The sequence below is a fragment of the Sphingomonas sp. CFBP 13728 genome (assembly GCF_014841895.1).
Lineage (GTDB): Bacteria > Pseudomonadota > Alphaproteobacteria > Sphingomonadales > Sphingomonadaceae > Sphingomonas.
This window is the reverse complement of sequence record NZ_JACYUS010000002.1, coordinates 225532-281691: the sequence shown is the minus strand read 5'-3', so window position 1 is coordinate 281691 and position 56160 is coordinate 225532. Positions and strand designations below refer to the sequence as shown.

55 protein-coding genes, 1 tRNA gene and 1 pseudogene (2 of these 57 cut by a window edge) are annotated in these 56160 nt (G+C 61.8%); 29 read left to right on the top strand and 28 right to left on the bottom strand.

The features are described from left to right. On the bottom strand, window positions 1-611 hold the 5' portion of the coding sequence (locus IFT67_RS10125) for a PAS domain-containing protein (protein WP_192146975.1). It extends 472 nt beyond the left edge of the window; only the first 611 of its 1083 coding nucleotides appear in the window; its start codon is at window positions 609-611; its stop codon lies beyond the left edge, outside the window. A 200-nt stretch (window positions 612-811) separates the two neighbouring features. On the opposite strand from IFT67_RS10125, the gene IFT67_RS10120 reads away from it, so the two are divergent. The 4 genes from IFT67_RS10120 (at window position 812) to IFT67_RS10105 (ending at window position 7008) form a co-directional block, all read left to right on the top strand. Then, window positions 812-887 (top strand) — tRNA-Thr (locus IFT67_RS10120). A 360-nt stretch (window positions 888-1247) separates the two neighbouring features. Further along, complete coding sequence (locus IFT67_RS10115) at window positions 1248-2726, top strand: P-loop ATPase, Sll1717 family (protein ID WP_192146973.1); 1479 nt, start codon at window positions 1248-1250, stop codon at window positions 2724-2726. An 872-nt stretch (window positions 2727-3598) separates the two neighbouring features. Next, the gene (locus IFT67_RS10110; protein WP_197983024.1) at window positions 3599-5578 is read left to right on the top strand and encodes a type I restriction-modification system subunit M; all 1980 of its coding nucleotides are present in this window, start codon (window positions 3599-3601) and stop codon (window positions 5576-5578) included. A gap of 170 nt (window positions 5579-5748) precedes the next feature. After that, complete coding sequence (locus IFT67_RS10105; RefSeq protein ID WP_192146972.1) at window positions 5749-7008, top strand: restriction endonuclease subunit S domain-containing protein; 1260 nt, start codon at window positions 5749-5751, stop codon at window positions 7006-7008. Between the two features lie 77 nt (window positions 7009-7085). On the opposite strand, the gene IFT67_RS10100 is transcribed toward IFT67_RS10105, so the two are convergent. Further along, complete coding sequence (locus tag IFT67_RS10100) at window positions 7086-8006, bottom strand: restriction endonuclease (RefSeq protein ID WP_192146971.1); 921 nt, start codon at window positions 8004-8006, stop codon at window positions 7086-7088. 502 nt (window positions 8007-8508) lie between these two features. On the opposite strand from IFT67_RS10100, the gene IFT67_RS10095 reads away from it, so the two are divergent. From IFT67_RS10095 to IFT67_RS10055, 9 genes are all read left to right on the top strand, one after another. Continuing rightward, complete coding sequence (locus tag IFT67_RS10095; RefSeq protein ID WP_192146969.1) at window positions 8509-8871, top strand: hypothetical protein; 363 nt, start codon at window positions 8509-8511, stop codon at window positions 8869-8871. Between the two features lie 26 nt (window positions 8872-8897). After that, the gene (locus tag IFT67_RS10090) at window positions 8898-9254 is read left to right on the top strand and encodes a hypothetical protein (protein ID WP_192146967.1); all 357 of its coding nucleotides are present in this window, start codon (window positions 8898-8900) and stop codon (window positions 9252-9254) included. Between the two features lie 164 nt (window positions 9255-9418). Beyond that, complete coding sequence (locus tag IFT67_RS10085) at window positions 9419-9832, top strand: hypothetical protein (RefSeq protein ID WP_192146965.1); 414 nt, start codon at window positions 9419-9421, stop codon at window positions 9830-9832. Between the two features lie 78 nt (window positions 9833-9910). Beyond that, complete coding sequence (locus tag IFT67_RS10080; protein WP_192146963.1) at window positions 9911-10303, top strand: hypothetical protein; 393 nt, start codon at window positions 9911-9913, stop codon at window positions 10301-10303. 17 nt (window positions 10304-10320) lie between these two features. Next, window positions 10321-10626 (top strand): hypothetical protein, encoded by a 306-nt coding sequence (locus tag IFT67_RS10075; RefSeq protein WP_192146961.1) that lies wholly within the window; start codon window positions 10321-10323, stop codon window positions 10624-10626. 364 nt (window positions 10627-10990) lie between these two features. Next, window positions 10991-12259 carry a VapE domain-containing protein gene (locus tag IFT67_RS10070; protein WP_192146959.1) on the top strand — a complete coding sequence of 423 codons (1269 nt, stop codon included), beginning with the start codon at window positions 10991-10993 and terminating at the stop codon, window positions 12257-12259. Window positions 12260-12603: 344 nt separating this feature from the next. After that, window positions 12604-13767: a site-specific integrase gene (locus IFT67_RS10065; RefSeq protein WP_192146957.1), complete on the top strand. Its 1164-nt coding sequence runs from the start codon at window positions 12604-12606 to the stop codon at window positions 13765-13767. A 77-nt stretch (window positions 13768-13844) separates the two neighbouring features. Next, entirely contained in the window at window positions 13845-14342 is a 498-nt protein-coding gene (locus tag IFT67_RS10060; protein WP_192146952.1) for a hypothetical protein, read from the top strand. Between the two features lie 316 nt (window positions 14343-14658). Further along, the gene (locus IFT67_RS10055) at window positions 14659-14871 is read left to right on the top strand and encodes a hypothetical protein (RefSeq protein ID WP_192146950.1); all 213 of its coding nucleotides are present in this window, start codon (window positions 14659-14661) and stop codon (window positions 14869-14871) included. A 73-nt stretch (window positions 14872-14944) separates the two neighbouring features. Here the strand turns inward: IFT67_RS10055 and IFT67_RS10050 are convergent, their stop codons facing one another. Both IFT67_RS10050 and IFT67_RS10045 read right to left on the bottom strand, forming a co-directional pair. Continuing rightward, window positions 14945-17401: a DUF4062 domain-containing protein gene (locus IFT67_RS10050; protein WP_192146948.1), complete on the bottom strand. Its 2457-nt coding sequence runs from the start codon at window positions 17399-17401 to the stop codon at window positions 14945-14947. 374 nt (window positions 17402-17775) lie between these two features. Beyond that, the gene (locus IFT67_RS10045; protein ID WP_197983023.1) at window positions 17776-18642 is read right to left on the bottom strand and encodes a hypothetical protein; all 867 of its coding nucleotides are present in this window, start codon (window positions 18640-18642) and stop codon (window positions 17776-17778) included. On the opposite strand from IFT67_RS10045, the gene IFT67_RS10040 reads away from it, so the two are divergent. The 3 genes from IFT67_RS10040 to IFT67_RS10030 all read left to right on the top strand — a co-directional run bounded on the left by IFT67_RS10040 (window position 18605) and on the right by IFT67_RS10030 (window position 22086). Next, window positions 18605-19969 (top strand): AAA family ATPase, encoded by a 1365-nt coding sequence (locus IFT67_RS10040; protein WP_192146946.1) that lies wholly within the window; start codon window positions 18605-18607, stop codon window positions 19967-19969. The two genes, IFT67_RS10045 and IFT67_RS10040, sit on opposite strands and share 38 nt — an antisense overlap. 125 nt (window positions 19970-20094) lie before the next feature. Beyond that, the gene (locus tag IFT67_RS10035) at window positions 20095-20469 is read left to right on the top strand and encodes a hypothetical protein (RefSeq protein WP_192146944.1); all 375 of its coding nucleotides are present in this window, start codon (window positions 20095-20097) and stop codon (window positions 20467-20469) included. Between the two features lie 1101 nt (window positions 20470-21570). Next, entirely contained in the window at window positions 21571-22086 is a 516-nt protein-coding gene (locus IFT67_RS10030) for a Ros/MucR family transcriptional regulator (protein ID WP_342450600.1), read from the top strand. A gap of 92 nt (window positions 22087-22178) precedes the next feature. On the opposite strand, the gene IFT67_RS10025 is transcribed toward IFT67_RS10030, so the two are convergent. The 5 genes from IFT67_RS10025 to rpmF all read right to left on the bottom strand — a co-directional run bounded on the left by IFT67_RS10025 (window position 22179) and on the right by rpmF (window position 25172). Next, window positions 22179-22559 (bottom strand): MerR family transcriptional regulator, encoded by a 381-nt coding sequence (locus IFT67_RS10025; RefSeq protein WP_192238649.1) that lies wholly within the window; start codon window positions 22557-22559, stop codon window positions 22179-22181. 4 nt (window positions 22560-22563) lie between these two features. Further along, window positions 22564-22863 (bottom strand): integration host factor subunit alpha, encoded by a 300-nt coding sequence (locus tag IFT67_RS10020; RefSeq protein WP_107963972.1) that lies wholly within the window; start codon window positions 22861-22863, stop codon window positions 22564-22566. A 94-nt stretch (window positions 22864-22957) separates the two neighbouring features. Beyond that, a complete protein-coding gene (locus IFT67_RS10015; RefSeq protein WP_192146940.1) occupies window positions 22958-23926 on the bottom strand; it encodes a beta-ketoacyl-ACP synthase III in 969 nt (322 codons plus the stop codon). Next, entirely contained in the window at window positions 23923-24951 is a 1029-nt protein-coding gene (plsX, locus tag IFT67_RS10010; RefSeq protein WP_056054397.1) for a phosphate acyltransferase PlsX, read from the bottom strand. Before plsX ends, IFT67_RS10015 begins: the two co-directional genes overlap by 4 nt. A 41-nt stretch (window positions 24952-24992) precedes the next feature. Then, entirely contained in the window at window positions 24993-25172 is a 180-nt protein-coding gene (gene rpmF, locus IFT67_RS10005; RefSeq protein ID WP_056054400.1) for a 50S ribosomal protein L32, read from the bottom strand. A gap of 215 nt (window positions 25173-25387) precedes the next feature. Here rpmF and IFT67_RS10000 point away from each other — a divergent pair, with 215 nt between their 5' ends. Both IFT67_RS10000 and IFT67_RS09995 read left to right on the top strand, forming a co-directional pair. After that, window positions 25388-25831, top strand: coding sequence for an MAPEG family protein (locus tag IFT67_RS10000; RefSeq protein WP_192146938.1), 444 nt, complete (start codon window positions 25388-25390; stop codon window positions 25829-25831). Then, window positions 25828-27453, top strand: coding sequence for a M28 family metallopeptidase (locus tag IFT67_RS09995; RefSeq protein ID WP_192146936.1), 1626 nt, complete (start codon window positions 25828-25830; stop codon window positions 27451-27453). The genes IFT67_RS10000 and IFT67_RS09995 overlap by 4 nt, the downstream gene beginning before the upstream one ends. Window positions 27454-27663: 210 nt before the next feature. On the opposite strand, the gene IFT67_RS09990 is transcribed toward IFT67_RS09995, so the two are convergent. Next, a complete protein-coding gene (locus IFT67_RS09990) occupies window positions 27664-28323 on the bottom strand; it encodes an MBL fold metallo-hydrolase (protein WP_192146934.1) in 660 nt (219 codons plus the stop codon). An 80-nt stretch (window positions 28324-28403) separates the two neighbouring features. Between IFT67_RS09990 and pabB the strand changes: the two genes are divergently transcribed. The 4 genes from pabB to msrA all read left to right on the top strand — a co-directional run bounded on the left by pabB (window position 28404) and on the right by msrA (window position 32499). Continuing rightward, window positions 28404-30164: an aminodeoxychorismate synthase component I gene (gene pabB, locus IFT67_RS09985; protein ID WP_192146932.1), complete on the top strand. Its 1761-nt coding sequence runs from the start codon at window positions 28404-28406 to the stop codon at window positions 30162-30164. A gap of 50 nt (window positions 30165-30214) precedes the next feature. Then, window positions 30215-31414, top strand: coding sequence for a pyridoxal phosphate-dependent aminotransferase (locus tag IFT67_RS09980; protein WP_056054414.1), 1200 nt, complete (start codon window positions 30215-30217; stop codon window positions 31412-31414). A 211-nt stretch (window positions 31415-31625) separates the two neighbouring features. Then, the gene (locus IFT67_RS09975) at window positions 31626-31775 is read left to right on the top strand and encodes a hypothetical protein (RefSeq protein WP_165895481.1); all 150 of its coding nucleotides are present in this window, start codon (window positions 31626-31628) and stop codon (window positions 31773-31775) included. Between the two features lie 64 nt (window positions 31776-31839). Next, the gene (gene msrA / locus IFT67_RS09970; RefSeq protein ID WP_192146930.1) at window positions 31840-32499 is read left to right on the top strand and encodes a peptide-methionine (S)-S-oxide reductase MsrA; all 660 of its coding nucleotides are present in this window, start codon (window positions 31840-31842) and stop codon (window positions 32497-32499) included. A 166-nt stretch (window positions 32500-32665) separates the two neighbouring features. On the opposite strand, the gene pdeM is transcribed toward msrA, so the two are convergent. After that, entirely contained in the window at window positions 32666-33328 is a 663-nt protein-coding gene (gene pdeM, locus IFT67_RS09965; RefSeq protein WP_192146928.1) for a ligase-associated DNA damage response endonuclease PdeM, read from the bottom strand. 125 nt (window positions 33329-33453) lie between these two features. Here pdeM and IFT67_RS09960 point away from each other — a divergent pair, with 125 nt between their 5' ends. Further along, window positions 33454-35427, top strand: a complete 1974-nt coding sequence (locus tag IFT67_RS09960; protein WP_192146926.1) for a potassium transporter Kup — start codon at window positions 33454-33456, stop codon at window positions 35425-35427. 200 nt (window positions 35428-35627) lie between these two features. Here IFT67_RS09960 and IFT67_RS09955 read toward each other — a convergent pair whose 3' ends face one another. The 3 genes from IFT67_RS09955 to IFT67_RS09945 all read right to left on the bottom strand — a co-directional run bounded on the left by IFT67_RS09955 (window position 35628) and on the right by IFT67_RS09945 (window position 40710). Then, window positions 35628-37037 carry a M20/M25/M40 family metallo-hydrolase gene (locus IFT67_RS09955; RefSeq protein ID WP_192146924.1) on the bottom strand — a complete coding sequence of 470 codons (1410 nt, stop codon included), beginning with the start codon at window positions 37035-37037 and terminating at the stop codon, window positions 35628-35630. Between the two features lie 59 nt (window positions 37038-37096). Next, entirely contained in the window at window positions 37097-37921 is an 825-nt protein-coding gene (locus IFT67_RS09950; RefSeq protein WP_244647316.1) for an aspartyl protease family protein, read from the bottom strand. A gap of 365 nt (window positions 37922-38286) precedes the next feature. Next, window positions 38287-40710, bottom strand: a complete 2424-nt coding sequence (locus IFT67_RS09945) for a ligase-associated DNA damage response DEXH box helicase (RefSeq protein WP_192146920.1) — start codon at window positions 40708-40710, stop codon at window positions 38287-38289. 92 nt (window positions 40711-40802) lie between these two features. Between IFT67_RS09945 and IFT67_RS09940 the strand changes: the two genes are divergently transcribed. Next, a complete protein-coding gene (locus tag IFT67_RS09940; protein ID WP_192146918.1) occupies window positions 40803-41408 on the top strand; it encodes a hypothetical protein in 606 nt (201 codons plus the stop codon). Between the two features lie 89 nt (window positions 41409-41497). Then, window positions 41498-42496 (top strand): ligase-associated DNA damage response exonuclease, encoded by a 999-nt coding sequence (locus tag IFT67_RS09935; RefSeq protein ID WP_133029610.1) that lies wholly within the window; start codon window positions 41498-41500, stop codon window positions 42494-42496. Window positions 42497-42508: 12 nt separating this feature from the next. On the opposite strand, the pseudogene IFT67_RS20605 reads toward IFT67_RS09935, so the two are convergent. From IFT67_RS20605 to IFT67_RS09905, 7 genes and pseudogenes are all read right to left on the bottom strand, one after another. Continuing rightward, window positions 42509-42880, bottom strand: a pseudogene (locus IFT67_RS20605) (DUF418 domain-containing protein); the annotation flags it as partial. Window positions 42881-42901: 21 nt separating this feature from the next. Beyond that, on the bottom strand, window positions 42902-43900 hold the full coding sequence (locus IFT67_RS09930) for a DUF418 domain-containing protein (RefSeq protein ID WP_244647314.1): 999 nt from the start codon (window positions 43898-43900) through the stop codon (window positions 42902-42904). Between the two features lie 60 nt (window positions 43901-43960). After that, window positions 43961-45460, bottom strand: coding sequence for an RNA polymerase factor sigma-54 (gene rpoN / locus IFT67_RS09925; RefSeq protein WP_192146916.1), 1500 nt, complete (start codon window positions 45458-45460; stop codon window positions 43961-43963). Window positions 45461-45616: 156 nt separating this feature from the next. Beyond that, window positions 45617-46399 (bottom strand): LPS export ABC transporter ATP-binding protein, encoded by a 783-nt coding sequence (lptB, locus tag IFT67_RS09920; RefSeq protein WP_107963957.1) that lies wholly within the window; start codon window positions 46397-46399, stop codon window positions 45617-45619. 119 nt (window positions 46400-46518) lie between these two features. Further along, window positions 46519-47067 (bottom strand): LptA/OstA family protein, encoded by a 549-nt coding sequence (locus IFT67_RS09915; RefSeq protein ID WP_107963956.1) that lies wholly within the window; start codon window positions 47065-47067, stop codon window positions 46519-46521. A gap of 5 nt (window positions 47068-47072) precedes the next feature. Continuing rightward, window positions 47073-47726: an LPS export ABC transporter periplasmic protein LptC gene (lptC, locus tag IFT67_RS09910; RefSeq protein WP_192146914.1), complete on the bottom strand. Its 654-nt coding sequence runs from the start codon at window positions 47724-47726 to the stop codon at window positions 47073-47075. Continuing rightward, the gene (locus IFT67_RS09905) at window positions 47726-48346 is read right to left on the bottom strand and encodes a ribonuclease D (RefSeq protein ID WP_192146912.1); all 621 of its coding nucleotides are present in this window, start codon (window positions 48344-48346) and stop codon (window positions 47726-47728) included. Before IFT67_RS09905 ends, lptC begins: the two co-directional genes overlap by 1 nt. 302 nt (window positions 48347-48648) lie before the next feature. On the opposite strand from IFT67_RS09905, the gene IFT67_RS20860 reads away from it, so the two are divergent. Together IFT67_RS20860 and IFT67_RS09895 are read left to right on the top strand one after the other, a co-directional pair. Further along, entirely contained in the window at window positions 48649-49509 is an 861-nt protein-coding gene (locus IFT67_RS20860) for a cold-shock protein (protein WP_192146910.1), read from the top strand. A 33-nt stretch (window positions 49510-49542) separates the two neighbouring features. Continuing rightward, on the top strand, window positions 49543-50361 hold the full coding sequence (locus IFT67_RS09895; protein ID WP_244647313.1) for a glutaminyl-peptide cyclotransferase: 819 nt from the start codon (window positions 49543-49545) through the stop codon (window positions 50359-50361). 277 nt (window positions 50362-50638) lie between these two features. Here IFT67_RS09895 and IFT67_RS09890 read toward each other — a convergent pair whose 3' ends face one another. The 6 genes from IFT67_RS09890 to IFT67_RS09865 form a co-directional block, all read right to left on the bottom strand. Beyond that, window positions 50639-51352 (bottom strand): AcvB/VirJ family lysyl-phosphatidylglycerol hydrolase, encoded by a 714-nt coding sequence (locus IFT67_RS09890; protein WP_342450599.1) that lies wholly within the window; start codon window positions 51350-51352, stop codon window positions 50639-50641. A gap of 130 nt (window positions 51353-51482) precedes the next feature. Then, window positions 51483-53075 (bottom strand): cisplatin damage response ATP-dependent DNA ligase, encoded by a 1593-nt coding sequence (locus tag IFT67_RS09885; RefSeq protein ID WP_192146904.1) that lies wholly within the window; start codon window positions 53073-53075, stop codon window positions 51483-51485. Window positions 53076-53341: 266 nt separating this feature from the next. Beyond that, window positions 53342-53527 (bottom strand): DUF1328 family protein, encoded by a 186-nt coding sequence (locus IFT67_RS09880; protein ID WP_107955576.1) that lies wholly within the window; start codon window positions 53525-53527, stop codon window positions 53342-53344. Between the two features lie 67 nt (window positions 53528-53594). Beyond that, entirely contained in the window at window positions 53595-54092 is a 498-nt protein-coding gene (locus tag IFT67_RS09875) for a Dps family protein (RefSeq protein WP_192146902.1), read from the bottom strand. 61 nt (window positions 54093-54153) lie between these two features. Continuing rightward, entirely contained in the window at window positions 54154-54720 is a 567-nt protein-coding gene (locus IFT67_RS09870) for a TMEM165/GDT1 family protein (protein WP_192146900.1), read from the bottom strand. Between the two features lie 3 nt (window positions 54721-54723). Next, window positions 54724-55056, bottom strand: coding sequence for a hypothetical protein (locus tag IFT67_RS09865; RefSeq protein ID WP_254784358.1), 333 nt, complete (start codon window positions 55054-55056; stop codon window positions 54724-54726). A gap of 192 nt (window positions 55057-55248) precedes the next feature. On the opposite strand from IFT67_RS09865, the gene rpmG reads away from it, so the two are divergent. Further along, window positions 55249-55416, top strand: a complete 168-nt coding sequence (gene rpmG / locus IFT67_RS09860; protein WP_055881863.1) for a 50S ribosomal protein L33 — start codon at window positions 55249-55251, stop codon at window positions 55414-55416. A gap of 299 nt (window positions 55417-55715) precedes the next feature. Here rpmG and IFT67_RS09855 read toward each other — a convergent pair whose 3' ends face one another. Beyond that, complete coding sequence (locus tag IFT67_RS09855; RefSeq protein ID WP_056063573.1) at window positions 55716-56078, bottom strand: response regulator; 363 nt, start codon at window positions 56076-56078, stop codon at window positions 55716-55718. 36 nt (window positions 56079-56114) lie between these two features. Here IFT67_RS09855 and IFT67_RS09850 point away from each other — a divergent pair, with 36 nt between their 5' ends. Beyond that, window positions 56115-56160 carry the 5' end (the start) of a DUF3572 domain-containing protein gene (locus IFT67_RS09850; protein ID WP_192146899.1) on the top strand. 239 nt of this gene lie beyond the right edge of the window, so 46 of the gene's 285 nt are visible here — the first part of the coding sequence; it begins with the start codon at window positions 56115-56117; its stop codon lies off the right edge, out of view.

The window sequence follows — 56160 nt, the reverse complement described above, 5'->3', positions numbered from 1 at the left end:
CCATCTGCCCAAATCTGCGCCCCGTCCGACGGCGCGGACTGTGCGGGCGGGGTGGTGCTGACCGAGGCATGGAGTTCGGCCGACAGTGCCTCCAGCATGTCCGCGTCGGCGAGTTCCTTCCAGTTGATGACGCCGTAGATGAAGTCGATCGAGTCGCCGCTCGACGAGAACGGCATCAGGATGCCGCGGTACAGCGTCGTGCGGCCGCGGCTGCTGACGAACTCCGCCTCGAAGCCGATCGGTGCGCGGTTGGCGATGATCTGGAGGTAATGGTCGGTGAGGCGGGAGAGCAGCGAGCGGCTCGGCACGTCGGCGATCGTCGCGATCGGCCCTTCCAGCCCGCATTCCTCGCGCAGCGCGCGGCCGAGATACGCGATCTTCGGGTCGCTCATGCCGCGGCTGAAGTCGAGCAGCACGCTGTGCGGTCCGAAATCGGTGATCGTCTCGGGTTCGAGGTTGGCGATCGACGGGTAGGGGCGGCCGTTCAGCAGCGACACCCAGTGGTTGTAGGCGCGGACGTGCATTCGTCGCTCGTCGCCGCCGAGGTCGAACATCACGTCGTTGACGCCAGCGTCCGCCATGTCGCGGACGAACGCCGTGCGCGCGTCCACGCCCCCGTGTTGTCCGTCGCGTCGGACTCCCATCGGTCCGTCGCTCAGCTCACAAACTCGATCCATGCCGACTGGCCCCCAAAATCACCGTTATACATCTACACCCCCATGGTGAACGACCCGTAAACACGCAAACCGCTTGTCAGCGCAAAAAAGCCCTGTTAAGCGCCGCCCCCTCGACCGGAGACATCCAGCGTCGGGCCGCTTTAGCTCAGTTGGTAGAGCATCGCATTCGTAATGCGGGGGTCACAGGTTCGAGTCCTGTAAGCGGCACCACCTACTTTATGGCACTTCCACTAGGGAACGGCGGCGGCTGAGGCTGAACTGTCTTTCCGGTGGGTAGCCGTTTGGGTCCTGCTTGGGGCGCTTTGGGCAGGGGACAGGGCAGCACCATTGGTCGCAGACCGTCCGACCGGCCCCTTTGAAACCCTCTTTAAGTGCGAGGAACGTGGGCTGGGTGTGCTGCTGAGCTTTCCCCACCCTTGTGCGATTTTGGCTTGCTTACCTTGTCATTAGCGCACCCAAACCGCGTCTTCCATCGTTGGCTAAACGATACGGCACCGTGCGGTGTTGACATGTACCTAAGACTGCTGACACTTCGGGAAAAACTGTCGGTCCGAGTTACGGGAGAGTGTTTTGGGTTACCTTGCAGATATTAGATACTTCGGCGATGTGGCTGCCGAGCAAGACTCCGACGTGCTGTCTTATTTTCTAAAGACACCAGCGATTGACGAGATATTGACAGGTAAAAAGCACCTTGTTTTGGGTCGGAAGGGCTCTGGAAAAACCGCGCTCGTCAAGTTTTTTGGTCGATCAACCGCTACTGAAATCAACATTCCGGTCAACCTAGATAATTATCCATGGAAGATGCATCAGACACGTAAAAATCTGGGTGTTTCTGACGTTGAAAGCTACGTTAGTTCATGGAAGTACTTCATAGCTGTTCAGGCAAATCAAGCATGCCTTGCCCACTCCAACTATAAAATAATTAAAGATAGTCAAAAGGCAGCGGATCATTTCTTGACAGAGAACTACGGCGGTTCTCGGATTAAACTAGAAGACGTATTGAAGCCAAAATCTCTTAAGCTCTCGAAATCATCATTCAAGCCGTCGGTTCTCGGGGTTTCTCTAGGGCAGGTCGATTTTGAAAATGCTCAGGGGGGTGTATCTCCTGAATTAGACGCGCTTACTGACGCACTGGTCCAAAATGCGCTGGTGATGATGAGTCAGCAAGGCATAAAAAGGATTAGTTTGCACTTTGACGAACTAGACAAGGGCCTGTCAACGTTTGATAATAGCAGAGAACAAATTCTGATTGGGTTAGTCTTAGCCTCTCGCAGCTTCTTTGCTAATTCTCATACATGTAATCGTGTGAACCCAATCGTGTACTTGCGCACTGATCTTTGGGAAGTGATGTCATTTTCTGATAAAAATAAAATTACAAACTCTTCGACGGTAACCTTGGAGTGGGACTCGGGCTCACTGAAAGAGCTTATATCTCGGCGAATCGAAAGCAAGATCGGTACTGGCAAAGGTTGGGACGATATTGAGGATGGCGAGCTGATGCGGGGCTCTCAAACGAAATGGAACCATATAATATCGCGAACCTTGCTGCGCCCAAGGGATATCATTCAGTTCTTAAATATTATCGCTGAACTGGCTATCAAAGGACTGCCTGATGCAGACATCATTGAAAACTCGGATATCATTGCGGCACGAGACGCATATTCAAAATACTTCAAAGGTGAATTAGACGACGAAATTAAGACTCATTGGCCTAAATGGATTGAGTCCATACAAGCTATTTCTGACATATCAAATCTTACGTTCACCCGTAGTGTTTTTGAAGGCGCTTGGAGGAAGAAAAAGGAGTCCGGTAAAATCTCAGTGGATGAGGTTTTGGAAACGCTTTATCAGTACTCTGTGATCGGTTACCGTCGGGGTATCGGCACTGGAGGAAGTGCTTGGGTATTTCAGTACACTAATCCCGACGCTGGATGGGACAATGCCGCCAGCCGCTTACAAGTCCATCCCGGTCTGAAAGAATTTGCGAAATTACGAGAAACGCGAGATATCAAGCCTAAACCTACTCTAGTCCGAAAGAAGTCCGCTTAGTCGGTTGCAGCTTGCTGCCTATCGAGGGCAAGTCACGTTCGAAAGTTGCACAGTTGCCGGACGGTTTGCCCGCTGAAAGCCTTGAGATCACGTGGCCAAACGCTGCGGGATCTTACTACCTGAGCGATGGCAAGAACGAGACCGGGTTGGAGAATGGGCCGGTTGTGGGGGAGGTAAGCATTTAGAGAGAGGCCGACAGCAAGGGACTGGCGACGCTCGTCGTGAATGCCGGTGGACCGAACAGCTACCGCTTCACCTATCAACCGAGCGACGTCGAACCGTTCGACTTTCAGGCGAGGGCGTTGGACGCCAAAGCGGATGTGCTGGAGGTCGAGCTCGGAAGTGCGTCGGCGAAGCTTCGACGGGTTCGGGACTGAAAACCTATAAGCGGTACCAACTTGCTTTATGGCACTTCCACAAGGGAACGGCGGCGGCTGGGGCTGGGGGGCTGGTCGGGGGGGTAGCCGTTCGGGTCCTGCTTGGGGCGCTTTACGTAGCAATGGGGCGCGACCCTTTCGGGATTTTCTATTGGGGGCAAGCGATCTGGCGTCAATTCCCCTGGGGTTTGGATGCGGTCGGTCATGGTGCCAGGTCTCGCACTTACATGGACCCTTTTTGATTGTAGGAGCTTGGCGAGATTCGTAAGGGTGTTACCGGAGTCACAACCGAAGGGTGTGCACGAGCATGGCTACAAACGCCCGAACTGCTGACACGGTAAGAATGGTTCACATCAGACTCGATGCCGACCTGCATCGTCGTGTCAGAATGCTCGTCGCCGCTGAAGATACTTCGGTCCAGGAATGGGCCTTAGCGGTTGTGACCAAGGCAGTATCAGAGCAGTGGCCTAACGTGGTCCGCGACGGAGATCGATTTTGAGCAACCCAGCGGCGAAAATTAACTCGAATGTAGCGCGTCCCATCGCCGTTATAGTTCAGCAAGGAAAAATTCTAGACTTCATCGACGGTCTCACGCAGCGGATTGAAACGCCAGAAGAGTATGTCCGGCAGGAAATCGCGAAATCGCTTGTTCGCGAGTATCAGTACGCCAAGGCTGAAATAGCCGTCGAGTTTACCTTGGCTGTAGGGTCGCGCAAGCCTAGAGCAGATCTTGTCATATTTGCGCCCGGCGAGCCGCATAAGCAAGACCGAGCCCGTCTCATAGTCGAATGTAAATCTCAGAAGACTAAATCCTCAGATCGAAGCGACGGAGTCGGCCAACTTCAAAGTTACATGGCTGCTTGCCCTAATGTCCAGTATGGTATGTGGACAAATGGTTTAGAGCGCTTCTGTTTTAAACGAGTGGAGTCGAACGGAGATATCTCATTTGATGAGATACCCGATATACTTACAAAAGGTCGATCCGAAGATGATATCGAGCGCCCTCGATTTGATCAGCTAAAAGCCGCGTCGTCCGATGCCCTGTTGTTTGCATTTCGTAGATGTCATAATTATATTGCCGGAAATCAAGGATTACAAAAGCCGGAGGCTTTCTGGGAGCTTCTAAAGATAATATTTTGCAAAATTCATGACGAGCGAAGTTCTAATGAAGTTGAATTTTTCGCTACTTCAAAAGAGCGGCATAGTCTGAATGGGCAAATCAAAGCTCGTAAGCGAATTGGCGATTTATTCAGTGAAGTAAAGGCGGAATATAAAACTATATTCAAAGAAAATGATGAGATTGACCTCAATGGCGAGGTCCTGTCTTATATCGTAAGTCAGCTTCAAATGTACTCTTTGCTGGAGAGTGATGTTGACGTAAAGGGGAGGGCTTACGAAGAGATCGTGGGATCGAATTTGCGTGGCGATCGAGGCGAGTTCTTTACGCCTCGCAACATATGCCAAATGGCTGTTTACATGCTCGATCCCGGCGAGCGCGATTTGGTAATGGACCCTGCCTGTGGAACCGGCGGATTTCTAATTACAGCAATGAATCATGTCATTGAGAAAGTACGCCTTGCAGAGATCGAGAAATGGGGCGGCAATCTTGAACGCGCAGAAACCGCTATAAGGGCAAGGATCCATAAGTTCGCTCAAAACTACATTGTTGGAACGGATCTTAACCCTAATTTGGTTAAGGCCGCCAAGATGAATATGGTTATGAATAACGACGGCTCGGGCGGTTTGTATCAGGCTAACGCACTACATTCGCCGGCGCGTTGGGAAGATACTCTCCGAAACCGTCATATTCTCGGTACTATAGATTTGCTGTTTACAAATCCCCCCTTTGGCTCGAAAATTCCTATTGATGACCCAGCTATTTTGGAAATGTACGACCTAGGGCATCAATGGTCGTACGATGCCTCATTAGACTCGTGGAGCATTCAGGAAGCGGTCCAAAAATCTCAACCGCCCGAAATCCTGTTCATCGAGCGGTGCATCAAGCTGCTAAAACCCGGCACTGGACGATGCGCGGTGGTACTGCCTGACGGGATATTGGGCTCACCCGGCTTAGGTTACGTTAGGGACTGGATACTGCGTCAAACAAAAGTTCTGGCTAGCATCGATCTTCACGCTGACACCTTTCAGCCCCACGTATCGGTTCAAACTAGTGTCCTAGTTCTTCAGCGAAAATCCGCGGAAGAAGTCGCTATCGAGAAAGCTGCGGGCAAGCTAAACGACTATCAAGTATTCATGGCGGTAGCCAATCATATAGGTCACGATAAACGCGGCAACGTGACCTATGTCCGCGATCGGCAAGGGCACGAAATAGTCGAAGAAATTGATGAGCAGGCGATTGAATATGTGGATGGTCAAAAAATAATTAAGCAACAGCGCACACTTAAAAAAGTCGTAGACGATAATACCCTTCAAATCGCACAGGCATTTCGCGCATGGCTATCAGAGCAAGACTAAGCGCCCCACGGCCGGTCCGTAGCGACTGGCACTATCATGGCATTAAATCTGCGTCGCTTCCGGCGTCGATGCTATTTGCCGGTGATCGTAGGATGGAGGCTGAAAGCTTCTTGGGATCGGGCTTTGCTACTCGGCAGGCAATTCGTGCGAAACGGCGGGGTTGGAAGGAGATGGTTAAATTCGCTCGGACATGGCAGCCGGGCAGACTGAAGGGTATCCAGGTGTCGCCGGAGTTCGGTACGCCATTTCTAGCTGCTACCCAAGTCTTTGACGTCCGTCCGGTCGCCCGAAAATGGCTGTCGCTGAACCGAACGGGTGATTACGTCGAGCGTTATGTCAGGGAAGGCACAATCATGCTGACGTGCTCGGGCAGCGTGGGGCGTGCAACTCCCGCTTTCAGCAGCGTGTCGGACACACTAATCTCGCACGATTTGCTTCGCATCGAAGCGATTGATGAACGGGATCAAGGTTGGATCTATGCGTACCTGAGGGCGCCGACGATTCGGGCTATGATGACTTCCGCTCAGTATGGTCACATGATCAAGCACTTGGAGGTCGGTCATCTAGACTCAATGCCGTTTATTGAATGTCCTTCTCAGGAAATACGTGACCAATGTCAGCGAAATTTCAAAGAAGTGATCTCGGCACGGAATGAAGCTGCCGCCGCGATTGTGTCGGCAGAGGCCGGATTTCAAGGTGCGTTTGAGACAACCAACTTAATCGAAGATAATGGTGAGAGCGGCTTCAACGTTTCAAGTCGGGCTCTGGTATCTGGGCGTCGTCGTTTTGACGCAACTAGCGTCAACCCGCGTACGATGAGTATTGAGCAGAATTTAGCCTTAGGCGCGGTGCGAATGCAAAGCCTTCGTGATCTCGAATGCCAAGTTTGGTTGCCGAACAGATTTCGTCGTGTTCCGGCCGAGGAGGGAGTTTATCTAGTCGACAGTTCTTCAATTTTTGAAATCAATCCCGATCCGAGGCGTAGAATATCCGCTGAGGCTATTGTGGACAGGAATGGTGGATTTGTCGAAGAGAATTGGCTCCTTATGTCCAGGTCGGGGCAGGTGTACGGCCTGTTGGGATCAGTAGCGTTGGCTACTGCGAACCACGCGGGCAAAGTCGTTACCGATGATATCATTAGGATTGTTGCGGGGGAGAATCTAGATCCCGGATACCTTCATCTTTGTTTGTCAGATGAGCGGCTAGGGCGTCCGCGAATAAAGTCGCTCGCGTACGGGTCGAGCATTCCGCATATCGAAGTAGAAGACCTTCTGGATATGAAGATCCCACGCTTTGATCAAGAATTCGAGGGACGTTTGGGGGCTCTCGTTCAGTTTGCGTACAAACGATGGGCCGAGGCGGACGAGCTAGAAAATCAGTTAAGCGACCTTGCCGAAGAAGCAATAAGTGCTTTCCTCTCGACTTCGTAGCATATCGACCGTTTCCTAAAAGTTAGGCTCGGCTTTACGGGAGCATTACGTCTAAATCCGGTTTCGGAGAAGTAGAGTCACTCATCAGCGAAAAAATCTTCATCGATCCGCTTGACAGCGATGACGCGGCTTACGCGCACGCCGACGTCATGCTCGGTCAGCAAGGCAGCCAAGCGCTCACCGTCGATTAAGATCACTCGCTGCGGAATGTGCCGGACATACTCGACGGCAGGCGCGCTGAAGGTCGATGTGGTAACGAACACGCCTTTGGTCGCGCCGAGTCCTACTAGGCTCCCAACGAAACCCTGTATCTCCGGACGGCCCACGCCGACGTGCAGCGCGTACCGCTTTGCCTGGACGTAGATACGATCAAGGCCAAGACGATCCTCATCGATTACACCGTCCACTCCACCATCGCCGCTCTTACCGATTTGGAGGGCGGCGCGGTCGTGCGTGCCGCCGTACCCCATGGCGACCAGCAGGTCGACGATCAGCCGCTCGAAGAAGGCAGGCGTCTGCCCCAGCACTCGCTGCAGTAGGTCGGCCTTGAGCACCGACTGGATTGTCGCATAAGCAGCGTCGATCTGCTCCTCGGGCGTAGCCTCCGACGCTACGGCCGCTTTCGTAGCTGGCTCCTCCTCCCCCGCGGCCTCTCCCGTCTTCTGGTACCACTCGCGGAACGACGGAAACGTGTTCAGAACATCGATGTTGATGGAAATCTGCCCTTGAGCCAACAGGGCGCGACCCTCTTTGCTCGCGATAAACCGACCGCGACTGGGACTGTCGATCAGGCCCGCCTTGGTCATGTAGAACTTGGCCCAGTGCAGCCGGTTGTGGAGCACGCGCTGGCGCCCGCTCGGCAGCAGCTCCTCGCGCTCCGCATCTGTCAGACCAAGACTATCGGCGATCCGCTCAGCCGCCGCTGGCACACGCGTTTCAGCAAAGGCCGCGTCCTGAAGCACCGGAAGCATCAGAGCCTGGTAGTCGGGTATTGCCATTAATCGCCCTCAACGCGCTTGGAAGCGATACGCTAGCGTCGCAATCGCCTCGCGTCCCATTTGATCGCGTTCCGCGCGCGAGAAGCGAGGTATCTTATTCAGATAGGACAGCGGTAATGACCTATCAAGTATGCAAACAGCTATTGCGAACGTGCAGTGCTCTGCGCATGATCGCTTCACCCCCTGTGAAAGCCAGGGGGTGGGGCGTGGTAACCCCTCTGCAATGTAACTCGGACGCCTGATTCAGGTGGCCGGGTGGCATGCGCGCATGTCCAGCTGGTTCCACCGGTAAAGGCGCATGCGCTCTGTGCATTGCCAGGGTTACCAACATCCGGCTTCGGTCGTCGCCCCGAGAGGACATAGGGGTGGCGCAAGATCTGAGCCGCACGTCGCCCCGCTAGGGGGCAGTCCAATGAACGCATCAAAGCCATACGTCAGCGCACTCGCGTCCTGACGCCCTTTGTCGCGTCCGCATCACATCAACCGGGAGAATACCATGACTATGAAGACGAAGACGCTCGTCCTGAGCGCAGCCCTTTTCGTTGCAGCCTGCACCCATCCTGCAGACGTGTCCCATCCTCTGACCGAGGTTGCCGACAAGAACGCCCACCTCACCATCAAGGACACCGCGGAAGGGTTCAGCGTCGAGGTCCGCTACTCGCGCTATCAGTTCGTCCCTGAGGCGGACGCGCTGATGGTGGCGTGCCGATCGCTGGTCACGGCCCGCGCCTACGATGAAGCCAAAACCCGTGGTCGCGAGATCGAGCCGATCAACGAACAGACCATCCGTGTCTCGACCGGTCGCAACATCCTCAAGGGGCGCACTGCTTGCCGTGCCTTCGCGACTGCAACCTGGAAGCGCTGACATCTCATTTTTGCAAAGGAATCATCATGAAGAAAAAAGTTATCGCCGTCCTGCTGGCAATACCACTCGTTCTGACCGCCTGCAGCGGGAGGTCCGACGCAGAGAAAACTGTTCGAGAAGCTTTAAAAGATCCGGAGTCTGCCAAGTTTGGAGAGTATTACTTCAATAGTGGAACCGGCAAAGCGTGTCTGACCACAAACGCTAAGAACTCTATGGGCGGGTACACGGGTGATAGCCAAAGCCATTTGATAAAGGACAAGGAAGGATGGCATTACGACGGTGACGCAGAGGAAGCCCACGCTGATTGCCGCAAGACGTATGCCGACGGCGAAGAGGAAGAGCCACTGGCAAATGCAGTAGATGATCCCAGCGCGATAAAATGAGCGACACCGTGTTGACGGAGAGGGCGACTGAAATGGTCGGTCGCAATCGCCCGTTTTAGCAGCACCGCCGGGCCCTCTCGAAGCGCTCGTTTAACGAACACTACCAAAACCACCCCGAGGCCTCTGCGACTAGTTCGCGGAGGCCTTTTTCATTGGAGATCAGCATGCTGTCACTGACCAACCGGGCCGCCGTCGAAGCGGCCATCAACAACGCTGCCCTCGATCCCGCCCTGCGCGACTTGCTCGCTCTCCGTGCCCGGCAGCTCGAAGACGACACCGAGCCGGACGTCGAACTGGGCGACCTCGCGCACTTCCATGTCGTAGAGCCGGGGGATGGAATGGAAGAGGTAAACGAGAGCCTTGGCTTCGCCGTAGACGTCAATTTCGTGGACGAACGCCGCTTCGATGATCCTGCGTTCGTAGGGTCTTGGGAATGGATCGAGCACCACGGCGGCTGGTTCGAGCTGGCCTTCGTGCTGACGGATGAGGGCTACGGCGAAATTCTTCTCGTTCCTGATCGGCCAGATACCAACCCACGGCTGCTCGCCCTTTGTCGAGACCACCTAACCACCGCCTAAACGACCCACTACCAATCGACCCGAAGCGTCCAGGCAACCTGCCTTGGGCGCTATTTTTTTGCCCGAAGGAATCTCGCCATGATCTTGATACACGACCGCGCTTCGGCGGCGGCTGTCTCTCCACATCATCTCGATCCGCCCGTGCGCGCCGCGCTGGAGGCCGAACTGGCTCTCCTCACGGCGGGCGAACACGACCTGACCGACTGGACGGACATCGCATTGGTTCAGCCCGGTGACACCGAAGCCGACATCAAACGGGAAGTTGGGTTCTCGCCGCTCGTCGATCCGATCTCAAATGTCCGCTTCGGTCAGCCCGGCTACGCACCCGGTTGGGATCACCTGTCGGTACGCGACGGCGTGTTTCGCAGCGTGTGGACGATGGGCTCGACGTACGCCTGCATCCTGCTGGTGCCCGACGCCGACGGCATTCTCCCCGAACTGGTTACCCTCTGCCGCCACTACGCGGCTTAAAGCCAAGGAATTTGACCATGAAAGAGTTCATCACCTTCCTGACAGCGTGCGCCGTGCTCGGCATTGCGCAGTCCCTCGTTGCCGCACTCAGCATGGCGCTGCTCATCTTCGCGCTGATGGGTGCGATCAGCCATCCCCGTGAGACGTTCGGGTTTGCGTTCTGCCTCGGCATGCTGCTGCTCGCGATCAACGCTCCAGCGGTATGTGCCGCGGCGCTCGGTGCGATCGGCGTTACTGCTGTCGTGATCGGCGGCTTGAAAAGACACATTTCGAAGTCATCACGTGCGCCCGCCGTCCTGTTGCGGCTGAGGGCAAACAAATAACAGACTGCTCACTTGCAACTATAACCGACGATAGACATTTACATCGTCCACGCGGAATTAAACCGTGTGTACCCTTCCGCAATGTGCGGGCCTTGAGACCGATCGCCTCCCTGACGAGGTGATGTCGCTCGCGCGGAAGGTAAGCCTCCTCACAGCGATATTCACCTTGTCACCACGGCGCCAGCCTTCGGGTCCGCGCCGCTGTTTGACATTGTTGACCAGTAACACCGTGTTTTGCGCGGTGCACGTCACGCGGCAACGGAAGGTGTCGTTCGGTGCATCCGCGCGGGCACAGATTCGGAGCAAAATGCTCCAATCGAACTGCCGGCCCAAGTCGCCGGCTTCAACCTGTGAGGACAGGATAATGCAAAGAAACACCAACGTGATCGGTCCGTTTCCGGATCGACCAGCGCCAAGGTCGGATCGTCCACCAGCCACGATTGCAAATGTCGATCATTTGCTCAAACACGCGGGCATCAAAGTCCGCTACAACGAAGTAAGCAAACGTGACGAAGTCACAGTTCCCGGCCGAACAGGATCGAACGACAATATCGATAACGTCACGCTCGCGTACATAGTCAGCCTTGGTGCGGAACATCATATGCCGACCGGCAACATACCTGGGTTCGTCGAGGTCATTGCGAACCGGGATGCATATAATCCAATGCGCGACTGGATACGCAGCGTACCTTGGGACGGTGTAGATCGAATGGCGGAAGTCTTTGCCACCGTCACGGCGCAACCGGATTACCCCAACAATTTGAAGGAAGTGCTACTGCAGAAATGGCTGCGCAGCATTGCGGCGGCGGCAACACGCGAGGGCTTTCGCAGTCGCGGCGTCCTGACCCTGCAAGGTGCGCAGGGGATGGGCAAGTCGAGCTGGATAAAAGCGCTAATTTCAGACACCGCGCTGGCGGACTCAGTCGTCAAGCTAGGCCACCACATGGACGCGTCCAACAAGGACTCGGTCATCGGTGCCATTTGCTACGCCATCGTGGAACTGGGAGAGTTGGACAGCTCGTTCAAGAAGGATCTCGCTCGCCTGAAGGGCTTCCTGACGGACGATCACGACCGAGTGCGGCGGCCGTATGATCGTCGGGAAGCGAGCTATCCGCGTCGCACGGTGTTCGCCGCCACCGTGAACGAGCACCAGTTCCTGCAAGACCCAACGGGCAACACACGCTTCTGGACCATTCCGGTCACCAAGCTCGATTACACCCACACAATCAACATGCAGCAGGTGTTCGCTCAACTCGCCGCGGAGGTCGAAGCCGGCGAGATATGGTGGCTCCAGGACAACGAGGAGGGTCTCCTCGACGAACTGAACAGCCTCCATGCCTCCGTGAGCCCGGTTGCAGAGAAGCTTGCCGATGCGATCGATCATACACGTATCGGCGCAGACGGTCTGCCAGCACTGTCGGCAACGGATGTCGCAGAGAAGCTTGGGTTCCCAACCACTGTCCCGAGCGCGCGCGAGGCAGGGGCGGCACTCCGGGCACTGCTCGGTCCACCGAAAAAGATCCAAGGCACCATGAAGTGGCGAGTGCCGTGGGTCGAAGTCGACGGCGAAGCCATGGTCCCAGACCACGTCAAGGCGGCACGGGCACGGGCACAGGTCGAAGACAAATACTGACGAGGGCGCCTCTGCGCTGATCCGGCGGCGGCGCGTGGACTCCGCCATCAAAAGGGGGGGGGGTAGGGGAAACTCTATAAATGACCGACGCCTAAAACGGCAACAACAGGGCCGAACCTCTACCCCCACCCCCCCCTACCACGGCTCGCCGCGTGCGCGCTGCTCTCCCGCCGCACAGTGACCGCGTTCGGCGGCCGCCGCGCGCCCCCCCCTCTGCCCCCCTCTCGGGCTCTCTGGGCACTCATTCGTCCCCGCGAATGCTGGACCCTAAGCCGCCGTCGCCGTGTGCCCCCTCGGGCCGCTCTGGCGACGTGCGCCATCCACACCCTCACAAGGAATCCAACATGCCAAAGGCCAAACTGTCTGCTGCGTTCGCGCTCACTGCTCGATGCGAGGAGGGCAAGCGCAAGGTCGATTACTACGATGACGGAACGAATTGCATTGGCCTACTCCTGGAGGTCCGCCCATCCGGAAGCACATGGCATCTTCGTTATCAGAATCCGCAAGGCCGCCAGTGCCAGGTCAAGCTTGCCAAGGTCGAGGATGCGACGTTCGATCAAGTCCGCCGTAAGGCACGGCAGCTGCGATCCGAGGTAACCCTCGGGGGTGATCCAGCAGCGGTGAAGGCTGCGGTCAAGGCCATCCCGCTGTACTCTGAGCTGTCGGCTATGCACCTTGCGGACGCAAAACTGCACCAGAAGTCATATGACACGACCGAGATGTACGTCCGGCGGCATATCATTCCCAAGTGGGGGAGGGTCCGGCTGACCGACATCGATGGTCGCGCGGTTGCTCAATGGCTGGCAGCAAAGCGCGACGAAGGTCTAGCACCTGCGACAGTGATCAAGATCAAGGCGATCTTTGGCCGGTCGTTCGAGCTTGGCATACGCTGGCAAGTTGCCGGGTGCGTGACGAACCCTGTCCGCGGGGTGCAGAGCAAGCCGCTGAACAATGCACGTGAACGCTTCCTGTCGACCGAAGAGGCGAAGCGCCTGCTCGCGGCGGCGGCGAAGTCAAGGAACCCTCAACTCGCCTCCGTGGTCGGGCTGCTTCTACTCACCGGCATGCGGGTGTCCGAGCTGCTGTCGACGAAATGGGAGAACGTGAAGGTTGACCGTCGCAGCCTCTACATACCGACCTCGAAAACGGGGCGATCGCGGCACGTCCCGCTGGCTCAGGCCGCTGTCGACATAATCGAACGGCTTCCGCATGCCGAAGGGGCCGTCTTCCTGTTTCCCAGCCCTAAAGACGCCTCAAAACACCTGACGACAATCAAGCACGGCTGGCAGACCGCGCGGGATACTGCCGACCTTCCGGGACTCCGCATCCACGACCTGCGCCATTCAGCGGCGTCCTTCATGGTGAACTCGGGTGTCGATCTCTTCGCGGTGGGTAAGGTCTTGGGGCATGCGAATGTCGCCAGCTCCGCTCGGTACTCGCACCTTGCGAACGACACGCTGCTCGCTGCCGTCGAGGCGGGCGCCGCGAAACAGACCCGCTCTGCATAACCTGAACTCCGCTCCACGCGCTGGCTTCGGCTGGTTCGTGGGGCGGGGTCCTTCCTAAATTTTTTTGGAAGCACATCATGACCATACGTATCGACCCTGCCGATATCTTCCCGACCACCTCCGCGTCACCAGACGTAAGTAGCATCGAACGCATGCCGGATGGCGATGCCACCTCTAACCCAATCGATTTGTTCGCCGTCCCGCCCGATACTGGCGTGAGCCCCGTTCCTCATAATGTAGGTAGTGCTGCCAATATCCTAGTTCCGACAACGCGGCCTGATCGGGGTGCATCTCAGGCCACCGTACTGACGTCTAGTTCAACCCCAGAAGAGGTCGCCGCGGTCTTCGACGGGCTCGACGACCTCAATGCGTCATGTCGGCATGCCACCATGGACGTACGGCTCCATGTGATGATCGGGGGGTGCATCGAGCGAGGTATCAATACGCGCGCCAGGATCGTGGGGGCGCTTCGAAAGAAGAACTTCAACGAAAGGCGGACTGGTAGATACCTCACCGATATGACCGGGAGGCTTTGGCGCCGTGGCACCGAAGGGATCTACGACCTTAAAAATTGAGGGGCAGCTTATCGAACGGGCGCGAAGAGCAATAGGTTTACAAATCGGTAAAATTACCTGGACATAGCGCTGGTGTTGCCCGTTACTATGACGTGGTCAGAGCCGACTCCATTGACAGGCGCATGTCCAGCGTTGTTCGAAAAGACTGTCTTGCGCGTTAGGCCGCGTGAACCGCATTGGCTCTGTTCCGCATCATAAACGTGCGGAAGGACAGTAACGGACCGGGGAGGTTTTCGGGCCTCCCCATTAGCCCTCGTTCGGACGGACCCGATCGCGAGCGTTGACGCGGTCGACGTCATGTTCCACCTTTGTTCTCATGAAGAATGCACGCGAGTCTATGCGCGGCGGCGCTGAACCGCTATCCCAGACGCACCACCTAATCGCGGAAATCTTGCCCGAACTGCGGCCTGCCGAGATGCAAGCGGTCTACTTCCAATGCATGGAGGACGGTCCCGTAAGCCTGCTGGCGCCGATCGAGGCTGAATTCGCGAGACGTGGTTTGTCGCCCCGTGCGATGACCTTCGGTTGAGCTAAGGGCGGCACATGAAGCTCTGACGCCTTCAAGCGGCATCCTCTTCTAGTCTTGGTGGCTGGCACGCGTATTACTGCGAACGGCGGACCATCTCGCGGCGAACAATTGCATTCGCATGCTTTTTTGACAGAGACGCGCCAAGATCCAGCCAGTGTGCCGTGTTATAATATCGCTGAGTATCGCGTTCGATGTACAAATCAAGAATTACTTCAATCCGTTCCTTCGGTAAGCTTTCAACACATCTAAGCGAAAAAATTGTGCGATACTCATCATCTTTTCTGTCCAGTTCGTTAATGATGGCATCGTTACTTAAGCTAGAGAAAATATTCTTTGGGAAAACATGGGCTAGCGATTTTCTTAACGGCGCGGAAAGCTCCGTGTTCAGTAGATCGGCTATACGTTTTCTCCCAATCTCAAAGATCGCGGCGGCCTTTTCATCAGCAAAAATATTGTAAGAGAAATCAAGTAGTCCGCGTCGGCTGCTCGATGGAGGTTTAAGGCGCTCGATACGAACAATATCTGACCAATCACCGAACTTTCCGATATACGCTAGAAGCTCGGGTGAAAGTTCGATCTCCATGGCATCAATGGTCGATCTGACAAGCCCAATGTCAGCTTTGACCTTCAATCCACACAACACGGCTAAGGCGCCGGAGCACAGTTTTTTCTGATAGAAGTCCCAAATTTGATAGACTTGGGTGCGGTAATCCGTGTCGAGTCCGGGGACATTCTCAACCCTTTTTACTGAAGCTTCAAACATCGATGCAAATTTGTCGCGTAGGTTTTGGCGAATCTCTTCGGACAGCTTCTTGGTAAACTTACCGTATAGAGCAAATAATTCCTTATCGTTAAAAGTTCCAGCTTCAAAAAGCTTGTCTTTCAAACTGTCGAAATCGAGTTCTTTTAATCGGTTAGATAAATATTTGTCATAATAGGTCGAGTCAGTTTCAGCAGACTGAAGAAAACCTAAGCCGCGATTACCCCGTTTTATAATTAAAACCGTTTTTACGGTATCAACGGGCAGTGGGTTATTGCCGATCTCAAAGCTTTCCACCGCCAGAAGCCGAATCTCATGATTGCTGTCGCTGAGGAGATTGTGAGCTGCTATTTCCGACAGCTCACCTCGTTCGATGAGAAGCTTAACAGCACGAAGCCGGATACCGTCTGATTTTACAGCGAGGCATAATGTAAGGACATCAGTTGATAGAGCGCTAGGGATCGAATAAATCAAGTTTATGAATGTGTCAGAGATCTTCTCGACGTTATTTTCACAAATGAACTTAAGTGCATCCTCTTGAGACTGTCTGGTCTTTATGGATGCAATGATGGTAAGAAAATTTGATTTCCTGTCGGCCGGGGAACTTTTCGAAATCTTGCGAATAGTCTCGATGTCTTCGTGTGTGCCATTGAAGCTTAAAAACTGGGTGGCAACATCGATTGTCTGGTTGTCCGTCTCGGGATCAAACCAACCCGTGAGGACTTCCTCCCTTGAGAAAAAAGCCCCAAGTTCCGGAGTGGTCTCCCCAATGATCTGGAGAAGCTTGATTGCATTTCTTCGCTCCTCCGTATTCCCAGCAATCGCAAGAACCTTGACCCTTTCGAACGGTTTATTTTCGTTCCCCATAGAGACTAGCCACCGCCATAAAGGTACGTTCTGGTGATCGAAGCCAACGATGCCGCAATCCACCAAGGCCCGAGTTTCCTGAGAAGAGAATGATATCTCTTTCCGGTATCGGAACATCAAGTTTGCATCATGGTTTCCAAGGTAAATATCGTCATTACCGGAACGCTTCAAGGAGGCTGCGATTAGACGAAATCTTGCAACCTCTTGAGCGCTCGTTTGCTCGCTTTCGCGAGTGCGGCTTGACATCCCGGCTAGGAAATCTAGAACTTTGTGATCAAAAAGCTCGGTATCTACGGGCGCTTTGTCATCTGTATCTTGTTTTGGAGATTGCTCGGCTTCGCTGTTACCGGGCTCATATGGTACATGAAGTTCAAATTCACGCCACCCAATCTCAGTTATCTTGTTTCGAATGAGGTCACGGAAGTCTACCGTCTCCGCGAAGTCGCTGAAGAATATGCGCTTCTCGTCGATACGCTGCGCTCGAAATTCCTTCACCTTTTTGATTTCCGGTCCCGGTTCAAGGCCATCGGGAACATGAACTGACTTAAAATAGAGGGCGATATCTTTCATCGATCCCGCAGCGACCAAGTCTCTCGCTCGGCAGAATTCTTCCTCGAACCCAGACGTAAATCCGCTGTCGTCAAGATCAGGCTTGGTTCCCCATCGGTTCCAAAGAATGCCGATAAAATATTGGCATTTGTCGAGATCAACGTTGATGAGGCTTTGCGGGCGTTGATAGCCAGGGATCGTGTCTTCCCATCCCACAAGTTTAAACTGGCAACCCCAATGCTCTGAATGGGCCTGATTTACCTCCTGAACTATTTCGCGCGCTGCGCGCCGTTCGTCTTCAAGCCCGCTGGGAGAACCAATAAAAACGCGGACAATTTTGATGTTCTCCGACAAGCAATATCGCCCTATTTAATTGAAAGTGACGTGTGACGTGTGACGTGTGACGTGTGACGTGTGACGTGTGACGTGTGACGTGGGGCCGGCATATGCAGCCTAGCCCGCCTTTGCAAACAGCGTCTAAAGGAGGGAGCAGGTGCGTACGGCAAGCGATACGTTTACGTAACCTCCTTACATGCCTCGAATGCCGCCGTAACCTATATGGACAAGAGACCGCTTGCGCCGTTTAAGCGTCCGAAGCGGCCGTTTCGGTCTCGTGACATTCGGGAGCGGGTGGTCGGCAAGAGATTATTACGGTCACGTCAGCAACTTTGCCCACAGTTCCGCTTGATTGAGGTGGGGCAATAGCGCTGATAGGTAGGGCATTTAAACTATCGCAGAAATTCCGGTTGATACGCGATCTGCGCAACTGCCTTGGTCGCGTCGCCGCGTCTCAGGTACTGACCGAGCAGCGCTCCCTTCTCGGCTTCGAGGCCCTCCACCCGATACAGTTCGACCCGTTTGTCGGTTGTGGTTGTAAGCCGGAAGAGCCGCCCATTTGCGCGACAGTAAACGTCCTTGGTCCCTTGCTGAGGCGTCCACTTGCAGTCTGCGCCAGACAGAAGGCGTCGCTCCGCGGCCGCCGCTTCTGCTTCCCTGAGCTGCTGGAAATGCTCGTCCTGTTCCTGCCGAAGTCGCTCTTCCTCCTTCTCGATATGATCCCGCAGCACGCCAACGATGGCGGGCATTTCGGTCCCCAGCGTCTTCTCCCCTTCATAAACCGCGAGGCAGCCTTCCCGCAGTTCGTCGCGCGGGTACTCGCTGTAGCGTTCCTCGGCGAAAGCCTTCAGGCGTTGCTCCACGTCGCTGAACGACAGCTTCGGCTTTTCCATGCGGTTCAGATGGTCCTGCAGGTCGCCGGTCGGAATCCAGCAGGCGGTGGCGGACTCCACGAGTTGCTCGCGAGGTCCGGTCCACTTCGTCCAGGGCGAGTTGCCCCGATCAAGCTTCTTGACGATGTCCTTAGCTAACTTGAGCAGCATGTAAGGGTCTTTAACGTGCCGGAGGGATGGGCTCTTCACGTGCTCAAACAGCAGCCGCTTGACGGTCTCGACGCGCTCATCATCAACCACGATATTGCTCGGAAAAGTTGCCCATTCGTCACTCTCGTGTAACAGGTCCAAGGCAGCCGGAGCGGTTGCAGCGCTATCTGACTTGGTGATGACGATGATCGAAGCACTTCGGTTCACAAACTTCAAATCGTGGTCCCGAGCAAATCTCGCATGCGGTCAAATCACGGGCCTATTTGGCACAAATTCATCGGGTAAGACAAGTCTTATTCAGTTTCTTCTGATGCTAAAGCAGACGAAGGATGCGACTGATCGCGCCTTATCGCTGGATCTCAACGGAGATTACGTCAAGCTTGGGACGATGCGCGATGTTATACATGGGCACGATGAAAGCCGCGAAGTCGATTGGCGCATTAAATTTGGTCTGCCTCAGGAACTTGTTCTCAGGAATCCCAGTGGTGGCGTTGTTAGTCGGAGCCGTAAAATAACGCTTCGCGCCAAAGTCGATATTCAAGCTATGGCGCCAAGATCTCGGTCACTCTCTTATAGACTAGGGAATGCAAGATTTGTTCTGTCGGGAAGAAAGGCAGACGAAAATAGCTTCGACTTGAGAGCGGAGTCCGCAGTGGAGGGCGAGGTAGTTGACTTTAAATTTCTTCGGACACAGGGAAGAAAATGGCAGCTGCCGCCTTCAATTAAGTCCTACGCTTTTCCGGATCAGGCCCGTACATACTATCAGAATGCCAGCTTTCTCTCCGATTTGGAGGCTGCCTATGAAGAGGCGATTGACAGAATTTACTATCTCGGTCCTCTCCGGGTCTATCCGGAGCGTGATTACCTGTGGGCGCGCTCACGCCCAACCGATGTTGGTCAACGGGGCGAGAAGACGATTGACGCGATCCTTGCGGCCACTGTCGCAGGTGAGCAACGTAACCTAAGGCCGGGAGCCCACTACAGGCCGTTCCAAGCAGTGATTGCTCACTGGCTACGGGAGATGGGGCTCATAGAGAACTTCAGCGTAGTAGAGTTGGCTGAGGGGTCGAACAGGTGGCAGGCGAAGGTGCAGACGAGAAGGGGCGCTAGTGAGGTGTTGCTAACAGACGTTGGATTTGGGGTTTCCCAAGTTTTACCGGTTGTAACGCTACTACAGTATGTTCCAGAGGGATCAACGGTAATTTTGGAGCAGCCTGAAATACACTTGCACCCCCTAGCTCAAGCCGGACTTGCTGATGTTATCATTCAGGCTGCAGTGCATCGGAATGTTCAGGTTATTCTTGAAAGTCATTCCGAGCATCTACTACTTCGTCTGCAGCGACGGATGGCGGAACAAGCAATTGCGTCAGAGAATGTAAAACTGTATTTCTGCGATGCGCCAAGCGGATCTTCAATAATGACGCCGCTGGAAGTGGACACTTATGGTAATATACAAAACTGGCCTGATCGTTTTATGGGTGACGCATTTATAGAGACCGCTGAGGCGGAGTTAGCGAGACTTCATCGTCAGCAGTCAAATTAATGACGGACTGGGTCGTCGATACAAACGTTCCGATCGTCGCTAATGGGCGGTCGGAGGATGGAGAAGCGCGACCACCCGCGCTAGCCTGCCGAGAAGCGACCGTGCGCTTTCTTTTAAGGGTAGCGGTGTCCGACAAGGTGCTGCTTGATCTAGGAGGTGAGATTCAAGCAGAATACCGAGCGCACCTGCGTCCTTCCGGGCAGCCGGGTGTGGGCGATCGGTTCTATCAGATGGTGCTACAGAGCTCACCTGACAGAGTGAAGCGGGTGGATTTGATCCGCGGTGACGATGGGGAGTTCGAGAGCCTGCCCGAAAGCCTTCGGGCAATTAACTTCGATCCTAGCGACCGCAAGTTCGCCGCACTGGCACATCAAGAAGCTGCCCCGCTTGCGAACGCGACCGATAGTGACTGGATCAATGACGCAGAGACCGTGGAACAAACCGGCATTACAGTCCACAACCTGTGCGGCTGCGATCCTCTAACCTGGTTTGTCGCATAAACTTTTACGGCCCGAGCAATAGAACCGTACATTTTGGTCATCAACCCGAGGAATGGGGCCTTCGGTGTCGTACACTAGGTCGGATTGAGGCGATGCGCTATCGGCGATCACGTGCGGGCAGGTATAGCGCAGGTCGACTTTTCGGCTTTTCCCAAGCCAAAGCGCTTTCGCTAGGAAACGGCTGATCGCCCGTCTCATCCCAAACTGGGAAGCGGCTGGGTGCCGCCTGCGATACACATTAGATCTGCCTATAAGCATATGCAAACGCTCAATTAATTCCGGCGCGTCACTAGCCTTCGTAATGCGGGGGTCACAGGTTCGAGTCCTGTAAGCGGCACCAAACTACAAAATCGTCGGCAAATCATCGTTTAGGCTGTGGTCTTGAGCGATTCGTGACGCATCAGTGTCGCACACACCTGCCTCCATAACTCCTCTAAGCTGCTCATATCGTTTAGTTCGAGTGCTTTGAAATGTCGCGCAGAGAAGCAAGTTGAGTATGGTGTCGAGGCGCATCGTAATTATTGCGGCTCTGGGAAGCGCTGGGTGTCGACCTTGACGCGCTAGATAAGGAGTTTCTTCGCGAGTTGATCTAGGCCTTAAGCGATCGCTACGGGATATAGCGGAGAAGCGCATAAGATGCTGCGTAATGTCGCGCGTAACTCCTATGTCGAAGGAGTGCTCGCGCCCCACGATCCGGCGAGACTAGCGGAGTTGGAGGCGTGGCGCGCACGAGATTGAACGCGCGGGTGCCAGCGATCGGACGACGAAAGTGCGATGGAGCTATCGCGCGCTCAACGGCGATTACGCTGAGCGTTGCGTGCCGGCCAGTACAAGCATCCCGTCGATGGTCCGTCGTATCGCTTTTGGTCGAGCAACTCTTCAATTAAATACCCAGCCGAGAATAAGGCAAGGTCAACGACCGGGTCCATTTATCGGCGCGATAGGCCAAAATTGCGTCACTAGCATCTCTACATGAAGATGTTTTTATTAGCCAAGTGAACAAAAGGGCCTGTAAAGCGTATGCTGGATACCTTGGTATTATTCAGCAGCAAAGCCGCCGGTAGTTGCGACAGGGTCTTAATACGAATTCAAGGAAATAGCGTGACGGATACAATCAACACGGTCGAACTCGCCGCCGAACTGACTGCGGCGTGGCTGGCGAACCCCAATACGCGTACGGCTGCCGACGACGTGCCGGCATTTCTCGTCGCGATGCATGCTGCGGTCGAGAAACTCACCGGCAACGGCGATGTCGAGCCCGAAGCTGCACCGACGTCTGCGTCCGAGCCTGCCGTATCGGTGCGAAAGTCGCTGGCATCGCCCGATCACATCATCTCGATGCTTGATGGCAAGAAGTACAAGACGTTGCGTCGGCATCTGTCGACCAATGGCCTGACGCCAGAGCAGTATCGCGAGCGGTTCAATCTGAAGTCGGACTATCCGATGGTCGCGGCGACCTATTCGGAAGCGCGCCGGGCGATGGCGAAGTCGATCGGTCTTGGCCGCAAGGCTGGCTCGACCGTCGAAAAGGCAGCCGACGGCGCGGCGAAGACGGTTCGCAAGGGCGGCAAGGCAGCATTGGATGCCGAAAAGAAGACGCTCGGCAGCGAGGCCTGAGTGCATGGGGGAGGGCACGGCCTTCCCCCTTTTTCGACCGACGAGATCGCGTCGGATATTGTTTCTACGGCCGCGCTTTTACGCGAACGCGGCTAGGCTGCGCTGCTGTCCTTGATCAGCGCCTCGGCAAGCAGCGCGCGGATGGCGCGCAGTGCCGGAATCGGCGACGTGATCGTTTCCCGGACGATAGGCGCGGCCTTCTCCGCCGACAGCAACTGCTGGACGCCGCGCACGGTATAGCCCTCGCGGTTGAGCAACGTATCGATCCGTCGCACCAGATCAATGTCCTCGGCGCGGTAATAACGCCGATTACCTGCGCGCTGCAGGGGGCGAAGCTGCGGGAAACGCGTCTCCCAATAGCGCAGGATATGCTGCGGCAAACCCGTCTCGCGAGACAGTTCGCCTATCGTTCGAAACGCTGCGCCGGCTTTTCCAGTGGGAGGCGCGCCGCTATCGTCGGCGTCGCCCGACATTGATTCAGCCGGCACCGACGATGCGCTCACGCATCATCTGACTGGCGCGGAACGTCAGCACGCGGCGGGGTGCGATCGGCACCTCGATGCCCGTCTTCGGATTGCGACCGACGCGCTCGCCCTTGTCGCGGAGCACGAACGTGCCGAACCCCGAAATCTTGACGTTTTCGCCGCGCGACAGGGCGCCACACATCTCCGCAAGGATCTGTTCGACGATCTTGGACGAATCCGCGCGCGACAATCCTACGTTGCCGTGCAGCGATTCAGCCAGATCGGCTCGTGTCAAAGTACCGGTAATCGTCATTGGCAAGCTCCCACACTCGGTGAACTACCTACACAAGCAGACAGGCGACCGGAAGGACTTTGTTCTGCAAGCGAACCAAAGCGTTTCACAAGGATTAGAAGCGGATAACCGCCGCACCCCAGGTGAACCCACCGCCCATCGCCTCCAGAACGACGATCTGTCCTTGCTGGATCCGCCCGTCACGCACCGCGACGTCGAGCGCAAGCGGCACCGACGCAGCAGAGGTGTTGGCATGCTGATCGACGGTCACGACCACCTTCGCAGGTGCGAGACCGAGTTTCCGCGCAGTCGCGTCGAGGATGCGGGCGTTAGCCTGATGCGGGACGACCCAGTCGACCTGGTCCGACGACAGCCCGGCCATCGCCAGCGACTCGGTCATCACGGACGCCAGGTTGGTGACCGCATGGCGGAAGACCTCGCGGCCCTTCATGCGCAACTTGCCGACGGTCCCGGTCGTCGAGACGCCGCCGTCGACATAGAGAAGCTCGTTGTGACGGCCGTCCGCGTGCAGTTTGGTCGTTAGGATTCCGCGACCGCCGTCATCAGCCGTGTCCTGTGCCTCCAGCACGATCGCGCCGGCGCCGTCGCCGAACAGCACGCAGGTCGTCCGGTCTTCCCAATCGAGGATGCGGCTGAACGTCTCGGCGCCGATCACCAGCGCGCGCTTGGCGACGCCGCTGCGGATCATGCTGTCGACGACCTGCACCGCGTACAGGAAGCCCGAACAGACCGCGGCGACGTCGAACGCGACGCAATCGTTGATGCCGAGCATGGCCTGCACCTTGGTGGCGCTGGCGGGGAAGGTCTGGTCGGGGGTCGCGGTGGCGAGCACGATCAGGTCGATGCTCTGGGCCTCGATGCCCGCGGCGGCGAGCGCGGCGCGGCACGCGTCAGCCGCTAAGGTCGCGGTCGTCTCGCCCTCGCCGGCGATGTGACGGAAGCGGATGCCGGTGCGCTCGACGATCCACTCGTCGCTCGTATCGACCTGTTCCGCGAGTTCGGCGTTGGAGACACGGCGCGCGGGCAGGGCGGAACCGGTGCCGATGACGACCGAGCGAATCATGCCGCCTTCTCCACGCTGCCGAGATCGTCGGCGATGCGCCGCACCAGATCGTTGCGGACCATCTTGGCCGCGTTGCCGATCGCGGTTGCGACGCCGCGCTCGGTGGCGCCGCCGTGGCTCTTCACGACGATGCCGTTGAGCCCCAGAAACACAGCGCCGTTGTGATTGTTGGGATCGAGGTGATCGCGCAGCAACTCGGTCGCCGGCCGCGAGATCAGGAAGCCGAGCTTCGACCGCACCGAACTGCGAAACGCGCGCTTGAGCAGGTCGGCAACGAATCGCGCGGTGCCCTCGGCGGTCTTCAGCGCGATGTTGCCGGAGAATCCGTCGCACACGACGACGTCAACTTCGCCACGCGAGAGCCGGTCGCCCTCGATGAAGCCGTTGAACTGCATGTCCACGGCGGGCGTCGCGCGCAGCTGAGCCGCCGCGTCGCGAATCTCGTCCGTGCCCTTCATGTCCTCGCTGCCGATATTCAGCAGCGCGACGCGGGGATGCGGGATGTCGAGTGCGGTGCGCGCATAGGCGGCGCCCATGATCGCGAACTGGACGAGGTTGCGCGCATCGCACTCGGTGTTCGCGCCGAGGTCGAGCATCACCATGTCGGTGTCACCGAGCGTCGGCAGACGCGCCGCGAGTGCCGGCCGGTCGATCCCGGGCAGCATCCGCAACGACAGCTTCGCCATCGCCATCAGCGCGCCGGTATTGCCCGACGACACGGCGGCGGCGGCGCGACCCTGTTTCACCAGGTCGATCGCGATGCCCATCGAGGTCTTCTTGGCGCGACGAATCGCCTGGGTCGGCTTGTCGCTCGACCCGACGACTTCCGGCGCGTGGACGATCTCCGAATGCTGCGACAGGTTCGGATGGGCCTTCAGCCCCTCGCGAATCGCAGCTTCGTCGCCGACCAGCAGGAAGCGCATGCCCTCGAATTGATGACGCGCGCGGGCGACACCGGCGAGCATCACTGCCAGCCCGTCATCGCCACCCATCGCATCGACCGCGATCCAGCCGCTGTCGGGCATCGCTTATCCTTCGTTCAAGTTAGAGGTTCCGGACGGAAGCCTCAGCCCTCGATCGAGAGGATTTCACGACCGTTATAGTGACCGCACGAACCGCACAGGTTGTGGGGACGCTTCAGTTCGCCACAGTTGGGGCATTCCTGGAACGACGCGATCGTGAGCGAGTCGTGGCCACGGCGCATGCCGCGCTTGGAGGGCGAGGTTTTTCTTTTGGGGACGGCCATTTCGGCACCTTGTTCAATCTAAAGGTCGGGGCTCCGAGTACGTCCGGACACGGGATACAGGCAACCGACATGAATGCCGGCCGCCTGAAGCAACCCATGCGGCCTGACGCTCGCGAAGCGTGGCGCTATAGCGATTTCACCCCGCGTTGCAAGCTTCTGCCCGGAGTGGCAGGGCATGCGCCTGACAAAAGACCTGATATTCGAGGGGCAACGCCGTGATATTACCCGTAACGCTGACGATCGCCGCGGCCGCCGCCGTCGTCAACCTGTGGCTCGCCTTCCGAATCGTGCCGATGCGCGTGAAGGATAACGTGCTGATCGGGGACGATGGCAACCAGCGGCTGCAGGCGCGGATGCGTGCGCATGCCAACTTTACCGAATACGCGCCGTTCATCCTGATCCTGATCGGGCTGATCGAACTCGCCGGTGGATCGACGCTATGGCTGTGGATAGCCGGCGCGGTGTTCGTGATCGCGCGAATCGCCCACGCGTTCGGGATGGACCGGACGACGTCGAGCGTGCCGCGGGCAGGGGGCGCGCTGGCGACCTGGGCGCTGATGGCGGTACTCGCCGGCTGGGCGCTGACGATCGCGTATCAGGCGAACAGCGTGCCGGCCGCGAAGACATTCCAGGTCGTACCGTCGGGTGGCCGGGCATGAGCGCGCTTCGTTTATGGGGTGCCGCCACACTGCTGGCTGCCTCACCGGCCGTCGCACAGGTCTCGCCCGACCGACTGTCCGCCGACGTAAAGACGCTCGCCTCCGACTCGTTCGAGGGCCGTGCGCCCGGGACGCCGGGTGAGACCAAGACGATCGCGTGGTTGATCGCGCAGTTCAAGGCGATGAAGGCCCAACCAGGCGGCCCGAACGGCAGCTGGACGCAACCCGTACCGCTCGTCCACACCCGGATGGGCTCGGGCACCGTCCGTGCCGGCGACACCGCGCTGGTGCAGGGGCGCGACGTCTATCTCAGCACGGTCCGCGGGGTCGACCGCGTCGCGATCGCCAACGCACCGATGGTGTTCGTCGGCTATGGCGTCAGCGCGCCCGAGCGCGGCTGGGACGATTTCAAGGGCCTCGACCTCAAGGGCAAGGTCGCGGTGTTCCTCGTCAACGATCCCGATTTCGAGGCGGTCGCCGGCGACGATGCGAAGGGCAAGTTCGGCGACCGCCGGATGACCTATTACGGCCGCTGGACGTACAAATACGAAGAAGCCGCGCGACGTGGCGCGGTTGGTGCGCTGATCGTCCACGACACGGCGGGCGCGGGTTACGGCTGGAACACCGTCACCGCCCCCGCCGGCGAGAATTACGATATCGTCCGGAAGGATCCCGAATCGCGGGTGATGCTCCAGGGTTGGCTCGAAGGGGGCGCAGCGAGCCGCTTGTTCGCCGCATCCGGCCTCGATCTGGCGGCGTTACGGAAAGCGGCGCGGCGGAGCGACTTCCGCCCGGTCGCGCTGAAGCAGGCGTTCACCACCCACCTGCCGGTCAAGCACGACACCGCCGTAAGCCAGAACGTGCTCGCCAAGCTGCCGGGTACGAAGCACGCGGACGAGGTCGTGATGTTCGGCGCGCACTGGGACGCCTACGGCATCGGCGCTCCCGATGCGCAGGGGCGCACCATCCGCCCCGGCGCCAACGACGACGGTCTCGGCGTGGCGGGCGTCCTCGAACTCGCGCGCAATTTCGCCAAGGCGCCACGGACCGACCGCAGCCTCGTCTTCGCGCTGTGGAGCGGCGAGGAGCGCGGGTTGCTCGGTTCGGAGACCTATGCGGTGAACCCGGTCTATCCGGCCGCCAAGACGGTCGCCAATTTGACGCTCGACATCCTCCAGACGGCTGGTCCTGCAAAGGACGTCATGCTGGTCGGGGCGGGCCAGAACAGCCTCGAGGACATGCTCGGCGATGCCGCCAAGGCGCAAGGCCGCGTCATCACCCCCGAAGCGCTCCCCGAACGCGGGCTGTTCTACCGCGCCGACCATTTCTCGGTCGCGCGGCGCGGCGTGCCGACGCTGCTGCTGATGGCGATCAGCGGCGCACCCGATCTGGTCAAGGGCGGCCGGACAGCGGGGCAGGCGTGGCTCGACGGCTATATGAAATGCTATCATCAGACGTGTGATGCGTGGGGGCCGGACTGGGACCTGCGTGGGGCGGCGCAGGATGTGGATTTGTTCAAGACGATCGGGACTAAGCTGGCGAACAGCCGGTTGTGGCCGGAATGGCGCGATGGGTCGGAGTTCAAGTCGGTGCGGGCTGAGACGGTGGGGGAGCGAAAGTAGGACCTCTCACCGCGTGGGTAACCACCCCGGCGAAGGCCGGGGCCCAATTGGGGATGGTAGATTGGCGTGGGTTACGCTCCGTTACAGCAACCTTTCCAATTAGGCCCCGGCCTTCGCCGGGGTGGAGTGATTGTAAGGGACGCGTTTCTTCTTGTTCTCCCGCCTTCGCGGGAGAACAAGAAGGTTCGCGGGGAGGCGCAAGGGCAGCCGTTACCCCGCCAAAGCCCGATCGCTAACGAACATATTCGTCGCCCGTTCATGCGCGAACGTGCTCGCCGGCCCATGCCCCGGGATAAAGCTCGTATCGCTCCCCAGCGGCCAAAGCTTCTCGACGATCGACTTCACCAGCACCTGGTGATTCCCCCCAGGCATATCCGATCGCCCGACCGACCCCTGGAACAGCACATCCCCCACCTGCGCGAACTTCGATGGCGCGTGGTGGAAGATCACATGACCCTCGGTGTGCCCCGGCGTCTCGTACACATCGAGCACGAGATCACCGACCGACACCGTGTCGCCCTCGACCAGCCACCGGTCCGGCTCGAAATTGACCCCCGAAATCCCGTATTTCGGCCCATCCTGATCGAGCCGCTGCAACCAGAAGCGATCCGCCTCATGCGGCCCCTCGATCGGTACGCCGAGGTCGTTCGACAGCCGCTTGGCGCCCCCCGCATGATCGATATGCCCATGCGTCAGCAGGATCTTCTCGACCGTGACCCCCGCCTGTTCGACCGCCGCCATGATCCGCGGCAGGTCGCCGCCCGGATCGATCACCGCTGCCTTCATCGTCGCGGTGCACCAGATGATCGTGCAGTTCTGCTGGATCGGCGTGACGGGCACGATCGCAGCGCGGAGGGGAGGATTTGTCATGCCCTCGAAATAGGATGGCGCGTCGGTTGGAGCAATCGCCGCTTGCGGTTTACCCCATCGCCCGTGCAACAGTGAAGGCGATGTGGACCGCGCCCTACGTGTTGCTCGATGATGCCCGCGTGGCAGGCGCCCCGGCGCGAGTGTACCGCGACCCCGTCCGGATCGTCCGCGCCGATACGCTCGCCGAAATCCTCCCCGCACTCGACGCACTCCGCGACGCCTGCAAGGAAGGGCTGCACGCCGCCGGGTATCTTACCTATGAAGCCGGCGCCGCACTCGCGTCGAGGCCGGTCGACGTCCGCACCGAAGCCCCGCTGCTCTGGTTCGGCCTGTTTGCCGAATACCGGACGATAGCGCCCGAAGACGTCGCCGCGTTGCTCCCCGACCCCGCGGGCGCGTGGACTGGTGCGCCCCAGCCGCTGATCGACCGCGACACCTACGACGCCAGCCTGACGCGCGTGCTCGACCTGATCGCGGCCGGCGACATCTACCAGGCCAACCTCACCTTTGCCGCCACCGTCCCGTTCGTCGGCGACCCGCTCGCGCTCTACGCCCGGCTACGGCGTCAGGCGAAGGCGGGATACGGCGCGCTGATCGACACCGGCGAGACGCGCTTCCTGTCGCTGTCGCCCGAACTCTTCTTTACGCTCGACGGCGACACGCTCACCTGCCGCCCGATGAAGGGCACCGCGCCGCGAGGCGACACGCCCGAGGCCGACCGCGCGCTCGCCGAGGCGCTCGCGGCCGACCCCAAGCAACGCGCCGAAAACCTGATGATCGTCGACCTGATGCGCAACGACCTGTCGCGCGTTGCCACCCACGTCGCGGTCCCCGACCTGTTCACCGTCGAGACCTATCCAACCGTCCACCAGATGACATCGACCGTCACCGCGACGCTGAAATCCACGTGCGACGCAGTCGACGTCCTGACCGCGCTGTTCCCCTGCGGATCGATCACCGGCGCGCCGAAACAACGCGCGATGGAGGTCATCGCCGAGGTCGAGCACGCGCGCGTCCGCGGCATCTACACCGGCGCGATCGGTCGTTTCGACGCGAACGGCGATGCGATCTTCAACGTCGCGATCCGCACATTAGCGATCCAGGACGGCGCGGCGACGATGAGTCTCGGCTCGGGCATCGTCGCCGACAGCGTGGGCGACGCCGAATGGGACGAGTGCCATGCCAAGGGCGCGTTCGTCACCGCCGGCCAGCGCCGCTTCGACCTGATCGAAACGATGGCGTTCGACCCCGAGGCCGGCCTGACCCGCCTCGAAGCGCATCTCGCGCGGATGAAGGCGAGCGCCCAGGCCTTGGGCTTCACCTTCGACCGCCACACCGCGCGCAACGAACTCCAGGCCGCGACATTCCGGCTGCGCGGACCTCGCCGCATCCGCCTGTTGCTCAGCCCATCGGGCGCGATTGCGATCGAGGCGGCGCCACTCCCGCACTCGCCTGCGCAAGCGTCCGTCGCGATCGTTCCGCTGCCGGTCGACGCGACCGACTTCCGGCTCCGCCACAAAACAAGCGCCCGCGCCTTCTACGACGACGCGCGGAAAGCCGCGGGGACGTTCGAGGTGCTGTTTGAGGACGCCGACGGCTTCCTCACCGAAGGCAGCTTCACCTCCTTGTTTGTCCAGCGCGGCGAATCACTCGTCACGCCGCCGCTACGGCATGGCCTGCTCCCCGGGATATTGCGAGCCGACCTGCTCGAATCGGGCCGCGCAAGCGAAGCCGCGCTAACCCGAGCCGACCTGCCCGCCGGATTCTTCATCGGAAATGCAGTCCGCGGGCTCATTCCCGCCATCGTTACGGTTGCGAATTCGACCGATCGGCGCGTATAGCGCCCGCGAATTCCGCGGCGACGCTCGCGGACAACCGCAAAGGTTACACCATGCACGCATCCGCCGCGCTCGGCCGCATCAGCCCCTCGCCGACGCTCGCGATCACGTCGCGCGTTCTCGAACTGAAGCGCGCAGGCGTCGACGTGATCGGCCTGGGGGCGGGCGAACCCGATTTCGACACGCCGGACTTCGTGAAAGAAGCCGCGATCCAGGCGATCCGCGACGGCAAGACCAAATACACCAACGTCGACGGCACGATCGAACTGAAGCAGGCGATCGTCGCCAAGTTCGCGCGCGATAACAACCTGACCTACACCACCGACCAGATCAGCGTGAATGTCGGCGGCAAGCACACCTTGTTCAACGCGATGGTCGCGACGATCGATCCGGGTGACGAGGTCGTCATCCCCGCGCCGTACTGGGTCAGCTATCCCGACGTCGTGCAGTTCGCGGGCGGCGTGCCGGTGATCGTCAAGGCGGGTCCCGAGGTCGGCTACAAGCTCGACCCCGCCGCGCTCGACGCCGCGATCACGCCCAAAACCAAGTGGGTGATCCTCAACTCGCCGTCGAACCCGACAGGGGCCGGCTACACGATCGACGAGCTGAAGGCGCTCGGCGCGGTGCTGGCGCGGCATCCGCACGTCTGGATCTTCGCCGACGATATGTACGAGCACATCGTCTATGACGGCTTCAAGTTCGCGACCATCGCCGAGGCCTGCCCCGAACTGTTCGAGCGCACGCTGACCGTCAACGGCTGCTCGAAGGCCTATGCGATGACCGGCTGGCGTATCGGTTACGGCGCCGGCGCATCGTGGCTGATCAAGGCGATGGCCAAGCTCCAGTCGCAGTCGACCTCGAACCCGTGCTCGATCGCCCAGGCCGCCGCTGTCGCCGCCCTCAACGGCGACCAGTCGTTCCTCGCCGAGCGCAACACCGCGTTCCAGGGCCGGCGCGATCTGGTCGTCTCGATGCTCAACGAGATCGACGGCATGCACTGCCCCACCCCGGAGGGTGCGTTCTACGTCTATCCGTCGTTCGCCGAGCTGATCGGCAAGACGACGCCGAACGGCCGCCTGATCGATACCGACGAGGCGATGGTCGGCTATCTGCTCGACGACGCCAAGGTGGCGGTCGTGCAGGGCGCCGCGTTCGGCCTCTCGCCGGCGTTCCGGATCAGCTACGCAACGTCCGATGCGCTGCTCCGCGAGGCCTGCACGCGCATCCAGACGGCCTGCGCCGCGCTGAAATAAACGCCGGCAACATTCGAGACACGCGGCGACATCTCCCGGCAACCCTGTCGGGCGATGCCTGCTGCACGATGAACGCATCGGCCACGGCGCGTTAATCGAGAGTTTCTAAAAACGACATTGTGGTTGGCCGGCATCTCTACGACATGCCGGTCCGTAGCTGACGCTGACCTATCCGGCCGGCGCCATCACTGGGTTTCATTGGGATCGCATCATGCGCAGCATCGTAAAGTCGAGTTTCTTCTGGCAGTTCAGCGGCGGTTTCGTCCTCGGCGCCATTGGCTTGCTCGCACTCCAGCCCGCCGAAGCCCGCCAGACCTTCGCCAGCCATTTCGAGCACAGCGTTTCCGCCACCGCGCGATAACAGCCCATCTGATAACTGCAACGCCGGCCTAGCGAAGACGAGCGGCAGCCCCATGTATCAAAACATGAAAAAGCCGCTTCTCGCCACGCTCGCCGCCGTCGGTATCGCCGGTGCGTTTATTGCCACCGGCACCGCGCAAGGCGCCCGCGCCGTCGTCATCCCCGCCGTCAAGACCGACCTTCCTGCAGCGCCCGGTATCCAGACCGCGGTGCTCGCAGGCGGCTGTTTCTGGACGATGGAGGCGGTGTTCGAGCATGTGAAGGGCGTGAAGGCGGTCACGACTGGCTATGCTGGCGGCACCAAGGCGACCGCGACTTACGATCAGGTCTCTGCCGAGACGACGAAGCACGCGGAAGCGATCAAGATTGCGTACGATCCCCGCGTGGTGAGCTACGGGACGCTGCTCCGCGTATACTTCTCGATCGCGCATGATCCGACGACGCTAAACCGCCAGGGACCGGACAGCGGCACCAGCTATCGTTCGGCGATCTTCCCGCAGTCGCCGGCGCAGGCGCAGGTCGCCCGCGCGTACATCGCGCAGCTTGGCGCCACGCATGCGTTCTCCGGGCCGATCGTGACGAAGCTGGAGACGGGCGCGTTCTACCCGGCCGAGGCGTATCACCAGAATTTCTACGACCGGAACCCGACGCATCCTTATGTCGTGATGTGGGACAAGCCGAAGGTAGCGGCCTTCCGCGCGGCGTTCCCAACTATTTCTAGCTGAATTTCGTTAGCAGGCTCTCCAGTAGATCACCGGATCGAAGTAGCTTGTTTCCCCGCGAAGGCGGGGACCCAGACTGGGCTCCCGCCTTCGCGGGAGAACAAGGAGGGATGGGGTGATGTTTCGATAGGGAAGCATCGCACTCGTTCCGGGGTGACTGATAGGAACGTCAGGCTGCAACGGGAAACCGCAGCATTCGGTCCGCCACCGGCACCATAGCCTCGGCCCCAACCCCGACCGCACGCACGATTTCCGGATGATCCACATCCAGTCCCCCGGTTAGCGACCCGAACGCGGGTAAAATCAGCTTCGTTGCCGTCGCCACGAAACACCGCCGCGCAACCGATTTCCCCCGCACCCGCAACCGAAGCTTCGGATGGAAATGCCCCGACAGCTCCGGCCGCGTCTCCGTCCGGTCCGCTTCGTGCCGCAGCACCAGCCCGTCGACGACCACCTCGTCCACCACCTCCCCGCCACACCGATCGAGGATAGCCGGGTCGTGATTGCCCGTGATCCACGTCCAGCGCGTCCCGTCGGTCATCGCCCGCAGCATGTCCTGCGCGCGCTGCGGCAGCCGCTTGCACCCGTCGCTGTCGTGGAAGCTGTCGCCGAGGCACCAGACTTCGCGCGCGCAAGTCGCGGCGACCAGCGCGGTGAGATCCGCCAGCGTCGCGATCGAGTCATACGGCGGCAGCATCTGGCCGCGCTTGGCGAACCAGCTCGCCTTCTCGAAATGCAGGTCGGCGACCAGCAGCGCATGCCGCTCCGGCCAGAACAGCGCGCCTTGCGCCAACGCCAGAAGCGCATGCCCGCCGAACGAAAAGGGAACCATCCGCCCGCCATGCCGCCCCCGCCGCACCGAAACAAGCCGCCATCGTCGCGAACCGGGTGGGGCTTGCGCATGCCCCCAATCGGCGTAAAGCGCGCCGTCCCCTCAGGAGGAGCGCTCTTCGCGCCATGACGTCCGTCGCCGGAACACCCCAAACTGCCGCTGTACCGGAAACGCCTGGCGATCTGTCGGCGGCGCATCTGCATCCGCACCCCGCACTCGCCGCGCTGACCGTCGGCGCGATCGGCGTGGTGTTCGGCGATATCGGCACCAGCCCGCTCTATGCGTTTCGCGAGGCGCTCGGCCAGACGTCTGCGGGCGGCATCGATCCGAGCGAGATCCTCGGCGTGCTGAGCCTCGCGCTCTGGTCGCTGTTCCTCGTCGTGACGGTCAAATACGTCATCTTCCTGATGCGCGCCGACAACCAGGGCGAGGGCGGCGTACTGGCGCTGGCCGCGCTCGCTCGTCGCGCCCTCGGCATGCGGTCGCGGATCGCGATCGTGCTCGGCGCGGCGGGCGCGTCGCTGTTCTACGGCGATGCGATCATCACGCCGGCGCTGTCGGTGCTCTCCGCGATGGAAGGCCTGCGGACGATCCCCAGCGCGGCGCACATCTTCAACGAAGGCGTCGTCCGCGCGCTGACGATCGCCATCCTGATCGGGCTGTTCCTGATCCAGTCGCGCGGCACGGCGCAGGTATCGAAGCTGTTCGGCCCGGTCTGCATCCTCTGGTTCGTGGCGATCGGCGCGCTCGGCATCTGGCACATCGCCGACGAGCCCTCGATCGTCCGCGTGTTCCTGCCGACCTACGGCATCTCGTTCCTCGCCACGCACGGCGTCACCGGCTTGTTCGTGCTCGGTGCGGTGTTCCTGACCGTCACCGGTGCCGAAGCGCTGACCGCCGACATGGGCCATTTCGGCAAGCTGCCGATCCGCATCGGCTGGTTCTTCCTCGTCTTCCCCGCGCTCGCGCTCAATTACCTGGGGCAGGGCGCATTCGCCTTGTCACGGCTCGAGGATGCGGCGGCGCGCGGCGTGCCGTTCGTCAATCAGGACTGGTTCTTCCTGATGGCGTCCGAATCGCTGCGTCCGGCGCTGATCATCCTCGCCGGCTTCGCGACCGTCATCGCCAGCCAGGCGGTCATCACCGGTGCATTCTCGCTGACGCAGCAGGCGATCCAGCTCGGCCTGCTCCCCCGCCTGCGCATCCGCCAGACCTCGGCCGTGTTCGCCGGCCAAATCTACCTCCCCGCGATCAACTGGCTGTTGCTGATCGGCGTGCTGGTGCTGGTGATCCAGTTCAAGACGTCGTCGGCGATGGCCGCCGCGTACGGTATCGCGGTGACCGGCACGATGGTCGTCACCACCTTGCTAGCGTACATCGTCGTCCGCCACCGCTGGAACTGGTCGCGCCCGCTTGCGCTGGCGGCGATCCTGCCGTTCCTGACGCTCGACTTGATCTTCTTCGGCGCGAACATCCTGCGCGTGATCGAAGGGGGCTGGGTACCGCTGGTCATCGCCGCCGCGATCGGGCTGATCATCTTCACCTGGGTGCGCGGCAAGAAGATCGTCAGCGCGTTCGAGAAACGCCAGAGCATCCCGCTCAGCGATCTCGCCTCGGCGTTGGAAAAGCGTCCGCCCGAGCGTGTGTCGGGAACGGCCGTGTTCCTGACCGGCAACCCGCACGCAACACCCGGCGCGCTGCTGCACAATCTCAAGCACAACAAGGTGCTCCACGAGCGCAACCTGATCGTCAGCATCCGCACCGCGGATCGGCCGTTCGTCGAGGAGTCCCAGCGTGCAAAGGTGGAACGCGTCGACGACAATTTCTCGATCGTCGTGCTGACCTACGGGTTCATGGAGTCCCCCGACGTGCCGCGCGATCTCGGCGTCGGCAACAAGACCGAGCAGCTCGGACTCGACCCCATGCGCACCTCGTTCTTCATCGGGCGGAATACGCTGAAGCCCGATGCGGAGAAGGGCATGCCGCCGTGGCAGGACCGGATCTTCCTGTTCCTGCAGCGCAACGCCAGCGACCCCACTGACTTCTTGAAGATCCCGCCGGGCAAGGTGCTCGAACTAGGCGAACAGGTCACCGTCTAAGCCGGGCGCGGGGCGAACGGTTTCGGGGCGGGAAGCGCGTGCTCCCTCGCCCCCCCGGGGAGAGGGAAGGGGCCCGCGGCACTTGCCGTGGGAAGGGAGAGGGGCGTTGTCGGGCACCGTCTCGAGCCCCAAGCCCCTCTCCCTTCCGTCGCCTAAAGGCTCCTCCCTCCCTCTCCCCGAAGGGGCGAGGGAAAAGACGCTCACCCCGCAAACGCCTTTACCAAGTCGAAAAGGTAGTCTCGGCCGTCGTACAGGGAATTCACACGAATTCGCTCGTTGAGGCCGTGGATGCCGCCCATGTCCTTGTCGATGAAGACGCCCGGCGCGCCGTAGACCGGGATGCCGATCGCCTCGAAGAAAATGCCGTCGGTCGCGCCGGTCGACATCAGTGGGAGAATCGGCAGGCCGGGGAAGTGCTTCGCCGCAACCTTGGTCACGGGCCCCATGATCTTCGGGTCGAGCGTCGGCGGGATCGCGGTCGGGCGCACCGGCTGGTTCGCCGTCACCGTCACCTTGGCTCCCGCCAGCTCCTTCAGCTTGGCGAGCGTGCCCTCCACCGTCTCGCCCGGAAAGATCCGGCAGTTGATGTTCGCCGTCGCCCGCTGCGGCAAGGCGTTCTCCGCGTGACCCGCGTTCAGCAACGTCGCCACGCAGGTCGTGCGCAACGTGGAGTGCATCGCCTTGTCGCGGCTGACGATCGCATCCGCCGTCTTGTCCTCGGGGTTCGCGAGCAGCTTCGTGATCGCATCCCCCATCTCGCCCGGCATCGCCTTCGCACTCGCCGCGAAGAACGCCTTGGTCGTGTCGGTGAACTTCACCGGAAACTCGTAGCCCTGGACTGCCTTCACCGCGTCGGCGAGCTCGTAGATCGCGTTCTCGGGGATTGGCTGCGAGCTGTGCCCGCCTGGGTTGGTCGCGAGAAACGTGTAGTTCTGCGCGGCCTTCTCGCCGACCTGGATCGCCAGCAGCTGGCGCTTGCCGTTGTCGTCGATCCGCCCGCCGCCGCCCTCGTTCAGCGCGAACTCGGCCGCGATCAGGTCGGGCTTCGATTTCGCCAGATACTGCGCGCCGTTCCAGGCAAAGGTCGTCTCCTCGCCGCAGGTGAGCGCGAGCTTGATCGTCCGCTTTGGCTTGTACCCGCTGGTCTTGAAGCGGATCATCGCGTCGGACCAGATCGCCGCCTGCGCCTTGTCGTCGACGGTGCCGCGCGCGTAATAATAGCCGCCTTCCTCGATCAGCTTGAACGGATCGCGCACCCAATCCTCGCGCTTGGCCTCGACCACGTCGAGATGCGCGAGCAGCAGCATCGGCTTGATCGACGCGTCCGACCCCTTCAGCACCGCGACCAGCCCGCCGTCCTTCGGGTGCTCGGGCACCGAGAAATAGGTGATGTCGGCGTCCGCATAGCCCGCCGTCTTAAGCCGCGCGCCGATCTGCGCCGCCGCCTGCGTGCAGCTGCCGGCGGACAGCGTCGTGTTGGTCTCGACCAGTTCCTTGTAGAGCCCGAGGAACGCCTTCTGGTCAGGGCGCGACTGCGCCTGTGCCCCAACCGCCGTCGTCACGGGTGTGGTCAGAATCGCCGCCGTGAGTAGCCAACCAGTCGCGCGCATCGTCGTCCCCTTGTTCGTTTCTGTGGGGAGAGTTGCAGCGAACGCGCGGTTACGCAACCTCAGCGCCGCGGCTCGCCGCCACGACGCGTTCCGCGAGGCAATGCCAGCCTGACTTCACGGTTGGCGAAATCGATGTCGACGCGGCGAAACAACTGCAGCACATCCATCCCGAGCAGCATCGCGGGACGCTCGGACAATCCGAACTGCCGGAACGGCGGCGCATCGATCGCAGTGAATGCGACGGGCACGTCGCCGAGCGAGAGGCTCCCGATCGTGACGCGGTCGATCGTCGTGTAATCCGCAACCACCGTTTCGCCGGTGACGCCGGTCAGCGACACCGACTGCGACGGCCCAGCGCGGCCCAATCCCTTGCGCGTCACCTTCCGGCGGAGTGCGCCATTGGCCATGCTCACGGACGTGCCGGTATCGAGGATCACGCGGATGCGGATGCCGTTGCAATAGGCGTCGGTGACGACCAGCTGTCCGAACAGGCTGCGCGCTTTGATCACGATCTCGTCGGGACCTGCGCGTTCGCGATTTTGGCGTTTGCGCGAGGGGGTGACGGTCATCGTCTTGGTGTCGAAGTCGATCGTCACCGCATGATCCTGCAATGTGTCGATCCCGAGCAGCCCGCGCGCACCGAGATTGATCGCGCTGATCGCCGGGGCCTCGATCGCGGCGCTACCGATGACGCTCACCTTGAGCGAGGGGATCATGACGGTGCCGATGCTGTCCGAGCCGGTCATGCCGGTCACGCGGACGATGCGGCCTGGGGCAAGGCCGAGCGTGGCGGCGAGTTCGCGGGCGATGACGGTACGCTGCGCGCCGGTGTCGACGACGAAGGGGAAGGGGCCGGCGCCGGCGATCGTCACGGGGACGGTCATGCGGGATTCGTCGTCGCCGAAGAGGAGCGTGGCGGGGTCGGGCTCTGCTGCGGATGCTGCACCGGGCGTGGGTGCAGCATTTGGGCGTGGAGAGACTGCGTCCTGAGCGCTAGCTTGGGCGGCGATGACTAGCAGTAGCGGGGCTAGCCACTTGTGCATGCTGCAAATGCTGCGCCTGAATTCGCGCGCGTGCAACTACCGTAGTTAGGGACGAACGTCCCTTCCAAACGCTACCACCCCGGCGGAGGCCGGGGCCCAATTGGGGGAGGTTGCTAATGGAGGGCAACGTTCCGTTACGACCACCTTTCCAATTGGGCCCCGGCCTTCGCCGGGGTGGTGTTTTCAACGTAGGCAGCCGTAGTCGCTCAATCCGGCCGCATCGCGTCCGCGATCATCGCCTCCGCCTCGATCAGCAGCGCGTCGTCCGAACTGTTGGTCGAGATCTTCTCGCGCCCGATCAGCGTCAGCACCGGCACCGCGAGCGGCGTTACGCGCTCAAGATCGACATGCACCATCGTCGCCGCGGCGCGGTCGAGCAAAGATGCCAGCCGCCCGACATCGGTCATCCGCGCCCGCGCGTCCGCCCACGCCGCCTCCAGCAGCAGATGCGTCGGCTCGTACTTGCGCAGCACATCGTAGATCAGGTCGGTCGAGAACGTCACTTGTTTACCGGTCTTGCGCTTGCCCGGATGCTGGCGCTCGACCAGCCCGCCGATCACCGCCACCTCGCGAAACGCACGCTTTAGCAGGTGCGATTGCTGCACCCATTCGACGAACTCATGCTCGAGGATATCCGTCGAGAACAACGACGCCGGATCGGTGATCTTCTCAAGCCCGTACACCGCCAGCGCGTAATCATTCGCAACGAAACCGAGCGGTTTCAGCCCCTGCGTCTCCATCCGCCGCGTGATCAGCATGCCAAGCGACTGGTGCGCGTTCCACCCCTCGAAGCTGTACGCGACCATGTAATGCCGCCCCTCGCGCGGGAAGGTCTCGACCAGCAGCTGGCCGGGCTCGGGCATCACCGATCGATACGCCTGCATCTCCAGCCATTCGCGGACGTCGTCGGGAAAGCGCGCCCAGTCGCCTGGATGCGCGAGGAACCCGCGAACGCGATCGGCGAGGTTGGTCGACAGCGGCATCCGGCTGCCGCCATAGGTCGGGATGCGCGCGGGCTTCGACGTCGCACGCACGACCAGATCCTCGAGGTCGATCTTCATCACCTCAAGGCTCAATCCGGCGAAGAAGAACGTATCGCCATGGCTCAACTGCGCCGCGAACGCCTCCTCGACGCGACCCAGCACGCGGCCATTGCCGAACCGCACGTTGAGCATCGTCGCCTCGACGATGATGCCGGCGTTCAGCCGGTGCTGGCCGATGAATTTCGGATGGCTGACGCGCCACGTCCCGTCCGCATCCTTCGTGAGCCGCTTGAATCGGTCATACGCTTTCAGCGAATAGCCGCCGTCGCTGATGAAGTGCAGCACGCGCTCGAACGTCTCGGTCGGCAGCGCGGAATAGGGGAGCGCGGAGCGGATCTCGTCGAGCAGGTCGGCCTCGCGGAACGGTGCCGCGCATGCGCATGCCATCACGTGCTGTGCCAGCACGTCGAGCGCACCGACGCGGAAGATATCCGCATCGAGTTCGCCCGCCTCGACCGCGTCCAGCGCCGCCCGTGCCTCCAGATATTCGAAGCGATTGCCCGGCACGACGATAGCCTGAGACGATTCGTCGAGCCGGTGGTTCGCGCGCCCGATCCGCTGCAACAGTCGCGAAGAACCCTTCGGCGCGCCCATCTGGATCACGCAATCTACATTGCCCCAGTCGACGCCCAGATCGAGGCTCGACGTCGCAACCAGTGCGCGCAGTTTCCCCTCGGCCATCGCGTTCTCGACTTTTCGCCGCGCCTCCTTGGCCAGGCTGCCGTGGTGGACGCCGATTGGGAGATTGCCCGAATTCACCTTCCACAGATCCTGGAAGATCAGTTCCGCCAGGCTGCGCGTATTGCAGAACACGATCGAGGTCTCGTGCGCCTCGATCTCCGCCATCACCTGCGCGGCGGCATAGCGGCCCGAATGGCCCGACCACGGTACGCGACCCTCGGGCAGCAGGATCGCGATGTTGGGATCCGCACCCGCCTCGCCGCGGACCATCGCGACCTGGTCGATGTCACCATCGGGCGCGAGCCAGGCGCGATAGCCATCGGCATCTGCCACCGTCGCCGACAGCGCGACGCGACGCATTCCCGGCGAAATCGTCTGCAACCGCGCCATGCACAGCGACAATAGGTCGCCGCGCTTGCCGGTCGCGAACGCGTGGACCTCGTCGACGACGATCGTGCGGAGGTTTTTGAACATCGTGATGCTGTCCGGATAGCTCAGCAATAGCGACAGAGACTCCGGGGTCGTCAGCAGGATCTGCGGCGGTTTGATCCGCTGTCGCGCCTTGCGATCCGACGGCGTGTCGCCGGTGCGAGTCTCGACGCGGATATCGACGCCCATCTCGTCGATCGGCGTCAGCAGGTTGCGCTGCACGTCGACCGCGAGCGCCTTCAGCGGCGATACGTAGAGCGTGTGGAGACCGGTGGTAGGCGCCTCGATCAGTTCGGCAAGCGTCGGCAGGAACCCGGCGAGCGTCTTGCCCGCGCCGGTCGCCGCGACCAGCAGGGCATGATGCCCCGCGCGGCCCTCGGCGAGCATCTCGAGCTGATGCCGCCGCGGCCGCCAACCCCTCGCGACAAACCAGTTTTCCAAGGGGGAGGGGAGGTCGCTCACGGCCTGTTCACGCATCAGCGTCATATGGGGGCGTCGCGCCGCACCGCTATGGACCGCGTGCGCGATGGCCGCCATTTCGGCCAAAGCTCTGTTGTGAAAGACGATCGGTGTCGCTTCTTCGTTATCTCCTGCCCCTGCCGTTGCTCGCACTTCTGCCGTTCGCCAATGCCACCGCCGCCGACAAGTCGTTCGTCGGGGGGGGAGGGATCGTCCGATTGTCCTACGCCTCCCGCCTGACGCCGACGCGCAATTTCGCCGGCCGCGCGCTGATGAACCGCGGCTGGCGCCAGATGTGGGACGGCGCGCCGGTCGGTCGCGGCGTCGGCATCGTCCGTTTCTGGGAGGTCGCCCGGCCGACCAACGGCCAGGGGCAGGTGACCGAGCTGATCCAGGTCGGCTTCAGTCGGAGTGCCGACGTGGTGGCGACGTGCGGCACCGCGGGACTGGTCTCGGGGAGCGCCAGGCGCCTGCCGAACCGGATGCTCGGCGGCCACCGCTGGACGGTCTACACCAATGGCGACGCTGGTATGAGCCAGCAGGTGAACGCGACCAACTTGCGCAGCGTCATCAACGGCGCCTGCTACGCGATCGACCGCGTCACGTACGCCGTGAAGGCGGCAGCGCCAGCCAGCCGCAACGCGCCGACCCAGGCCGTCGCGGCAGCGCGGATGGACGCGATCCTCGCGACGATCAAGGTCGGCGGGCGGCGCTGACCGATCCCTCTATGGCGGGGGGAGGACGACGTAAGGCCGTGCATACGCTGCCGACGGCACCGCACCCCGACGTCACGCGTTACTCCCGCATGGCAAAACTTGGCGACTGGCTCGAACCGCATCCCCACGGCATTCTCGTCAAGCCGATCGACGCGTGGATCGACCCCTCGATCCCGACCGCCAAGGCGCTCGTCACGCACGGCCACGCCGATCACGCGCGCGGGGGTCACGAAGCGGTCTGGGCGACGCCGGAGACACTCGCGATCATGGACGCGCGCTATGGCCCGCAGGCCGGCAACCCGGTCGCGTACGGCGAGACGATCCGGATGGGAGAAGTGGACATCGGCTTCGTCCCCGCCGGCCATGTCCTCGGCTCCGCGCAGATCGTGCTCGACTATCGCGGGGAGAGGATCGTCGTTTCGGGCGACTACAAGCGCCGCGCGGACCCGACCTGCACGCCGTTCGAGCCCGTCAAATGCGACGTCTTCATCACCGAAGCCACCTTCGGCCTGCCGGTGTTCCGCCACCCCGACACCGGCGACGAGATCGACAAGCTGATCGCCGCGCTGCACGCCAATCCCGACCGCTGCGTCGTCGTCGGCGCCTATGCGCTCGGCAAGGCACAACGCGTGATCGCCGAACTGCGCGAGCGCGGTCACGAAGCGCCGATCTACATCCACGGCGCGCTGCAACGCCTGTGCGACCTGTATGCGGAACACGGCGTCAGGCTCGGCGAACTGCTCCCGGTGGCGGACGCGAAGAAGGCGGATATGGCGGGGCATGTCGTGATGTGCCCGCCGGGGGCGCTCAACGATCGCTGGTCGCGGCGCTTGCCCGACCCGATCACCGCGATGGCGAGCGGCTGGATGCGCGTTCGGGGCCGTGCGCGACAGAAGAACGTCGAGCTCCCGCTGATTCTCAGCGATCACGCCGATTGGGACGAACTGATCGCGACGCTCACCGAGATCGCGCCGCGGGAAGTCTGGGTCACGCACGGCCGCGAGGACGCGCTGGTCCACTGGTGCATGACCCGCCAGATCAAGGCGCGCGCGCTGGCGCTGGTGGGGTTCGAGGACGAGGACGACTGAGCCCTCGTCCCGTCACGTCGGGCGTAGTTCTCCGGACAATGGCGGCGGCGTCGCCCTGCGCCACGGCAGCGCACGTCCCTCCACCAGCGATCGCCACGCCCACTCCACCGGGGCGATGTCGAACCTTCGTACATAGGCGTTGGCGAGCAGCAACAGCGCGATATCGATCGCCAGCGCCGTCGCCATGAGACCGGTCCAGCCGAGCGTCCCGTACAGGGCTAGCCCAAATGGCGGGAACAGGATCCACAGGCAGACGATCGTCTGGAGGATGTAGATCGACAGCGCAGTCCGCCCGGCCGCGATGAACGGCCGCAACAGCGTGGCGCCGAACCCGGTGCCGAGCAGCAGGCACACCGCGCCGACATGGCCGAGCGTCATCGCCTCGCGCGCGACTTCGACGGTGGCCTACATCGTCTTCGGCGCATCGCCGAACCGCGTCTGCTCGATCGCGCCGACGATCCGCAACGGGATGGCGACCGCGTAGGCGATCAGCGTCATGCGCAGGTAGAAGCCGCGGGATCGCGAACCTTGCAGGATGCCGAGCTTGTAGAGCGCGGCACCGATCAGCATCACGCTGGCGGCTTCCCAGACGAACAGCAGTTCGAACCCGTGCGTCTCGAGATAGACCGTTACGCTCCACTGCATCGCCGCCCATGTCGCGAAATTGCCGGTCCGCGCCTTGTCCTCCGCGACGATCCTCGCACGGCTGTCGGCCTTGCTCTTGGCGCGCTTGGCGTCGCCGGTCGCGATCTTGGCAAGCACCTTCCGATCGTCCGCGGTGACCGGTCGACCTGCCGCGCGCGCTTCGTTAATCGCGGCGACCTGAGACCGCTCCTGCAGCGCCTGATAATAGCCGAAATATCCGCCCCCTGCGAACTGCGCGACGGCGGCGATCAGCCCGATCGTGATCAGCCAGCGCGGCCGCATCCGGCGGAACAGGAACGCGATCATCGCGGCGATCGCGTAGGTGTGGAGGATGTCGCCGGGCCACAACAGGATGAAGACGTGGACGACGCCGAACCCGAACAGCAGCAGGTTGCGGAGGTAATAGCGCTTCATCACGACGCGCTTGCCGGCGCTCAGTGCGGCGCGATCGGTCAGGATCACCATCCCCGCACCGAACAGCAGTTCGAGCATGCAGCGCGCGGTGCCGTTCGCGATCACCTCGCGCAGCCACCATGCGACCTGATCGGCCCGTGTCCACCCGATATGCCGAAAATCGCCGAACGACGCCCAGAGCGAGCCGCCCATGTCGTTGATGTTCATGAACAGGATGCCGAGGATCGCGATCCCGCGGAGGATATCGAGAACCGCGATACGCGGCGCACCGTCGGGCTCCGCCGCCTGCAAGATCGCTGGTTCGGCTGCCGTGGCGCCTAAGTCGCGTGTGGCTTGGTCGTCCATCGTTCTGGGCCCCCCCGAGATGACAGGCCGACGCTAGGCCTATCGCGACGAAAGGCAAGCTTAGCCGGCGCCCCCTAATGTACGGGCCCGGCGGCGTTGCACGGAACTTCCTACCCCCAACGCCTCGCGGTATTTGGCAACGGTCCGCCGCGCGATGTCGAAGCCTTTGGCGTTGAGCAGGTCGACCAGCGTGTCGTCGGACAGGATCTTCGCACCCTCGGTGTCGATCAGCGCCTTGATCGCCGATTTCACCGCCTGCGCCGACACCGCCTCGCCGCCGTCCGCCGACTGGATCGCGCTCGTGAAGAAGTATTTCAGCTCGTACAGCCCGCGCGCGCACGAGACGTATTTGTTGCTCGTCACGCGGCTGACGGTCGATTCGTGCATCTCGATCGCGTCCGCGACCTGGCGCAGCGTCAGGGGCCGCAGATGCGCGACGCCCTTCAGGAAGAACGCTTCCTGCTGCTTCACGATCTCGGTCGCGACCTTGATGATCGTCCGCTGGCGCTGGTCGAGCGCCTTCACCAGCCAGTTCGCGCTCGCGAGGCAATCCGACAGCCACGCCTTCGACGCCTTGTCCTGCTGCCCGCCCGACAGCTCGGTGTAGTAACTCCGGTTGACCAGCACGCGGGGCAGGGTGGTGGCGTTGATCTCGATCGCCCAGCCCGCCTTGGTCCGCGCGACGAACAGGTCGGGCGTGACCGACTGCGACGGCTCGCCGCCATAGCGACAGCCGGGCTTCGGATCGTAACTGCGGAGTTCGCGGATCATGTCGGCCATGTCCTCGTCGTCGACGTCGCACATCCGCTTCAACCGCGTCAGTTCACCGCGCGCGAGCAGGTCGAGATTGTCGATCAGCCGCGCCATGCACGGATCGTAGCGGTCCGCCTCGCGCGCCTGCAACGCGAGGCATTCCGATAGGTCGCGCGCGCCGACGCCGGTCGGGTCGAACGTCTGGATCGTCGCCAGGACGGCCTCGACGCGGACCAGCGGCACGCCCAGCCGGTTGGCGATGTCGAGCAGCGATACGGTGAGATAGCCTGCCTCGTCGATCTGGTCGATCAGGTGCGCGGCGACGAAGGCGTCGTCGTGGGCAATCGCCGGCCCGGCCTGCGCGAGGAGGTGATCCGCGAGGCTGAGGCTGGTATCGGCGAATGCGTCGAGATCGGGGCCGTCTTCGCCGCCCGCTCCCCCCGCGCTCGCGCCGGTCATCGACAGCGCGCCGTCCATCCCGCTACCGCCGTCGGCGACGCTGTCCTGTTGGTGGCTTTCGGTCGCGTAGTCGACGTCGAGCGTCGGTTCGTCGCCTGCGCCCGTGCCCGCGACGAGTTCGTCGGCAGCGACGCGTTCGTCGCGGACTTCGGCGACGGGCTCGCGGTCGGGCGCGTCGTTATCCTCGGCGGCGCTGGCTTCGAGCAGCGGGTTGCGCTCGACTTCCTCGGCGATGAACCCTTCGATCTCGAGGTTCGACAGCGCCAGCAGCTTGATCGCCTGCTGGAGCTGCGGAGTCATCACCAGCGACTGCGACTGGCGGATGTCCAGGCGAGGGGCGAGGCTCATGCCGGCGAGTCCCGTAGAGAGCGCAACAACTCAATTCCGTCACCCCAGCGGAAGCTGGGGTCTTCCACGATCGGAGCGCGCGCCCTCACCGGGAGATCCCAGCTTTCGCTGGGATGACGGGTGGGGGTGGGGGCTGTGAGGGGGGGCGGCATGATCTTAAAGCGAGAAGCCTTCGCCGAGGTACAGGCGCCGGACGTTCGCATCGGCGACCAGTTCCTCGGGCGAGCCGGAGAACAGCACCCGGCCGTCGTAGATGATGTAGGCGCGGTCGACGATTTCGAGCGTCTCGCGGACGTTGTGATCGGTGATCAGCACGCCGATGTCGCGGCGCTTGAGGTCCTTCACCAGATCGCGGATGTCCGCGATCGAGATCGGATCGATGCCCGCGAACGGCTCGTCGAGCAGCATGATCGACGGGTCCGCCGCCAGCGCGCGCGCGATTTCCGCGCGTCGTCGCTCGCCACCCGACAACGCCATCGCCGGTGCCGCGCGGAGGCGGGTCAGGCCGAACTCCTCCAGCAGCGTGTCGAGTTTGCGCTGCCGTGCCGCCTTGTCGGGCTCGGACAGCTCCAGCACGGTCAGGATGTTCTTCTCGATCGTCAGTCCGCGAAAGATCGACGTTTCCTGCGGCAGATAGCCGAGGCCAAGGATCGCGCGACGGTACATCGGCAGCTTCGTGATGTCCTCGCCGTCGAGCATGATGCGGCCCGAATCGGGCTTCACCAGGCCCATCACCGAGTAGAAGCACGTCGTCTTGCCCGCGCCGTTGGGGCCGAGCAGGCCGACCACCTCACCGCGCCCGACCGAGACCGACACGTCGGTGAGCACGACGCGCTTGTCGTAAGACTTGGCGATCGAGACGACCTGGAGCCCGTTGCTCACCGGCGGCTCGGAAATCGGCTCGACGTTCTCGATCGGGGGCAGCGTGGTGGCGTCCATGGGATCAGGCCCTCGCAAAAGTCAGTCGCCGAAAACTCGGCGGGGGTTTGGCAGGAAACATGCATGAGCGCGCCGCCGGAGGGAAGCCCCTACGAGCCCCTCACGACGCCCCTGCTGGCTCAGTTGCGCTTGGGGACCGAGAAGGTGCCGGTCACGCGACCGCCGGTTTGGGTCACAGTGCCACCGCTCGCCGCCGATCCACCCGCGCTGCCGCCGGCGACCGATGAGCCGTCGATGACCGAACGCCCGGTGTCGAGGTTCATCGTCAGGCGCCCGCCGTTTACGGTGTTGCCCGCCTGCGTCAGCGTCACCGCGCCGAGCATCGTGATGACGCGGCGGTTGAGGTCGTAGATCGCATACTGGCTCCGCGCCGTCTGGTCGGGCCGCTTGACGATCACGCCGCCCGACGCGTCGAGCCGCGACACCTGCGGGTTCCCGCCGATCACCTGGCCGGTATACGCCACCGTCATCCGCGCCGAGTTCAGCGTCATCTCGGCCTGCTTGACCGCGACGTTGCCCGACAGGATCGCGCGGTTCGCCTTGTCCTGCAATTCGATATGGTCCGCGCCGAAATCGATCGGGGCGTTGGAATTGTGCGCCTGCTGCGCGACCGCGGTCGTGGAGAGCAAAAGGGCGGACAAGCCGGCAAGAATGTGAGTGGCGCGCATGGCGGCTATTTCGGCCCTCTGGGGATGATCCGCAAGCGCGCATTGCCATCGAGCGTCACGGTGCGCTCCTCCAGGTTCGCGCGCAGCTTGTTTGCGCTGAACGTCCCCTGCTGGACGGTGCCGGTCGCCGCTCCGCCGCTTTCGAGCGTGCGCGCCTTCATGTCGATCGTCGCGTTGGTGGTCTTGAGGTTGTAGCCGCCCGCCGCAGTGGCGTTCAGCGGACCGAACAGCTGCACCTTCTCGGTGTCCATGTCGTAGCGCCCGGTGTTCGCCTTGATGTTGGCGGGGCCGTCGGTCAGCTGGATCTGCGCGGCGAGCTGATTGAGCTGGACGATGGGCTCGGCCGAGCTCTTCTGGATCGCCGAGGCCGCGTCGAGCGTGAACGCTTGGCCCTTCGTATCCTCGCCGCGATAGCGCGCCGCCTGCGTCTTCATCCGCTCCTGCGCGACGTCGACCTTGTTCTTGTCGAGCAGGAACGACACGTCGCCGCCCGCCGTCAGTGGCGCCATCACCAGGAACGCCGCCAGCACGCCGATCGCGGTCGGCAGGCCGACGCGGGCGATCGCCACGAACCGATCGTGGCTGCCGCCGGGCGCGGCCCAGTCCTGGCGCGCGGTTCGCACGCGACGGGCTACCGGAGAAGGCGGCGGAACGTCCATCAAGCGTGTGCGAAAATGTCGATTTCGGGCCAGCCGGCGATGTCGAGCGCGGCACGAGTCGGCAGGAAGTCGAAGCACGCCTGCGCAAGCTCCATCCGGCCTTCGCGAATCAGCCGCTTGTCGAGCTCGGTCCGCAACCGGTGGAGGAAGCGCACGTCCGACGCCGCATAATCCTTCTGCGCCTCCGACAGTTCGGGGCTGCCCCAGTCCGACGACTGCTGCTGCTTCGAGATGTCCTGGCCGAGCAGTTCGCGGACGATTTCCTTGAGACCGTGACGATCGGTGTAGGTCCGCACCAGCCGCGACGCGATCTTGGTGCAATATACCGGTGCCGCGACGACGCCGAGATAATATTGGACTGCGGCGATATCGAACCGGCCGAAATGATAGAGCTTCACGCGCGACGGATCGGCCAGCAGCGCCTTCAAATTGGGCGCGTCGTAGCCGGCTCCCGCGGCGAATCGGACGAGGTGCTCGTCGGGGCCGCCATCGGAAAGCTGGACGAGGCACAACCGGTCGCGGGGCGTGATCAGCCCCATCGTCTCGGTATCGACGGCGATCGCGGCGCCGGCCGCGAACAGGTCGGCGGGAATGTCGCCTTCGTGGAGATGAACTGTCATGCATCGGCCGTAGCCGCCCGAGGCTGAACGCTCAATGCCTCTATATGCGTCACCGATCCGAATCAGGCGACAAGAAGGCTTTGCGCGGGCCGATGCGACGAGTCGTGGCTGGCGCGCGACACTTGCGCCAGTATCGATCCAAATCGAGCGCCCTCGGATCAGAATCTATTCGCGACGGCTTGTATTTTGCGCTAAGGGTCCCCTCAAGGCGCAAAAGGTTTCGCGCTGGAAAACCTGCGTTCGTCGTCCGGCACAAGGGTTTTGAGAAATTTGCGGGCGAACCGGGAAGACGAACAGAGCTTATGGGTTTCGATAAAGGTGGCCGCGGGAACCGTGGCGGGCGTGGCCGCGACAAGCGCGACAGCTTCGGCGGCGGCGACAACGAGTTCGGCGGCGGCAGCAGCTTTGGCGGTGGCGGCGATCGGTTCGGCGGCGGCGGTGGTAGCAGCTATGGCGGTGGCTCGAGCTACGGCGGCGGCGGTGGCAGCAGCTACGGCGGCGGTAGCAGCTTCGGTGGCGGCAGCGGCGGCGGCGGTGGTTACCGCGGCGGCGGCGGTGGCGGCGGCTTCTCGGGCGGTGGCGGCGGCGGCGGTGGTCGCGGCATGCCTCCCCAGGTCGTCGGCGAAGGCACGGGCGTCGTAAAGTTCTTCAACGCGCAGAAGGGCTTCGGCTTCGTCGTTCGCGATGACGGCGGCGAGGACGTGTTCGTCCACATCAGCGCCGTCGAGCAGGCCGGCATGGTTGCTCTCGCCGAGGGTCAGCCGCTCGGCTTCACGCTCGTCGACCGCGGTGGCCGTATCTCGGCAACCGACCTCAAGATCGATGGCGAGCCGATGGCCGTCACCGATCGCGGCCCGCCGCGTGACCGTGATGCCGGCCCGGGTGCACCCCGTGGTGGCGATCGCGACCGTGATGGTGGTGCAGGTGGCGCACAGCGTCAGCTCACCGGCGAGAAGGCGACCGGTACGGTCAAGTTCTTCAACGCGATGAAGGGCTTCGGCTTCATCCAGCGCGACGACGGACAGCCTGACGCATTCGTCCACATCTCGGCCGTCGAGCGCGCCGGCATGTCGACTCTGAACGAGGGCGACAAGCTCGAGTTCGAGCTCGAGGTCGATCGTCGCGGCAAGTACGCAGCGGTGAACCTGAGCGCAGGCGGCTGATAGCTGTCTGATCCGACCATGTTTGGTAGGATAATGATTGCGGCCGGTTTCGCTTTGGCGGGACCGGCCGTTCTCGTTTCATCGTCTTCGCTGTCGTCCGCAGCGCAGGCCGGGCAGGGTGCTGTCGCAGCTCCGCGCGAGCCGACCCGCGTGCCGGTGTTCTCGGCGACGATCGTCGCGCGGTATCCGCATGACCGCACCGCATTTACCGAGGGCCTGCTCTGGCACGACGGCGCGCTGTACGAGAGCACGGGGCAGGAGCGGCAATCCGACGTTCGCCGCGTCTCGCTCAAGGACGGGAAGATCCTAGCGAAGGCGCGAATCGATCCTGCGCAGTTCGGCGAAGGCCTCGCACTGTGGAAGGACCAGCTCGTCAGCCTCACTTGGCACGATGGCATCGCGCACCGCTGGGACGTTCGCACGCTGAAGCCGCAGGGCCAGAACCGCTACACCGGCGAAGGCTGGGGCCTGACCAGCGACGGCGTCTCGCTGCTCCAGTCCGACGGCAGTTCCGACATCATCGTCCGCGACCCGCTGACACTGGCCGAACGCAAGCGCGTCGCGGTGACGATCGACGGCCGCCCGTTGCGCGACATCAACGAACTCGAATATGTCCACGGTGCGCTGCTCGCCAACGTTTGGCACACCGGCTTCCTCGTCCGCATCGATCCTGCGACCGGCAAGGTGACCGCGGTGATCGACCTCCGCCCGCTGGTCGCCGAGATCGCCGCGACGGACCGTGAGGCGGTCCTCAACGGCATTGCCTGGGATGCGAAAGCCGATCGGCTGTTCGTGACGGGCAAATACTGGCCGACGCTGTTCGAGATCAAGATCGCCGCCAAGCCGCAATAGTCTGCGTGGTTCCGGTCCATGCCAACGCACCCCTACTTGTTCTCCCGCGAAGGCGGGGCCCAGACTGGACTCCCGCCTTCGCGGGAGAACATGGGGGCCGCCGCGGTCCATCGGCTTAACCGTCACCCCAGCGAAAGCTGGGGTATCCCCGTTGGCGGGCGCGTACCCCACACGATAAGATCCCAGCTTTCGCTGGGATGACGATTGGGGGATGGGCGGAAGTTTGAGTAATTGAGGGATTGGGTCGGGAGCGCACGACGTAGCATCTCGCCCGACCTTAGAACCCCCGTCCCGCACTCGGCGCCACCGCCCGTATCGTCGCCAGTACATGCCGCAGCAACCCATCAGCATCGTGATGGATGTTATGCCCCCCCGGCATCCCGACCTTTCGCGCGTTCGCGGTGGTCAGCAGCGGACACAGGCTGTCAGTCTCCTCCAGCCCGTAGATACACGTCACCGGCGCCCAGGTCAGTCGGTTGCCGGTCGTCGCCCCCATGCTGTCGGGCGTCCCGTGGTCGTAGAGCAGTCCCGAAGGGTCGGCGCGGTAGAACACCGTGTCGCCGGGCAGGATCAAAACGATCGCCGCCACACGCGCACGCATGTCCTTCGGCAGGTTCACTAGCCCCGTCTGGACGATATCCGCGCCGTAGGACTGCCCCATCACCACGATCCGCTTCGCGCCTGTCCGCGCCAGCGCGGTCCGCACGCCGTCCGCAACGATCGTATCGAGTTCCAGCCGCGTCCGATGCTGCGCGAACAGGGCCGGCGTCGTGATGCCGACCACCGGGATACCGTGCTCGGTCAGCCCGCGCGAGGTCGATGCGCCGAGCAGGAACCGCAGCCCCATGTCGCCCGAGAAGTTCACCACCACGATCGGTGGCGGTCCCGAGGCCTGAACGCCGATCGCCGGATACACATGCACCGGATCGCGGTCGAAATAGCCGGCGAGGTAGATGAACAGCACGACGATCGCGGATGTTATGCCAGTCACCCACGCGCCGCGCCGCCAGCGTCGTGCAGCTATCGTTCGCGGATGTTTCGTAATTCTCACGGCATCATCCTGACCTGTACCAAGACCGAGCCAATACCCCGCGCGGCCGCGCACTTCCATGACGCGCGGATTACGTGATCATTCGCTTGAGCGTCTCGATCCGGTCCGCCTCCGCCGCGGGCTTGTCCGTCCGGATCCGCGCGATCCGCGGAAAGCGCATCGCCACGCCTGACTTATGACGCTTCGAATCGTGGAGCGAATCGAACGCGATCTCCAGCACCAGCGTCTTCTCGACCTCGCGTACTGGCCCGAACCGGTTCTGCGTGTGGTTGCGCACGAAGCTGTCGAGCATTTTGAGCTCTTCGTCGGTGATCCCGGAATAGGCTTTCCCGACCGGGAGCAGTTCGCCCTCTTCGGTCCAGCAGCCGAAGGTATAGTCGGAATAATAGGACGATCGCCGCCCCGAGCCACGCTGCGCGTACATCATCACGCAGTCGGCGGTCAGCGGATCACGTTTCCACTTATACCAGAGCCCGGCGCGACGTCCGCCGACGTACGGCGAATCGCGACGCTTCAGCATCACGCCTTCGATCGCCGAATCGCGCGCGGTGGCACGGATCGCCTCCAGTGCGGTGAAGTCGTCCGCGTCGATCACGACGCTCAGATCGAACCGCTCGGAGTCGAGTTGCGGCACGAACGCCTCCAACCGCTTCCGCCGCTCGGTCCAGGGTAGCGAACGCAAATCCTCGTCGCCATCGATCAGCAGATCATAGAGCCGCACGAACGCGGGATAGTCCGCCAGCATCTTCGCCGACACGGTCTTGCGCCCAAGCCTCTGCTGCAACGCGTTGAAGCTCGCCGCCCCGCCACCATCCTCCAGCGTGCCGCCCTGATGTTCGCCCTTCACCAGCAGTTCGCCGTCGACTGTGCCGGGCGTCCGAAACGCGGCGGCGATCTCCGGGAAGCTGCCCGTCACGTCGTCGCCGGTGCGGCTGTAGAGGCGCGTTTCACCCGCGACATGGACGATCTGGACGCGGATGCCGTCCCATTTCCACTCCGCGGCATAGTCGGCGAGATCGACGCGGAGGTCTTCAAGCCCGTGCGCCAGCATGAACGGCCGGAACACGGGCACGTCGGCCGGCGTCGGCTGCGCGCCCGTGCCCTCCGCCCAAGCGAACAGGCTCGGATACGGCGCGTCTAGGCCGTGCCACACCTCCTCGACTGCATCGACATCGAGCCCGAACGAATCCGCCAGCGCAGTCTTCGCCAACCGCGCCGACACGCCGATCCGTAGCGCACCCGTCGCCATCTTGAGCAGTGCGAACCGCTCCTCGGCGTCGGATCGGTCGAGCATGTCGGCCAGCGCACCCGGCGCATCGGCCCGCGACAACGCCGCCAGCCGCTCGACGACGTCGGTGATCGACAAGGGGGTGGGATCGACCGGCACCGTCGGTTCAGGCCAGAGCAGCGCGACGGTCTCCGCGGTATCGCCGACATAATCGCGGCTCATCCGGAACAGCACCGGATCGACGCGCTCCTCGATCAGGCCGCGGATCACCGCGGACTTCACGCCCTTGAGATCGAGATCGCCGGTTAGCGCCGCCATTGCCCAGCCCCGGTCCGGGTCGGGCGTCGCGCGCAGGTAATCCGCGATCAGCTTCAGCTTGGCGTTACGCGACCGTGTGTAGGTGAGCGAATCGAGCAGGGCGGCAAAAGCGTGCATCGTGGGAGAACGCTCCTGCCGCGCGAAGGGATGCAGAACAGGCCCTACACCGCTCGCTCCATTCTCAATCCTCACCCGCAAGGGGGAGGTGGCACCGAAGATGACGGAGGGGGAGGACACTGAACGCCAGTTTTCCTTTTCTTCCCCTCCGTCTGGCAAGCGCCAGCCACCTCCCCCTTGCGGGGGAGGATTTCGGATCCAGACACGAAACGACCGCCGCCGGAAGGTCCGACGACGGTCGTTGTCATGCGATCGGATCGCCGGCGTCAGTCGACCGCGTTCTTGATCCCCTTGCCCGCGAGCAGGCCGAGCACGAGGAAGATTACGAACAGCGCGATCGCGATGAAGAACAGGATCTTGGCGATGCCGATGAAGGCACCGCCGATGCCGCCGAAGCCGAGCAGCGCGAGGACTGCGCCGATGACGAGAAAGGTAATTGCAAGCTTCAACATATCGGCCTCCTGTTTGGTAAGGTCGCTCAACCGGCTTGGCGTCCGATTTGTTCCTCCGGCGTAACGATCACGCCTTGCGGCTCGCCTCGAACAGGAACCACGCACGCTCCTCGGCGTGATCCGTCCACTCATCGACGATGCCACTCGTCGCGTTGTCCTTGGCGGCGTCGGCGGCGTCCTTGACGATGCGGAACTGCTCGACGAGCTTCAGATTGTCCTCGCGCAGTTCGGCGAGCATCTCGGTCGGGCCGACGAACGCCATGTCGTTGTCGGCGATCGTCTGGTGGCGCGAGATGTCGCCGATCGAGCGCAGCGTGGTGTTGCCGGTCTTGCGCACGCGCTCGGCGATCGCGTCGGTCACGCCGATGATCTGCGTGGACTGGTCGTCGAGCAGCAGATGATAGTCGCGGAAATGCGGCCCCGACATATGCCAGTGGAAGTTCTTAGTCTTGAGGTACAGCGCGTAGCAATCGGCAAGCGCGGCGTTCAGCGCGTCGGCGACCGATTTGGTGCTGTTGCTCGGCAGGTCGGTCGGCGTGTCGAGGGCGGGATTGATGTCGGCCATGTCTAGCTCCGGTTTGAAAGTCGTTGCGTGAACGATCCGAACACCGAATTGCTCCCGGCGGCTAGACCAATCGCAAGGCGCCGAGCGCGAGAACGATACCGAAGATCAGGAATACGATCCCGATCGCGATGCGCAGCGGCTTGAGCGGCAGCTTCAGCCACGCGGCCTCGCCCATCAGCGCGGCGGGGACGATCACGACCAGCGAGCCGATCGTCGCGCCGATCGCGGCGAGCGCGGGGACGGGCGTCCGCGCGGCGAGCGTCAGGACGATGAACTGCACGCCGTCGCCGAAGGCCAGGATGAACAGGCCGAGCGCGGTGGTGGCGATCACGCCGATCTTCCAGCGGTCGAGCCGGTCGGGTGTCTTGGCAGGGAAGAAGGATCCGCCGCCCTGCAACAGCAGCGCGAGCGCGAGCATCAGTTGTTGCGCATTGGGAGCAAGCTTCGGCCCGATTACCGCGCCGAGCGCCGCCGGCAGGCTGCTCGCCACGAGCAACGCCAGCGCCGCCATCGCGATGACCAGACCCGGTTTTCGGTACCGGTCCGACAGGATCGCCGCGAGCCACGCGGTACGATCTCCGACCTGCGCGAGCGCTGCCGCGACCAGCGCCGCCATCAATGCGTCCATGGGTTATCCCGCAAGGCGCACCGAACACGCAGCGGCGAACGCGTGGCACGCCTGGACGTCCTGCCGCTCGCACCCGACCGCATCGCGCAGGATTGACAGCCAGCCATGCACCAGCGCGCCATGCTCGCCGCGCGACAGGGCCGAATCGACGAAGTGGGCGACGGTCACCGCCGGGTTGAGGCCGTTGGTATGCGCGATCACGCGGATCGCATCGATCTCGGTGGCGATGTCGCAGGGGCGGGAATAGGGCGCTCGGACATCGATCGCGGCGATTCGCGCTGCGAGATCGGCCTTCACCGCCATCATGTCGTCGATTCGAACCAGCGCCTGCCCCACGATCCCGCTCCTGTCTTTATCTGACGGTACAATGCGCCCCGGACAGTGAATAGCGGGTTAAATGAACGGTCTCGGCATGCTGCGACGGGGTAAAGCTTGACTTCGCTTCCTCCGTCCGCCATGCGCCGCCCCTGATGGAGCGGCGGCGTCAGTTCGCCGCTTTCGCATTTTCAAGCCATAGGAATTGGGCTCATGGCCAAGCCGACCACCGTAAAGATCAAGCTGCTCAGCACCGCTGACACCGGCTTCTTCTACGTAACCAAGAAGAATCCCCGTACCAAGACGGAGAAGCTCTCCTTCTCGAAGTACGATCCCGTCGTGCGCAAGCATGTCGAGTTCAAGGAAGCCAAGATCAAGTAATCCGGCCGGCGGTGCGAACCGCCGTCTGATTGCGACGATCCGAAAAGCCGCGGATAGCGATATCCGCGGCTTTTGGCGTTCGTGATTCCCTTCCGTTCGTCCTCCCCCTTCCGCTTGCCCCCTTTCCCGTTCGTCCTGAGTAGCCGTCGAGTAGTCGCCGTAGGCGGCGTATCGAGAGGGCGTATCGAAGGACAGGTTGGCGCGCGGAACGCATGCTTCGATACGAGCCCTCGATACGCTTCTGACGAAGCTACTCGGTCTCTACTCAGCACGAACGGAAGATTGGAGAGCCGGGCTGCTCAGATCAGCGCCCCCACCGCGTCCATGAACCGCGCCAGACTGATCGGCTTGGACACATACGAGTCCGCTCCGGCCGCCCGGATCCTCTCCTCGTCCTCGCGCCCAGCGTACGCGGTCACCGCCATCACGGGAATCGCGCGCAAGTCCTCGTCCGCCTTCAGTTCGAGGATGATCTCATAGCCGGTGACGTGCGGCATCTGGATGTCCATGATGATCAGGTCGGGCACGAATTCGCGCGCGCGCGCAACGGCTTCGCGGCCGTCGCGCACGGGTTCGACGGCGAACTGATGCGCGCGCAACAGGTCGCAGAATAGTTTGAGGTTCAGTTCGTTGTCCTCGACAACGAGCACCTTCTTTGTCACCGCCGCACCTTATCCGGAAAGAAGGCACGATAGGCAATGCGCGACCGCGATTCAAACGAAGACGCCGAAGCGCTCGCCCTGC

Bases quoted from the DNA above. Each gene is read 5' to 3' on its own strand.
- IFT67_RS10105 (WP_192146972.1), top strand. From the start codon at position 5,749: ATGGTTAAATTCGCTCGGACATGGCAGCCGGGCAGACTGAAGGGTATC.
- IFT67_RS10100 (WP_192146971.1), bottom strand. From the start codon at position 8,006: ATGGCAATACCCGACTACCAGGCTCTGATGCTTCCGGTGCTTCAGGAC.
- IFT67_RS10095 (WP_192146969.1), top strand. From the start codon at position 8,509: ATGAAGACGAAGACGCTCGTCCTGAGCGCAGCCCTTTTCGTTGCAGCC.
- IFT67_RS10090 (WP_192146967.1), top strand. From the start codon at position 8,898: ATGAAGAAAAAAGTTATCGCCGTCCTGCTGGCAATACCACTCGTTCTG.
- IFT67_RS10085 (WP_192146965.1), top strand. From the start codon at position 9,419: ATGCTGTCACTGACCAACCGGGCCGCCGTCGAAGCGGCCATCAACAAC.
- IFT67_RS10080 (WP_192146963.1), top strand. From the start codon at position 9,911: ATGATCTTGATACACGACCGCGCTTCGGCGGCGGCTGTCTCTCCACAT.
- IFT67_RS10075 (WP_192146961.1), top strand. From the start codon at position 10,321: ATGAAAGAGTTCATCACCTTCCTGACAGCGTGCGCCGTGCTCGGCATT.
- IFT67_RS10070 (WP_192146959.1), top strand. From the start codon at position 10,991: ATGCAAAGAAACACCAACGTGATCGGTCCGTTTCCGGATCGACCAGCG.
- IFT67_RS10065 (WP_192146957.1), top strand. From the start codon at position 12,604: ATGCCAAAGGCCAAACTGTCTGCTGCGTTCGCGCTCACTGCTCGATGC.
- IFT67_RS10060 (WP_192146952.1), top strand. From the start codon at position 13,845: ATGACCATACGTATCGACCCTGCCGATATCTTCCCGACCACCTCCGCG.
- IFT67_RS10055 (WP_192146950.1), top strand. From the start codon at position 14,659: ATGAAGAATGCACGCGAGTCTATGCGCGGCGGCGCTGAACCGCTATCC.
- IFT67_RS10040 (WP_192146946.1), top strand. From the start codon at position 18,605: ATGACGATGATCGAAGCACTTCGGTTCACAAACTTCAAATCGTGGTCC.
- IFT67_RS10025 (WP_192238649.1), bottom strand. From the start codon at position 22,559: ATGTCGGGCGACGCCGACGATAGCGGCGCGCCTCCCACTGGAAAAGCC.
- IFT67_RS10020 (WP_107963972.1), bottom strand. From the start codon at position 22,863: ATGACGATTACCGGTACTTTGACACGAGCCGATCTGGCTGAATCGCTG.
- IFT67_RS10015 (WP_192146940.1), bottom strand. From the start codon at position 23,926: ATGATTCGCTCGGTCGTCATCGGCACCGGTTCCGCCCTGCCCGCGCGC.
- plsX (WP_056054397.1), bottom strand. From the start codon at position 24,951: ATGCCCGACAGCGGCTGGATCGCGGTCGATGCGATGGGTGGCGATGAC.
- rpmF (WP_056054400.1), bottom strand. From the start codon at position 25,172: ATGGCCGTCCCCAAAAGAAAAACCTCGCCCTCCAAGCGCGGCATGCGC.
- IFT67_RS09995 (WP_192146936.1), top strand. From the start codon at position 25,828: ATGAGCGCGCTTCGTTTATGGGGTGCCGCCACACTGCTGGCTGCCTCA.
- IFT67_RS09990 (WP_192146934.1), bottom strand. From the start codon at position 28,323: ATGACAAATCCTCCCCTCCGCGCTGCGATCGTGCCCGTCACGCCGATC.
- pabB (WP_192146932.1), top strand. From the start codon at position 28,404: ATGTGGACCGCGCCCTACGTGTTGCTCGATGATGCCCGCGTGGCAGGC.
- IFT67_RS09980 (WP_056054414.1), top strand. From the start codon at position 30,215: ATGCACGCATCCGCCGCGCTCGGCCGCATCAGCCCCTCGCCGACGCTC.
- IFT67_RS09975 (WP_165895481.1), top strand. From the start codon at position 31,626: ATGCGCAGCATCGTAAAGTCGAGTTTCTTCTGGCAGTTCAGCGGCGGT.
- msrA (WP_192146930.1), top strand. From the start codon at position 31,840: ATGAAAAAGCCGCTTCTCGCCACGCTCGCCGCCGTCGGTATCGCCGGT.
- pdeM (WP_192146928.1), bottom strand. From the start codon at position 33,328: ATGGTTCCCTTTTCGTTCGGCGGGCATGCGCTTCTGGCGTTGGCGCAA.
- IFT67_RS09960 (WP_192146926.1), top strand. From the start codon at position 33,454: ATGACGTCCGTCGCCGGAACACCCCAAACTGCCGCTGTACCGGAAACG.
- IFT67_RS09955 (WP_192146924.1), bottom strand. From the start codon at position 37,037: ATGCGCGCGACTGGTTGGCTACTCACGGCGGCGATTCTGACCACACCC.
- IFT67_RS09950 (WP_244647316.1), bottom strand. From the start codon at position 37,921: ATGACCGTCCCCGTGACGATCGCCGGCGCCGGCCCCTTCCCCTTCGTC.
- IFT67_RS09945 (WP_192146920.1), bottom strand. From the start codon at position 40,710: ATGCGTGAACAGGCCGTGAGCGACCTCCCCTCCCCCTTGGAAAACTGG.
- IFT67_RS09935 (WP_133029610.1), top strand. From the start codon at position 41,498: ATGGCAAAACTTGGCGACTGGCTCGAACCGCATCCCCACGGCATTCTC.
- IFT67_RS09930 (WP_244647314.1), bottom strand. From the start codon at position 43,900: ATGGACGACCAAGCCACACGCGACTTAGGCGCCACGGCAGCCGAACCA.
- rpoN (WP_192146916.1), bottom strand. From the start codon at position 45,460: ATGAGCCTCGCCCCTCGCCTGGACATCCGCCAGTCGCAGTCGCTGGTG.
- lptB (WP_107963957.1), bottom strand. From the start codon at position 46,399: ATGGACGCCACCACGCTGCCCCCGATCGAGAACGTCGAGCCGATTTCC.
- IFT67_RS09915 (WP_107963956.1), bottom strand. From the start codon at position 47,067: ATGCGCGCCACTCACATTCTTGCCGGCTTGTCCGCCCTTTTGCTCTCC.
- lptC (WP_192146914.1), bottom strand. From the start codon at position 47,726: ATGGACGTTCCGCCGCCTTCTCCGGTAGCCCGTCGCGTGCGAACCGCG.
- IFT67_RS09905 (WP_192146912.1), bottom strand. From the start codon at position 48,346: ATGACAGTTCATCTCCACGAAGGCGACATTCCCGCCGACCTGTTCGCG.
- IFT67_RS20860 (WP_192146910.1), top strand. From the start codon at position 48,649: ATGGGTTTCGATAAAGGTGGCCGCGGGAACCGTGGCGGGCGTGGCCGC.
- IFT67_RS09895 (WP_244647313.1), top strand. From the start codon at position 49,543: ATGATTGCGGCCGGTTTCGCTTTGGCGGGACCGGCCGTTCTCGTTTCA.
- IFT67_RS09885 (WP_192146904.1), bottom strand. From the start codon at position 53,075: ATGCACGCTTTTGCCGCCCTGCTCGATTCGCTCACCTACACACGGTCG.
- IFT67_RS09880 (WP_107955576.1), bottom strand. From the start codon at position 53,527: ATGTTGAAGCTTGCAATTACCTTTCTCGTCATCGGCGCAGTCCTCGCG.
- IFT67_RS09875 (WP_192146902.1), bottom strand. From the start codon at position 54,092: ATGGCCGACATCAATCCCGCCCTCGACACGCCGACCGACCTGCCGAGC.
- IFT67_RS09870 (WP_192146900.1), bottom strand. From the start codon at position 54,720: ATGGACGCATTGATGGCGGCGCTGGTCGCGGCAGCGCTCGCGCAGGTC.
- rpmG (WP_055881863.1), top strand. From the start codon at position 55,249: ATGGCCAAGCCGACCACCGTAAAGATCAAGCTGCTCAGCACCGCTGAC.